This window comes from Methanoculleus receptaculi (genome assembly GCF_033472595.1).
Classification (GTDB): Archaea; Halobacteriota; Methanomicrobia; order Methanomicrobiales; family Methanoculleaceae; genus Methanoculleus; species Methanoculleus receptaculi.
This window is the reverse complement of the sequence record NZ_CP137642.1, coordinates 1,064,796-1,122,466: the sequence shown is the minus strand read 5'-3', so window position 1 is coordinate 1,122,466 and position 57,671 is coordinate 1,064,796. Positions and strand designations below refer to the sequence as shown.

The following is a 57,671-nucleotide window of genomic DNA, read 5'->3' as shown; positions in this document are numbered from 1 at the left end:
GGAGGGGCTCTCAATTGCCGGTGTCCCGACATCCTACCAGGCGGCCATGCGGGCGCGCCGTTACGGCATCCCCCTCACCGGTCTTGATGAACACCCTGAACTCGATCTGGCCATCGATGGCGCCGACCAGGTCGACCCGCGGTTCCGGTTGATCAAAGGGCGCGGGGCGGCGCTCCTCCGGGAGAAGTGCGTCTGCGACGCGGCCAGGGAGGTCTTGATCGTCGTTGACCCCTCAAAGATGGTGGAGACCCTGGATGCAGGCGTGCCTGTTGAGGTGCTCCCGTTTGCCGCCGGGACGGTCTCCCGGAGGCTTGAAGCGCTCGGCGCCGATCCCGTCCTCAGGGAAGGGGTGAGGAAGGATGGTCCGGTCATCACCGATAACGGCAACTTCATCATCGACTGTGGGTTCGGGGCGATCACCGACCCGTCTCGACTGGAGAGGGAGATTATATCGATCCCCGGTGTGATCGAATGCGGCCTTTTTACAGGTTATGGAGAAAAGATAACGGTTATTCTTGGAGAAGAGGGCGGGTTTCGCATCCTCTCACCGGGTTGATATGCAATCGCGCATCTTCTGGATCAGATCCAGCTGGTGCCGGGCCTCCCTCATCTTTTCGTTCTCGATCGTGTCCACGATCTCTGATATGGAGCGGGATAGGTTGTAGATCTTCACCGGTCTTCCCTTGCTCTCCGACTTGCTCTCGCGGACATCGATCCAGTTGCACTCTTTCAAATAGCGCATGGCTATGCTGACCTCAGGCTGGCGGAGATCGGTGCCCCGTTCGATCTCCCGTGACGTAGCTTCACCGTTGTTTGTGAGGAATACAAGCACTCTGGCGACATTTCTCTTGATTCCGATGTCCGTTAAGAGTTCGGCAACCTCTTCGTCACGGGGGGTAAAACCATTCGTCGTCTCCAGTCCCATCCATTCACCATCAGATTTAATCTAATTTTTTAAATCTAACTATAAAAATATTATTGCTTCAATGAGGTCGGCAGCAATTGCAGAAGTCTCAAAATTGCCAATTAGCGGGAGAATCCTGCCGGTTCAGATCTCCTTATGCTGCAAAGATGGGGTGAAGTGCCAGACCGGCCCGGTGTTAGAGGAGGCCGAGGCCCGAGAGTTCTGAGACGATCCGCTCCACCGCTCTGCGTGCATCATCTGGCACCTTGCCGCCGGTGATGATCAGTTTGCCCGAACCGAAGAGGAGGGCGACCACTTTTGGATCGTCAAGTCTGTAGACGAGGCCCGGGAATTGTTCGGGTTCGTACTCGATCCGATCCAGGTTGAAACCGACGGCGATCTTGTTGAGATTGATCGGTGTCCCGAGGTCAGCGGAGGTGACTATGTTCTGGATCTTGTACTCGGGGTTTCCCGGGATCTCTATGCCGAGCGCTCGCAGGTGGTCTGTGAGGATCTGCAGTCCCCGTGAGAGGCTGTCTATGCTCTTTGCGCCGGTCAGGACAACCTTCCCCGAACCGAAGACGAGCGCCGCGATCTTCGGATCCTGCATCCTGAGAACAACGCCAGGGAACCGCTTTTTATTGTATTCTGCATCTTTCAGGCGGGAAGCAAGAGAGGGGAGATCGAGAGAGTCGGTCACTTTTGCTGAAGCAACGATATTCTCTATCTTGAGAGACTCCTCTGGTCTGTGTTCAGACATATATATACCATATTTAAAATAGGTATATAAATAGTTGGGTTTCTACTCTTCGAGGGTCGATATGTCACCCGGATCCATGCCCAGTTCCTGAGCCTTGAGGACGCGCCTCATGATCTTCCCGCTCCGGGTTTTGGGGAGCGAATCGACGAACTCGATCTCGGAGGGCATGGCAATGGGTCCAAGCGTCATCCGGACATGGTAGACGAGATCGTTCTTCAGTTTATCGCCAGGCACGCGACCGTTCTTGAGGATGACGAAGGCCTTGATGATGTTCCCCTTCAGCGGGTCGGGTTTTCCAATGACAGCGGCCTCTGCCACGGCGTCATGGGAGACGAGCGCACTCTCGACCTCGGCGGTTCCAATGTTGTGCCCGGCGACAACTATCAGGTCATCGGACCGGCCAAGGATCATGATGTAGCCGTCGGTGCCTTTCACCGCCAGATCGGAGGTGGTGTAGCATCCGGGGATGGTGTACCAATACTTCCGGTAGCGCTCATCGTCATTCCAGACCGTTCGCATCATCGATGGCCAGGGCTCTTTGACGACGAGGAAGCCGCCGGTGCCAGGCGGAACCGGGTTTCCGTTGCGGTCGACAACGTCGGCAACCACACCGGGGATCGGTTTCCCGGCGAACCCCGGGCGCATGGGCTCCCCGATCATCGTGGTGACCATGTGCATCCCGGTCTCGGTCTGCCACCAGGTGTCCACAACCGGACAGCGGGCTTTGCCGATGACATGGTAGAACCACTCAAACGCCTCGGGGTTGAGCGGTTCGCCGACCGATCCAAGGATCCGGAGCGATGAGAGGTTGTAGCGGTTGGGCCACTCTTCGCCCACGCGCATAAACATCCTGATGGCGGTCGGGGCGGTATAGAAGATGGTGACGCCGTAGTCCTGGATGATGTCCCAGTAGGTGCCGTTGGTCGGGTAGTCGGGGGTGACCTCTGTGATGAGGCAGGTGGCGCCGTTTAAGAGCGGACCGTAGACGCCGTAACTGTGGCCGGTGATCCAGCCGGGGTCAGCGGTGCACCAGTAGACGTCGTTGTCCTTGATGTCAAAGACGTATTTGGTTGTGTAGTATGTCCCGACCATGTAGCCGCCGCAGGTGTGGACGATGCCTTTCGGGAAGCCTGTGGTGCCGCTGGTATACAGGATGAACAGGGGGTCCTCTGCATCCATGACTTCGGCCGGGCATTCCCGGTCTGATTCTTCCATCAGTTCGTAGAAGTCAACCTCCATCTCGGGGTGGAGTTCCACGGGTTTTTCCTGGTCGCGGCGGAGGACAACGATCCGTTCGACGCTCGGGGCGTTGACGACCGCCTCTCCGACGATGTTTTTGAGCGGGATTGCCTTGCCGCGCCGGTATGTGAAGTCGGCGGTGACGACAACCTTCGCATCGGTGCCGACGATACGCTGGTTGAGTGCGCTGACACCGAACCCGCCAAACACAACTGTGTGGACCGCCCCGATGCGGGCGCAGGCGAGCATGGCGATGATCTGCTCGGGCACGACCGGCATGTAGATGCAGACGCGGTCGCCCTTGCCGACACCGAGGCTCTTCAAGCCGTTGGCGAACTGGCTGACGGCCTGCAGGAGCTGGCGGTAGGTGTAGACCTCTTCCTCACCCTCGGTCTCCCCACGCCACATGATCGCGACCTTGTTGCGCCGCTGGTTGTTGACGTGGCGGTCAAGGCAGTTGTGGGTGATGTTGAGTTTTGCGTTGGTGAACCACTTCGCGTAAGGGTAGTTCCACTCTTTCACCCGGTCCCAGGGCTGGAACCACTCGAGATCGCGGGCGATCCTGTCCCAGAACCCATCAGGGTCAGCCAGGAACTCCTGGTAGGCACGGTTGTAGTCGCCTATCCAGGACCGTTCCTTGTAACTGGCATCGGGCAGATAATACTTCCCTTCCTCAAGTTTGACATCGAATTTCTCGGCCATTAGTTTACCCCGTATTAGTCATTATTAATAATGAATATTATATCAACATTCTGGTTAAGCGTTGATTTGCTGAAGGGAAAAGGGTTACCGGGGTGCACCTGGGGTCTGGCGGGGCGCGGGTGCATGCCGGGTTCGTGCGTAGGTTGTTTTCAGCCCGGCGGCCGGCGCAGAGAGGGGTTTGCCAGAACGGTGATACGTTGCTGCACCCTTGCGGCTGGAGGGTGTCCCGGGGATCGATGACCCTCTCTGGAAGGCAACTTCCCTCCACTGAGAGGGCGTTTCCCCGCGGGTGGGGATGAACCGAAATCCCCTATTTAGAACGTCTCTCTCTGAAGGTGTTCCCCATGCGTGTGGAGATGGACCGAACCGTTATCTCCAGAACCCCCGTTCCTTAAGGACAAAAAAGCATTTTGCGCACACCTCTACATCGCCAAAAGCACGGTCAACTACACACCCCTTTAGAGGTGGGTAGTTGACCTCTTACCAGACCGGAGAATCAGCCATCGCTGGATCGTGGCCGGTAAAAGAGAATATCAATCGTACTCGCGCCAGGTCTTCCCGCAGGCCGTGCAGCGGAAGAACCGCACCTCGCTCTCATCTGCCGCACGCAGTTGCCTCAGCCACCAGTATGCCGTCGTGCAGTCACAATCGGGACATTTGATGGTCGTGGTCGGGAGAGTTGCGATCTCCTTCTCCGTGTCGACGATGGTGATCTCCTTCTCCACCCGTCTGTCTGTCTTCTTCAACTGGTCAGACGCGTTGATATCACGGATATAACCGCACTTCTTGCACTTCATCTGACCACCTGAGGATATCATCAGACCTTTGCACTGCGGACAGAACATCATCGTATGATTATTGGACGGCGACCACAATTAACTTGCGGGGGTGAAGGGGGCGGAGCGGGAAGTCCCCGCCCGAGAGGCGCGGGGTAGTTCACTCTTGGTCATACTGCACGAGCCACTCCCCCGCCCAAACCCGCGGCCGGGGAGATCGGCCGCACACGTGGTTTTATTGCCGGATAAACAGAACGTTAATGGATGAGTGATTACCTGGTGCTGATCTCCTGCATCTGCTTTCTTGCCTTCCTCATCCCCTGGAGGTATCGAAACTACTTTGCCATCGGCGGCTGGATAAGCATAGTTGGCTACCTCTTCGCCGGTATACCCCGCTACATCTCACTCAACAACTTCGTATACCCAACGCTGGCAGTCATCTCGCTGCCGCTCCTTTATATAACCATAAAACACCTCCTCCGCAACGACCCCCGGGTGATCCAGGTCTCAGTGATCGCCGCCATCGCGTTCCTGGTCTACGCCCCCTTCGGCTACATCCCGGCGCTCGGGGACTGGCTGATCAGCGCGGTCGCCGGGCAAACCTCAGCGGTGCTTGCAGCAATCGGCTACCCGGTAAACTTTCAGGCCTGGAACATGCTGGAGCGCAACGGCTTCCAGACCGAGATAGTCCTGGCCTGCACCGGGATCCAGAGCATCGCGATCATGCTCGGCGTCGCCTGGGGCGTAAAGTCGACGCTGAAACAGAAGATAGCGGGTTTCTTCATCGTCTTCCCCACGATCTACATCCTCAACATCCTCCGAAACGTCTTTGTGATCGCGGCCTACACCGAGCAGTGGTTCCCATACCTTCCCGAGATCGCCAGCAACGGTGAGTTCGGCTACGAGAGTTTCTTCTGGGCGCACAACGTCGCGGCAGAACTCGGGGCGCTTGTCGTGCTGGTGTTCCTGGCCTACGCCCTCTTCACCGTAGTACCCCAACTGGCCACCCTCGCCAACGACCTCTATCTGCTTTATCGCGGCGAGCTGGAAAGGCTCCTTCGGCGGGGACCGGATAAGACCGGGACGTGAAAAAAACCGGCGGGGGTTCCTGGCTCTTCTTGACCGCCCGAATGTCTGCGCTGCGGCAGGGGAGCCGCTCAGGAATACCGCTGGTAGAGGTAGACGATCCGCTGGAGCGCGGAGAGGTTTGTGCAGACCGCGATCAGGATCACCGCCGCCCAGAGAAAACCGGTCAGGCCGCCGAGCACCAGCACCAGGATGGTCTCAGGCCTGCCGAAGAAGCCGACCCCCTCCAGCGGGTCCTCGATCTTTCCGGCGACCCTTTCAGAATAGCCGATCTCGGCGTAAGTGACCGGCTTGATGAAGGTGTTCAGCAGCGACCCTGCAAGCGCCAGCCCCACCACGCCGAAATCCGCGACCGCCGGAACGTCGAAGATGTGGCTGACAATCGGGATGCCGGAGAACCCCACACCCAGGATGACCGCTGCATCGACGTACTTGTCGGCGATCCAGTCAAAGACCGCGCCGAACCTGCTATCAGTATTGTTCCTCCGTGCGACGCTGCCGTCCACAAGGTCAAGGACGGCCGAGATGAGGATAAGCAGGCTCCCTGCCAGGAAGTGGCGGCCGGCAAAAGCAATGGCGCAACCAAAACCAAAGAGCAAGGAGAGCACGGAGATCTGGTTTGGCGTAACACCCAGCCGGATGCAAAACGACGCGATTGGCTCCGTGTGTTTGAGGAATTTCGGCCGCAGGGAGGTTATATTCATCACGTATCTAATCAGCAATGAAAGTGTTTAATCTTTGCTCTGCCGGATAGAAGCGCAACACTTCAGCCAGAATACCCTTTCCGGGCGGGAATCACCAGATTCATAAACGCTCCCGCCAGATAGTATTTCGGGAACGAGTCCAATGCCACAAGACGACAGGCCGCACGTGCTGATGATGTCGGAGATCACCGTCGACGGAAAGCTCACCCTGAAACGCGGGGCATCAAGCAAGATCCTCATGAAGTACATGGCTCCGGAGACGGGGATCCTCCTGCACCGCACGCGGGCGGAATGTGATGCCATCATGGTCGGGGCAAACACCATCAGGATAGACAACTCCATCCTGACGGTCAGGCTGGTCGAGGGGAAGAACCCGCTCCGCGTCATCCCGACCAGCCGCGGAGAGATCCCGCCCGGTGCAAACATACTGGGTCATGATGCCAGAACGCTTATTGCCGTCAGTGAGGCCGCACCGCCTGAGAAGATCGCCCGGCTGCGGGAGGCCGGCGCCGACGTGGTCGTCGCAGGAAAGGACCAGGTCGACCTCCCGGGGCTGATGCGGATCCTGAAGCGGGAGTATGGTGTTGACCGGATGATGATCGAGGGCGGACCGACCCTGAACTGGTCGATGCTGCACCACCATCTCGTTGACGAGATACGCTTGATCCACCTTCCATTCATCGTCGGCGGTGCTGACACCCCCTCGCTCGTCGGCGGGATGCACATCGAGACCGAGGAGGAGATGATCCGGCTATCCCTGAAGGGGCACTACCTCTGCGGGAGCAACCTTGTCACCGAGTGGAAGGTCCTTTACGGTCCTGGTGCCGGAGAGTGAACCGATGCACCCCTCTTAACTCTTTTTTATAGCCCTGGTTCAACGGAGAGAGGCCGCGGAACGCGCCGGGAGGCGGGGGTGATCCAGTGAATACCGCTCAATCGGAGACACATGAGACAGGGGCGGGGGATGTTCCATCCCCCTCCCCGTCAGCCCCTCCCCCACGGGGGGCGATTCCCTGTAGATACAGCGCCAGGGGGGCATCGCCACCGTCTCGCCGGATCCCCCGTCGAGATCCTGTCTCTCCCCCGTGCACGGCTATCCGATCAATCGCCATGCACTGCCCGCCCCCTCGGAAGGGGCGGGCGGAGGCCGCGGAGCGGCCGGGAGGTGGGGGTGTTCCAGCGAAAACCGTTCAATCGGAGATGCATGAGACAGGGGGGGATGTTCCATCCCCCGCCCCGTCAGCCTCTCCCCGGGGGGCGATTCCCCATAGATACAGCGCCACGGGAGAGATTTCCTTCAGCTGATTTCAGGCGAGAACTCCTCGAGGATCCTGTCTCTGTCCCCCGGACACGGCCACCGAGCCAATCGCCATGCACTGCCCGCCCCCTCTGGAGGGGGCGGGAGGAGGCCGCGGAGCGGCCGGGTGGTGGGGGTGGTCGACGAATACCGTTCAACCGGAGATGCATGAGACAGGGGCGGGGGATGTTCCATCCCCACTCCACACGGGGCGATTCCCCATCGATACAGTGTCCTGGGATTTGGCAGTCTCGTCGCGGTCTCACCTGACACTCCTGAAAGATCCTCTCTCCGCCCATGGCACGGCTATCCGGTGCTATCGCCCCATACTGCCCGCCCCCTCGGAAGGGGGCGGGAGGAGGCCGCGTGAGCGGCCGGGTGGTGGGGGTGATCCAGCGAGAGAGGTTTTCAGTGGCACGCGAGCGACAGGGGCGGGGGATGTTCCATCCCCCTCCCCGTCAGCCCCTCCCCCACGGGGGCGATTCCCCCATCGACGCACCGCCGGGGAACAGACAACCTCTCTACCGTCAGTGTGAACACCCTGCCGGAATCCTGTTCCCGTCCCCTGCCACGGCCACCGGGTCAATCACCCCTCACTGCCCGCCCCCTCGGAAGGGGGCGGGAGGAGGCCGCGTGAGCGGCCGGGTGGTGGGGGTGATCCAGCGAGAGAGGTTTTCAGTGGCACGCGAGCGACAGGGGCGGGGGATGTTCCATCCCCCTCCCCGTCAGCCCCTCCCCCACGGGGGCGATTCCCCCATCGACGCACTGCCGGGGAACAGACAACCTCTCTACCGTCAGTGTGAACACCCTGCCGGAATCCTGTTCCCGTCCCCTGCCACGGCCACCGGGTCAATCACCCCTCACTGCCCGCCCCCTCGGAAGGGGGCGGGAGGAGGCCGCGGAGCGGCCGGGTGGTGGTGGGTTGTTCAACGACCACCCTTCAACCAGAGACGCATAACCGGCCCGCCGCCGCGTGCTCAAGAGTATCTTCCCCGGCGTCTGCCCAGAACCCCCGTCCAGGTATCAGGCGGAAAAATCCCCTCTCTCACTCCCTCTCAGCCTCCCCCCGGACACCGCCGGACTGGATAAACCAGCCCGTCCCGGTGCCATCCAGTATTTCGGGAGAGTTCTTTCGCGTCAGAAGACTCACAACAACCATCGCCAGCAGCGAGAGCAGCAGCGCAAAGAAACTGAAGTGCATCGGAAGCGGCGCCACAAACTTGTGCCAGTAGCCAAAGACCCCGGCCGCCACAAGCCCGGTCGCCATGCTCGCAATACCGCCCGCACCCGTCGCCCCCCTCCAGTAGAGGCCGGCCAGCAGCGGAACAGCAAACGTCGCCAGCATAACCCCGATACCCATCCAGATCAGCCAGGCCAGCATCGGCGGCGGATTGATGGCCAGGATAAGCGTCCCCACCGCCCCCACCACAACCGCGACCCTGGAGACCATGAGAACCTCCTTCTCCGAAGCCGCCGGTCGGAACAGGTTCTTGTAGATGTCCCAGCCAAACGACGTCCCTATCGTGAGCATCAGCCGATCCGTCGTCGACATCACCGCCGCAAGCACAATCACAGCAAAAATGCCCCATAAAAACATGTTTGGCATCGCATACTCCACACCCACAATGAACGCAAAATCCTGGGCGTTCACAACATCGGGAAGGGTCACCGCCCCCTCCTCCACAAGCACCCTGGTCGCAAACCCCGTAAACTTCACCAGGAACATCACAACCGCGTATATCCCGAACGCCAGAAGCGGCGACCACTTAAAGTAGCGCGACTCTTTCGCCGCCAGAACGTTGTTGATGACATGCGGCGCACACGCAAGCCCCACCATCAGCAGTATGGCAAACGAGAAGAGGAACTCCGGCGTCGCGTAGGCGTAAGACGCGTATACCGGGCTCGGGAACCAGGGCTCAACAAAGTTCGGATCGATCCCCGCAAGAACCGTGTTGATGTGGGTAAGCCCCCCCGCGCTCCTGATGACAAAAGGCGCCATCGCAAGCACCCCCAGAATCAGGATCCCGCCCTGGAACAGCGTCGTCCAGGATACCGCGTATAACCCGCCGATCACCGTGTAGGCTATGATTATGACACCCGAGATCAGCAGCGCCTGCCAGTGCGGTATCGCAAATATCCAGACCAGCACGATGCTGATCGCAGCATACTGCCCTATGAGGTATATCAGCGAGACCAGGATCCCCGAGACCGCCGAGAGCGCCCGCATCCCCCGCGGACTCTCAAACCTCTCGGCCAGGTAGTCCTGGACGGTCATGTAGCCCCGCTCCTTCCCCACAGCGTTCAGCTTCACCCCGAAGAAGATTATACAGAACGAGGCCGCAAGCGGCACAAAGATCTGCTCCCAGATCCCCGGCCAGCCCGAAGTATACCCAAACCCGCTGACCCCGAGCAGCGTCATCCCGCTGCATATCGAACAGACGATCAGGATCGTGAAGATCCAGAACCCGAGCGACTTCCCCGCAAGGATGTAGTCCTCGGTGTTCCGGATCTTGCGCGACGCCCAGGTGCCTATACCGAGGAGCACAAAGAAGTAAATCCCGATCAGGGCGACCGTCGTTAGATCCGCCATCAGGACTCATCCTCCTGGAACCGCAGACCCCAGATGATCAACAACACAAAGGCCAGGACGACGATTGCGCCCACATAGAGTACCGTGTGGAGTGGTAATCCCAGTATCGTCATGCTATGACAGTGTGTGGCATGCTAACATATAACACAATCGATCGGAGATCGCTCCGATCGCCATTCACACCGCACAAAAAGTTATTTGGAGGTTTTCACGGTCTTTGACCCGCGGAGGAGGGCAACCTTGCCCGTCCTGACGAGCTCCTTGATGCCGTACTGCCGCAGGAGTTTCTCCAGGGCATCGATCTTATCGGTATCCCCCGCGACCTGGAGCACCAGCGTCCTCGTCCCCACATCCACGATCTGCGCCCGGAATATGTTTGCGATCTGCATGATCTCCGCACGGGCGGCCCCGGTCTCCGCGGCCACCTTGATCAGCGCAAGCTCTCGTTCAACGCTCTCGTGCTCCGTCAGGTCGGAGACCTTGATAACGTCTATGATCTTGTTGGTCTGCTTCATCACCTGCTCGACCACAGCATCATCCCCGTTCACAACGATCGTGATCCGGCTCATCCCGGGCTCCTCGCACGTCCCCACGGCAAGGCTCTCGATGTTGAACCCCCGGCGTGAGAACATCCCGGCAACCCGGGAGAGGACACCCGCCCTGTTCTCGACCAGGACGCTCAGCGTATGCGATGTCATGGGTTACGCACCCCTATCATCTCGTTGATCGCAGCACCGGCCGGGACCATGGGAAAGACGTTCTCCTCCCGCTCTATCCTGAAATCCAGGACAAACGGCCCATCGTGGGAGAGAGCCGTCTCGAGCGCCCCGCGAACATCAGCCTTCTCCTCGACCCGCATCCCCTCAACACCGTAGGCGTTTGCGACCTTCACAAAGTCCACCGGCGAGAGCTCGGTGTAGGCGTAACGCCGGTCGTAGAAGAGCTCCTGCCACTGCCGGACCATCCCGAGATAGATGTTGTTCAGGATGACAACCTTCACCGGGATGTTGTTGTGCGCAACCGTCGCGAGCTCCTGGATGTTCATCTGGAAACTCCCGTCACCCGCGACATCGACGACCGTCTCCCCCGGCCGGGCGAAGTGGGCGCCTATGGCCGCCGGGAACCCGTAGCCCATCGTCCCGAGACCGCCCGAGGTTATCCATGACCGCGGTTTCCTGAAACAGTAGTAGAGCGCCGTCCACATCTGGTTCTGGCCGACCTCGCTTATGACGATTCCCTCGCCCTTCATCAGGTCGGAGAGCTGCTGTATGATGTACTGCGGCCGCAGGCGATCGTCGTCGCGGTAAGCCGGCGGGAACTGCGCCTTCCAGGTGCTCGTCCGGTTCACCCAGTTCGCCGTATCGCCGCGCTTCTTCATCCGCGCAAGCATCGCCCGGAGCACCCTCCCGACATCGCCGACGATCGGTACATCGACCTTCTTGTTCTTCCCAATCTCGGCCGGGTCGATATCTATATGGATGATCTGGGCGTTCGGGGCGAAGGCCTCGATCTTGCCTGTAACCCGGTCATCGAACCGCACCCCGATTGCCACCAGGAGATCGCACTCCGTGACAGCGAAGTTTGCGGCCGCGGTGCCGTGCATACCGAGCATCCCCAGGTTGAGGGGGTGGTCTCCCGGGATGGCGCCAAGCCCCATAAGGGTGGTCGTCACCGGTATGGCAGCGGTCTCGATAAACTCACGGAGTTCGGCTGAGGCGCCGGAGAGGATCACGCCCCCACCGGCGTAGATGAGTGGCCGCTCCGCCTCCGCGATCAGGTCAAGCGCCTTGTCTATCTGGCGGACGTGCCCCTCATACGTGGGCTGGTAGCCCCGAAGCGAGACCGCCACCGGCGGCGAGGATGCCTCATCCACCTCAACCATGCTGACGTCTTTTGGAAGATCGATCAGCACCGGGCCGGGCCGGCCTGTGCCGGCGATGTAGAACGCCTCCTTTACAACGCGGTCGATATCGGCAGCGTTCTTGACCAGGTAGTTGTGCTTCGTGATCGGCATCGTGATCCCGGTGATGTCCGACTCCTGGAAAGCGTCGTTACCCAGGAGTGCTGTGGGCACCTGGCCGGTGAGGGCGACGATCGGGATGGAGTCCATGTAGGCCGTCGCTATACCGGTTACGAGGTTGCAGGCGCCGGGGCCTGAGGTGGCAAGGCATACACCTACGCGGCCGCTTGCACGCGCGTAGCCATCGGCCGCGTGCGCCGCTGCCTGCTCATGCCTTACCAGAATGTGCCGGATCGACGAGTCGTAGAGTTCATCGTAGATCGGCAACACAACGCCGCCGGGGTAGCCGAATATGGTATCCACCCCTTCACGCTGCAGCGCTTCTATCAGAGTCCTGGCTCCGGTCTTCATGCTCCTTCCCTGAGTAATCTGTTCATACCGGTGATAACCGCTTCGACGCTTGCCATGATTATGTCTGTCCGGGCGCCGCGGGAGGTGACGCTCTTTCCGTCCCTGCTCAGTTTCACGGAGACGTCAACGAGGGCGTCTGTGCCGCCGGTTATGGCGTCGACACGGTATTCATCAAGCCGTACATCCCCGACATCCGCGACCGATCGCTGGAGCGCGCGGATGGCTGCATCCACGGGGCCGTTCCCGACCGCGGCACCGGTGATCTCCTCGCCGTTGACGAGCATCGTGACGGAGGCGGTGGGCATGGCGTTGCTCCCGGAGACTATGGTGAACTGCCGCAGTTCGAGGCAGGGTTTGAACTCGATCTCCATGACGGTGTCGGCGATCGTCATGATGTCGGCGTCGGTGATCCGCGTTCCGGCGTCCCCCATCCGTTTGATCCTTGCGACGATCTCAGCAAGCTGCGCGGGATTGGGGTTATAGCCCATGTCGTGGAGCGCGGCCTCGACCGCTGCAGACCCCGAGTGTTTCCCGAGGACTATGCGCCTCCTCCTTCCCACCCTCTCGGGTTTGAGGGGTTCGTAGGTGCTTGCGTCCCGCATAACGCCGTGGGCGTGGATCCCGCTCTCGTGGGTGAACGCCATCTCGCCTACGATGGGTTTGTTGGTCGGCAGCGGCACCCCGGTCAGACGGGCGACGTGGGTCGAGAGGGGGTAGAGTTCGCTGGTCACGATCCCGGTGTCAACGCCGTAGAGGACCTCGAGCGCCATCACCAGTTCTTCGAGGGCGGTGTTCCCCGCCCGTTCGCCGAGGCCGTTGACGGTGACGTGGGCGGCGGATGCTCCGGCACGCAGGGCGGCGACGGTGTTTGCGAGCGCAAACCCGAGGTCGTCGTGGCAGTGGATGGAGAGCGGGGCAAACAGGAGCGGCGGGATGATCTCGGCCGCTCTTTCGGGTGTGAGGAGCCCGACGGTGTCGCAGAAGCAGAGCCGGTCTGCGCCGCGTTCGACTCCTTCCCGGAAGATCTCTGCCAGAAACGTCTGGTCGGCGCGGGATGCGTCTTCTCCGGAGAGTTCGACGATCAGTCCGCGCTCTTTTGCGTACTCGACGCTGCTCCAGGCCATCTCACAGACCTGTTCGCGGGTCTTGCGGAGTTTCTTGCTGATGTGGAGGTCGCTCACCGGGATCACCAGGTGGACGGAGTCTGCCCCGGCGTCGGCGGCGAGGTCGATGTCCGCCGGCAGTGCCCGGACGTAGGTGCAGGTCTCGGCTTTGAGCCCGGCGTCCGCGATCAGGCGGATGGATTCACGTTCTCCGGAGGATGCGGCTGCGGAGCCTGCTTCGATGACGTGGACACCGATACCGGCAAGGTGGGCTGCAATCTCAACCTTCTCGGCCGGCGTCAGGCTGACACCGGGTGTCTGCTCGCCGTCCCGTAACGTGGTATCAAAAAAGCGGATCGGTTCAACAAATAAAACAATCACTCATAGTGGTTTCCACCGGATCATGGTTGGCGGCGAGGGAACTTAAAGGTTGGGCAGGGTTTGAGGTTCTCGAGGCCGGTGCGTCCGGGGGGCAAAGACCTGTGGAGACGCACCCGGTTTTTTTTTCAGGGTGCGCTGATGATATCCCTGATGTACTCAAGCGCAAGCAGCGCGTCCTTGCGTTTCTGGTCGACGGCATGCTCCCCTGCAAATTCCAGGAACCGTGCAGCCTCCTCCGGGTCACCACCCCGTTCCTCTGCCGCGCTTGCAACCGCCTCGTACGTCCGGTCGGGGAAGTAGATCTCTTTTGCGGCCTCTACCAGCGCCCGGGCGGTATCGGCGCCGATCACACCGCACTCGATCGCCGCCTGAACGGTCGCCCGGATGTTTACAAGCGGCTCTGAGATCGCCGCGAATGTCTCAGGATCGAAGAGGAGCGCCACCTCGTCATCAGCAACAAGTCTCCCCTCGCGGTAGGCGCGGTAGATCTCACCGACCCCCTCCATACCCAGGCTGTCGAGTTCCGCCGCACGGAGCGCCCCCATGCTTGAGGCGCCGACGACCCGCACCCCCGCCCTCAACGCGGCAAGGATCTCGCGGTGGGCCACAGCAGAGTCCTGGAAGAAGACGCCATCGATCAGCCCGATGACCCGTGCCCCCTCCTCCACTGCCCGGATGATGTCGCCCCGTTTTGCGGGTGGCCGGTAATCGGCGTCCAGGATCTGGCGGGCTGCCGCCGGGTCACAACTTGGACCCAGAAATACGACGACGCCTCGCATCACGGCACCTCCTGCCCATCCGGTCCTGGTCCATCGCGTAGATCTCCAGGCCGGGCACGACAACCCGGACGACCGGGATCCCGATCTCGGGTCTGGTGAGGTCGACCACGATCACCCGCGACAGCCCCACCGCCCTGAGCCGGTCGATGACGTGCCGGATGTCGGTGAGGAAGTCGTCGCTGTCAAACGACGGCAGGTCAGCAGACGAAACAGTCTCCGAATCCGCAAACCAGTGACGGTTCAGCCGTTTCGTCCGTTCGTAACCGATCCGTTTCCTCACATCCGCTGTATCGGTATCCTCCCTGGCGCCGTGGATCTGGGTCAACCGGCTCTGTGCGACCTCCGTGAGCGCCCGGAGAACCGCGATCCCGGTGCTGGTATGCGACCCCATCCCGATCGTGAGCAGCGTCGGGTCCCTGAGGACGAGGTCATCGGCAACCGCTGCAACCGTGGGGATCCCCGTATCGCTGGTGATATCCTTGAGCGTGACCTCAACCCCGGCGGCCTCGAACCTTGCAAGCAGGTCGGCGGCAAGCCCGTCCTCGATCCCCTCGATCCGCGGCCCGGTATCCCGTGTCACCTCCGCGAGCGACCAGGCGTCGCGCTCAACAACCTCCATCAGGGCGTGGAAGACCGCCTCCTCAAGGGTGTTGCCCGAGGCAAGCCCGTTGGTGTTCGTCCGGAAGAGACCGCCCATCTTCACCGGCAGCGGATGGAAGACCGCGTGGGCCGGGATAAGGATCTCCTCCTGCTGCACGATATCATAACCCCTGACCCAGGGGATCACCAGATCGGCCGGGACGTGATCGGGGAGGATCAGGTCGACGGGATCGAGCGCGTTATACTCCGCCGAGACCTCACTGTAGCGGCCCATGACCACCTCGCGGTCGCCTATCTCTGCAGAGTAGCGTTCGATCCCCTCCATCATCGCCGAGACCTCGGCCTCGATCGGGGTGGCACCCTTCCCGTTGTAGACCGATATCGCCCCGGCCTCCGCGGTCGGCCTGATGCTCGAGAAGACCGGGATACCGATCCGATCCAGGTTCGTTATGTCCGCAACCCTGGTTATCCCGGCCGCAGGCAGCCTCTCCCGCGCCAGGCGCAGCGTCTCTTCGGGCGGAACCGCACGCTGGGTCTCCTTTGAGTAGGCCTTCCTGCAGGGCTGGAGCCGGATCATGCCCCGCCTCCAGAGGCTTCACCGGGCACCCAGCGTTCACCGCCATCGCCGATCTCCTTCTTCCAGATCGGCACGCTCTGCTTGATCCTCTCGAGGACGTACTCGCAGGCTGCAAAAGCCTCATGCCGGTGGCCGGCGCCGACGACGATGAGGAGGATCTTCTCACCGACCCGGAGTCGCCCAACCCGGTGGATGATCCATACGGCCGCCACCGGGAATCTCTGGAACGCTTCATCCCTGATGGTCTCAAGTTCTCTCACCGCGACCTCCCGGTAGGCCTCGACCTCCATCATCTCCACACCTTCATCGGCCCTGACGGTGCCAAGGAAGGTGACGAGAGCACCGAGATCCGGTCTCTTAACCTGCTCGATCACGGCGTTTATATCGAAATCCTCTTCTGTCACACTGATCATGCTCTCCTCCTCACCTGCCGTCCCCGCAGACGCTGCAGTCCTCCTGCCGCTCCACGGCCAGGGTTGTCATCGTCCCAGCCCGGCCGTCCCAGATCAGGAGCCTGTTCTCCAGGAGTTCGCCGCTGCCGGTGATGTACTTTATGGCCTCGTTTGCCTGGACAAGACCGATGACCCCCGGCGTCGTCCCGACGACCGGGATCATCTCCTCCCCGGGTGGAGCCGCCGGGAATATGCACTCCAGGCAGGCCGTTCTTCCCGGGATGATAGTCATTGCCTGGCCATCAAACCCACTGACCGCGCCGTGGATGAGCGGGACACCCATCCTGATCGCCGCCCGGTTCAGGGTGTAGCGCACAGCGAAGTTGTCGACGGCATCGATGACGAGATCGACCCCGGCAAGATGGCCGGCGGCGTTCCCCTCATCCAGGGTGGCCTGGATCGCGGTGACCCTGATGCCCGGGTTCTGCGCCCGGAGTTTCGCCGCCGCCGACTCGACCTTCGGCCGGCCGATATCGCTCTCGGTGTGGAGCACCTGCCTGTTCAGGTTGGTCAGGTCCACGAGATCGCCATCGATCAGCCGGATCTCCCCCACACCGGCGGCGGCCAGGTATAGCGCGACCGGGCAGCCGAGCCCGCCGGCGCCGACTATGGCGAGCCTGGCTTTTGAAAGCCGCTCCTGCGCCTCTTCCCCGAGGAGCGCTATCTGCCGGCTGTAGCGCTCCCGTTCCCGGCCGGTAAGCATCGCTGGATATCCTCCTGATCCTGCAACCCTTTGAATACGCAATTTATGTGGTCTCCCGGCTGATTTGAAGATTGCGTTTGCAAAAAGCCGCACCAAACATCGGTTTGCCGCTGGCGGAGAAGAGAAAAAGTGCCGATGCGAGGGGTGAGATTCGAACTCACGAACTCCTACGAGACCAGGCCCTCAACCTGGCGCCTTTGACCTGGCTTGGCAACCCTCGCCTTATCTACCCATATACAACGCATTGCAATATAATAAAACATTAGGCCCCTCACGAGGCTCTGCCGAAAAGCCGCAGCCCCTGTGAAAACCACCCGACGAACGTTGTCCCGTAACAACAACTACGGGGATAGACACCATCCCGGACGGTTGTGTGTTGTCACCCGCCGCGTTCCCTGATCCTCGCCAGTGCGTCCTCAGCGGCCTTCCGGGCGTACCAGTCCTCATCATCGAGGCGGGCTTCAAGCGGTGCAATCGCCCGCCCATCGCCGATCTCGGCCAGGATATCCGCTGCACGTTTGCGGACGTCCCCGTCCTCATCCTCCAGGGCCGCGATGACCCCCTCCATCGCAGGGGCGCCGATGGCGATCAGCGCCGATGCAGCCTCCCGGCGGACGCTGTAGTAATCGTCGTGGAGCAGGGTTATGAGGCCCCGCACCGCACGCGGATCGCCGATCTCACCGAGCGTCATCGCCGCCCGCCGCCGGATGCTGTCGTCGCGGTCTTCCAGGATGGTGATCAGGGGTTCGACTGCGGCGGCCCCCATCCTGGCGAGATCGCCCCAGCGTTCCTTTGCTATCAGGTAGACGACCGTCTCCTCCCCACCTGCCGGCGACCAGCCCAGTCGATCCAGGGCATCGGCCACACCGGCCCTGACGCGGAAATGCGTATCGGTGAGTGCAGCGGGGAGGATGCGTGCAGCAGGCTCCCCTATCATCACCAGCGCCTCCACGGCGCTCTTGCGTGACGCCTCGTCCCCCTCCGAGAGGACGCGGAGGAGAGGCAGAACGGCAGGTTCGCCCATCAGCCCCAGCGCCCGCACAACAACGCGCAGGAGGCGCGGGTCATCCAGGAGGAGCGCATCGATCAGGGGTTCGATGGCCGCAGGGTTTCCGATCTTTCCAAGCGTTGCGGCCGCTCCCAGCCGGATCGGCAGCGGGGCGGTGCGGAGCGCCCGGATGAGGGGTTCAACCGCCGGGCTCCCTATGCCGACAAGAGCCCGCGCCGCTCCCAGCCGGATCCTCCAGTCGCTGTCCTGGAACGCCTCGATGAGCGGCATGACCGCCGGTTCGCCGATCATCTTGAGAGCCTCTATCGCCTTTCTCTGCGCCGCTTCCTGTTCGGTCCGGAGTTCCCGGATCAGTCTCATGACCGCCGGCGCCCCGATCACACCGAGTGCATGACCTGCACCCCTCTGGACGCCGCTGTCGGCGTCGTTGAGCATCCCGATCAGGGGTTCGACAGCCGAGGCACCGATCGCGGCGACCGAAGCCCACTGTTCTTTTGCAATCAGGTAGCGGATGGTCTCCTCCTCGGTCTCCGGTTCCCAGCCGACCCGGTCGAGGACCTCCGCAGCACCCAGCCTGACCATGTAGCGCTCGTCGTTGAGGGATTCTGTGAGAAGCGGTGTGATCGGCTTCCCGATGCGGGTGAGGGCATCGATTGCCCCAAGCCGGATGACCTCACCGGGGTGGTCCAGCGCCCCTATGAGTCCGGGTGCGGCCGACTCTCCAAGGGCGGCGAGAACCCCGAGGGCCCGCTCCCTGACGCAGGCGTTCTCGTGCCCGAGCGCTGCGATGAGCGCATCAATGGCGGGCTCGCCTATCGCCTCCAGGATCGCGGCAACTGTATCGCCGGTATCAGGATCCGCAAGGGCCTGGATGAGCGCTCCCGTGGCGGGCTCGCCGATCCGGACAAGCACTCCTGCGGCCGTCCTGCGGATCTGCGGCCGGTGCAGGGCTTCGATCAGCGTATCCACTGCTGAGCCGCCGATTCGAACCAGTGCATCTTCGGCCGGTTCGCGGAGCCTCTCCTCACCGAGCAGAGAGACCAGCTGGGGGGCAGCAGGCGCCCCGATCTCGACCAGGACCTCCATCACGGAGGTCTGCACCGCAGCATCCGGATCGCCAAGCCGTGCTGCCAGGTGGTTGATTGCCGTGCCGCCAGCCTCGGCGGCCTCCTGCCACCGCTGCAGCGCGATCAGCCAGGCGATCTCCTCCTCCGGATCCGCAGGCTTCCAGCCGAGCCTCTCAAGAACCCCTGCCGCTCCAAGCCTGACCGCGGAGTTCTCGTTCTCGAGGGCTTTTACCAGCGCCGGGATTGCGGGGCCGCCGATCCCGGCCAGTGCGGCCATCGCGCCAGCCTGCGCCTCCCTCTCCTCGGCGAGGAGGGGGATGATGGCATCTACCGCCGGTTCGCCGATGCCGACCAGGGCGTCGATGGCTTTTCGATGAAGACGGTCACTTCCTCTCCTGAGGAACTCGATGAGGTGCGGGACGGCCGCCGGTTCGCCGAGCCTGCCGAGCACCTCTACCGCACTCTCCATCGCGGTCTCGCTGCCGCCCTCCTTGAGCAGGGCAAGAACCGGAGATGCGGCCGGCTCTCCTATGGCGGCCAGCGCTTCCGCCGCCGCCGGGGCAACGCTCTTATCGGCAAGAGATGCCACGAGCGGTCCAACCGCCGCCGGATCACCGATCTCGCCGAGGGTTGCCGCGGCCTCGCGGCGCACGCGGCCGTCATCATCGTTGAGTGCACGGATCAGCGGTTCGACCGCTGCGCTGCCCATCAGGGCGACCTCCGTCCACTCCTCCCGTGAGATAAGGTAGCATGCCCGCTCGGTATCGTTCCAGGGTTCCCAGCCCATCTCGCCCAGGATATCGGCCACGCGGGAACGCAGCCGCTGTGGCCCGGCGATGAGGGCCTGGATCAGGCCGGGGATTGCCGGATCACCGATTGCGCAGAGGATCTCACGGAGCACAGATTCTGTCTCTCCATCGGCTGTGTTCAGGGACTGGATGCAGGCCTCAGCCGCAGGTTCGCCGATCTGCACCAGCGCCTCCGCCGCGGTGCTGCGGAGGTCCGGGTTCTCGAGCATCCGTATAAGCGGATCGATGCCTGCCGCCCCGATCTCTGCGATCGCCATGGCGGCGAGCGGCCGAACCTCATCGTCTGCCTGCTGCATCAGGTCGATCAGGGGGGCGATCGCGGCCTCACCGATCTCCCCGAGGGTGCGGGCGGCGTTCCACCATAATCCTTTATCGCGGGATCTCAGGATCTGGATGAGGGGTTCGATTGCGGTCTCACCGTAAGCCGCAAGATCCAGCCATGCCTCCTCGGCGATGAGGCAGCGGATCGATGCGGCGGTGTCAGGCGGCGTCCAGCCGAGGTCGCGGAGGATGGCAGCAGCGGTGTTCCTGATGCGCCGTTCAGGCGCGTCGAGCGCCTCGATAAGGGATGGGAGCGCTTCGTCGCCGATCTCACGGAGGGCGTAGCGGGCCCCGAACCGCACCTCCTCGTCGTCATCGGCAAGCGCCTGGATCAGGGGCGGCACAGCGGGACCGCCCATGCGCACAAGTGTGGTTGCAGCCCCGATCTGCGCTTCGTCATCCCCGAGCGCGGCGATCAGCGCGGGGATTGCATCTTCGCCGACCATGGCAAGGGCATCGGCGATGCACCACCGCCGTGCTTTGTCTGCTTGCGCAAGGGCGTGGATGAGTGGGTCCACAGCGTCTGCTCCGCGCTCTGCGATCGCATCTACGGCACGCCGGCGAACCATCCCATCGTCGCTCATAAGGTCCTCGATGAGCGACTCTACGGGGCGGTCGTCCTGGAGACCGATTCCGGCGGGTTCAAGTTCGTCCAGGGCAGGGCCGAGGTCGCCCTCCTCAAACCCAAGCATCCGTATGAGGTCATCGTCGCTGAGCGATTCGGAGCGGGAGGCGGAGGGCGGTTCGTCCGCGATACTGATGTTGGAACTCTCTATGGAGAGATCTTCGGGGGATGCCTCTCCCTCCACGGGAGTCACCTCTGTTGGGGGTTTGGACTCTTCCAGGTCTTCCCGGGGCCATTCGATCTCGATCTCGCCGGGGAAGAGGGAATCGGCCGGGTAAGGTTCGGTCTCAGCGCCGGGTGGGGCAGTCGCGGGGGGGTGGGGTTTTTCTTCTTCGTTCTCGCTCTCTTTTTGACCTCTCTTCAGCCAGCGTTTTAGGCGCGAGGGTCTCCCGGACCTGAGGAGACCCGGCAGGCAGACTGCCGGAAATACAGGCCCGCCCGTCGCGGGGATGCCGTCTGCAGCGGCGGTGTATATAAGGAGGAGGAATGCGGCTGTTGCGATTGCGCATAACAGGGTTTGAGTGAAGAGCGGGGATGCACACCGCCTCTCCGGCCACGGTTCGCTGGCCGCTGCGGGCTTCATCATCCCCCCTGTCATCCGGGGGGCGGCTGGCAGGGGGTCGGTGAGCGGGATATCCGGGGATCCTTCCCGGGCGTCGGTGTGCATACCACGATCTCTCAGTATAAAAAATTAAAGGTGTCTGTCCAGCGGATCTGCGGGCCGGGAGGTGGGGGGTGGCTTGACGAATACCGTTCAAGCGGAAACACAGGAGACAGGGGCGGGGGATGTTCCATCCCCCTCCCCGTCAGCCCCTCCCCCACGGGGCGATATCCCATCGATGCACTGCCAGGGGGGCATCCCCTCACCCGGTTTCAGGCGAGAACTCCTCGAAGAATCCTGTTTTCCCCAGTGGCACGGCATCCGAACTATCGCCAAACACTCGCCCGCCCCCTCGGAAGGGGGCGGGCGGAGGCCGCGGAGCGGCCGGGAGGTGGGGGTGTTCCAGCGAATACTGTTCAATCGGAGATGCATGAGACAGGGGCGATATCCCATCGATGCACTGCCGGGGAAGAGCATCTCCACGGCTTGATGTGAACACCCTCACCGAAATCCCGTTCCTGCTCGCCGTCGATGGCCCCCCTCACTCCTCCGCCCTCCACAGCGGAAAACACTATATGCAACAAATAGAGATAAAAAGCCATGACTACCCGATCCGGGTCATCCCCGCAGTACGTTGTCTCTCAAGTGCAACCGCTGCGTTGCCGGCGCCCGTCGCCGGAAAACCCGCCATACTGTCTACCGCTGGAGGGGGTCTGTTGATGCGGAGCAGCATCCAGGCCGGGATACTTGCAGCCTCAAGCCTTGCCGTGATCGCCATCACGATCGGCTGCCTGGCAAATGGTATCACCACCGTCTTTCCGCATATCTTCTACATTCCCATAGTCTACGCCGCCTACTACTACCTGCGGCGCGGGGTTGCCGTGTCCGCCGGGCTTGGAGCGATCTACCTGGCGCTTGTTCTCATCCTCACCCCGGCGACCGCCGGGATCATCGTTGCGGCTCTCAGCCGGGTGGCGGTCTTCATCGCCATTGCTGTGATCGTGGCCACCCTTGCCGCCCGCCTCCGGGCAGCGGTCGCCACCGGGCTGGAGGAGGAGGAGCGTCTCCAGGAGTTGAACAGGGAGATCCATAGGAGGGAAGGATGGTACCGGGCGATATACGAGCAGTCGCCGATCGCCATCGGGGTGTATGATGCCAGCGGGAAACTCGCTCATGCCAACCCCGCCGCCCTCGACCTGGTGGGCGTTAGGGATCTGGATTCGCTCATCGGGTTTCCCCTGTTTGAAGACCCGAATCTTCCAGAGGACCAGAAGAAAAACCTCCTTGAAGGGAGAAAAACCCACTACCAGGCCCAATTCGATTTCGAGAGGGTCAGGTCGCATAACCTCTATCCCACCTCACGCAGAGGGGTCATCTGGCTGGATCGCCTCATCACCCCCATAAGGGATGATGGCGGCTCGATCATAGGTTACCTCGTCCATGCCTACGAGACCACCGCACGCAAGCAGGCGGAAGACGCTCTTAGAGAGAGCGAGGAGATGTTCAGAAACGTCACCCAGTCGGCGTATGACGCCATAGTCATGGTCGACAGCGAGGGACGCGTGACTTTCTGGAACAGGGCGGCAGTGGAGATGTTTGGGTATTCGGAGGATGAGGTGCGCGGGAGACCGGTCCACGACCTCATCGCCCCGCCAGACGTTCTAAACGCAGCAGAAGAGGGGGTGCGCAACTTCGCCCTCACCGGCACCGGTCCTGTCATCGGCAGGCCGCTCGAGAGGACGGCTCGCAGAAGAGACGGAAAGGAGTTTCCCGTTGAACTCACCATCTCCCCCCTGAACATCGGCGGGGCATGGCACGCTGTGGCTGTCATCCGGGACGTCAGCGAGCGAAAAGAGGCGGAAGCAGCGCTCCGGAAGGCTCACCGACAGTTGCAGATCCTCACCGGGATCACCCGCCACGACATCCTGAACAGCATCACAGCGGCTGACGGTTATATGGAGTTGTACAAGGACGCCGACCCGGCCGCCCGGGAGACATACCTTGAGAAGGTTCATCTGGCAATCCACAAGATCCAGCGTCAGATCGAGTTCACCCGCCAGTACGAGGCCATCGGCACACTGGAACCGGGATGGCAGAACCTCGAAACCCTGATCCAGGGCCTGGAAGTGCCGTCATCGATCTCGTTCCAGACCTCCGGGCTCAAACGCGAGATCTACGCGGATCCCATGGTAAAGCAGGTCTTTGAGAACCTCCTTGACAACACCCTGAGGCACGGCGGCGACGGCGTCAGCAGGATCACCCTCACCGCCGAGGTCTCCGATGGCGACCTGGTGGTGGCCTGGGAAGACGATGGCGTGGGTGTTTCAGGGGAGGATAAGAAACGGATATTCGAACGCGGGTTTGGGAAGCACACGGGTTTGGGCCTCTTTCTCTCGCGCGAGATCCTGGGGCTGACCGGGATCACGATCACCGAGAACGGCATCCCCGGCAGCGGAGCAAGGTTCGTGATCCGCGTTCCCGCCGGGAAATGGCGGGACCTGGAGTAGGGGCGATTGGCCCGCCCCCCTCCCGGAAACGGGATATCAGGGGATCGCCCGGCCACCCCTACCCGATCAGCTTGATAAGCCCGCGCCGGGGCTCGAGCACCTCGCCGCCCCGCTTCAGGTGGTCCAGGGTATACTCGATCTTGTCGCGGGCAAACCCCTGCTGGACCAGGACGTCGATGACCTCCTCGACCCTCGCCTGGCCGCCGGACTCGCCGGAGAGGGTCCGGATGGTCTCCTTTATAGACCGGATGATGTCGCGCTGCGACTTTGTGACCCCCGTCACAACCTTGTCGATATCAAAACTCCCGCTCTCCGCATCGTATGCGACCTGCCGCAGACAGGCGTCCACGATCTTGAGGATCCGGTCAGTGTCCTCCGTATCGATGGTGTTTGAGAGACGCATCCTGGCGCTCGCCTCCGCAAGCCGCACCAGCGCCTCGAGCTGCCTGGCGGTGACCGGGACAGGCTTGTCCCCGCTGGCAAGGTTGCGCAGACGCATGTAGTATCCAATCAGCGCCTCCTTCGCCCCATCGGATAGTATGGGGAAGCACGTCCTCTTAGCATAGGCGATGTACTTGCGCAGCAGCACCGGATCGATATCCGGTGTGACCGGTTCAAGCGCCCGCCGGATATACTCGTCATCAACGCCCGGCAGGGGTTCGTGCTCGTGCTGCTTGATCAGTTCGCCCACGGCATGCGTCCCGATGATGTGCTGGGCGATCGCCGCATCCCGTTCGGCCTCCGGCTGATCCGTCATGACAAAGATCAGGTCAAACCGTGAGAGGAGCGATGGCGGCATGTTGATCTGCTCGGCGATAGGGATGAACTGGTCAAACCGGCCGAGTTTCGGGTTTGCAGCGCCGAGGAGCGCGCACCGGCATTTCAGGGTCGCTGTGATCCCGGCTTTGGCAACCGAGACGGATTGCTGCTCCATAGCCTCGTGCAGCGCGCTCCGGTCCTCCTTTGCCATCTTGTCCATCTCATCGACTGCCGCGACCCCCATATCCGCGAGAACCAGCGCACCCGCCTCCAGCGTCCAGCGGCCGTCGCCGAACTCGTCCTTCACCGCCGTTGCCGTAAGCCCTGCAGACGTCGACGACTTCCCGCTCGCGTAGATCCCGCGGGGCGAGAGTTTCGCAACGTATCGCAGTATCTGGCTCTTCGCGATACCCGGATCCCCAACCAGCAGGACATGGATATCGCCGCGGAGACGGGAGCCGTCCGGCATCTCCTTTGGTATACCGCCGAAGAGCTGGAGGGCGATAGCCTCCTTCACATCGTCTGAGCCATAGATGGTCGGCGCAATCGAGCGCACAATCTTCCTGTAGACCATCGGGTCGCGGGCGAGGGCCATGATCCTCGCCTCGTCCTCCTCGGTGATCGAAACCTCCTCAAACTCCTTCTCGGCAACCTCGATGGAGTTGCCCTCCAGGTAGATGTCAAAGAGGGTGCTCTTCTGGCCGTAGTTGATCCGCTGCACCGACCGCAGGATGCCGTTCACAACCACCCGGTCGCCCGGCGCGACCAGCCCGGTGAGGTCGTCGACGACGTCGATATCGAGCGTCTGGGGCTGCTCGCCCCCGCGGAGCCCTTCCGGCGACTCCTGGATCCTGAGTTTCTGGGCGTCGACAAACCGGCATCGGTTGATGACAAGATCGAGTCGCGTCTTGCGCTCGCATCTCGGGCAGAACTCGGGTTCATCAAACCGGCCGTAACCCTGCGGGATCGGATCCGTCAGGTTGTTGCAGGAACGGCACCGGAATACAGCGCTGACGATCCGGGGACGCACCTCCGTCGTCTTTCTGATGATCCCCTCGGTACTGACGAGTGTGTTGATCTGGTCGGCCCGGATGTCCCTTATGCTGGTCTTCTGCGGCAGGTTCGTGAACCGGATGTTGAGGAGGTCGGGTTCCTGGCCGTCCTTGAGTTTGAGCAGTTTGTTCTGGACGATCGCGTCCCGTATATCCCCGATAACCTTTCCCGGGCTGCGCAGGAGTTCAAAAGCGAGCCGGTTGTTAAGGATCTTGCGGTAATCGATGACAAGCGAACGCCGGTGGGGGTACTCGCGCGATATCTCGGCAATCTCCCGGCGATACTGCTTCTTTAAGAACTTCGTCCACTCACCGACGTTATCGGTGACCTCGACGTTTATCTCCTCGGCCACACCAGACCTCCTTTCAGCGATGCCCCGCGGCGGCAAGGACGAACCGGGCAATCAGCGCTTCCATCTGGATATCGCTGTTTGCCCCCTCCGAGAGCCGGAAATCGGCCTCGCCGATGGCGTCTATAAGTTTCACCTTGAGCGCCCGGTCGATATCGCGCTGGACGAGCGCCCGATAGCACTGGTTGAGAACCTCGTTTGGGGCTATGCCCCGCACCCCGGTCAGGTCGGAGAGGGCCCTCTCCGCCTCGTCGAACCTCCCGCCGATCGAGAGATCCAGGAGTTCATCGATCTCGTCCGGTCTTGCGGTCGCGGTGATCGCGTAGATCATCTTCTCATCGATCCGGGGGCTGATGATGGCAGCGCCCTGCAGAGCGTTGATCGCCTTTCTCATATCCCCTGCGGCGACGTAGACTATGGCATCAAGCGCCCCCTCCGCGAGTGTGAGCCCCTCGGCCGCGGCAATCCTCCCGATCCCCTCTATGACCGCCTCCCGGTCAAGCGGCCTGAACCGGTATATGGCGCACCTGCTCTGGATAGGGTCGATGATCTTTGAGGAGTAGTTGCAGGATAGGATGAACCGGCATGTGCGGGCATAGGTCTCCATCGTCCTCCTGAGAGCCGCCTGCGCATCGGTGGTGAGCGCGTCCGCCTCGTCCAGGAAGAGTATCTTGAACTCCGCACCGCCAAGCGGCGACGTCCTGGCGAACTCCTTGATCTGTGTCCTGACGACGTCGATACCGCGTTCATCGGAGGCGTTCATCTCCCGGAAGTTCGTCTGCCAGGAGTCGCCGAAGAACTCCCTGGCAAGCGCCACGGCGGCTGTGGTCTTCCCGACCCCTGCGCTGCCTGCAAACAGGAGGTGCGGCAGGTTGCCGGTCTTAACGTAAGACTTGAGGCGCACCACGATATCATTCTGCCCGACTATATCGTCAAGCCGTCTGGGCCGGTACTTCTCTATCCAGATGGTGTGGTTGCCTTCCATTTGCATAGGTATAGGTGCCAGTCCATCGTAAAAGGTTCGGGTTCCCGGTGATCCCTTTTAGATGGGGGAAAACAGATAATAGGTACAGCCGCGTTATATCACAACCGCTTTCTCAAACGGATTGATTGCATGGTGCCTGTAGACCGGGTATTTGCGCGGGAGTTCTCCGCCGCGCGGCAGACCGCCGACGTCCGTATCCTGGTGACGCCGTCGGGTGCATGCTGCCGCCGCCTCTTCATAGTCGGTGCTCTCACCGAACGCCTTGGAAGCGGGGATCTCGTCCACGCCCGTGTAGCCGATCCGACCGGTGTCTTCCTGGTCACGGCGGACTGGCATAACCCCGACGCGCTCGATACGCTCAGATGCATCGACCCGCCCGCGTTCGTCGCCGTCACCGGCCGGCCGGTCTTCAGCGGTTCGGGAGACGGTGTCTGCGCAACGCTGGATGCTGAGGCCGTCCGCGTGGCCGACCGCGGCGCCCGCGACACCTGGGTGCTCGCAACCGCCGCCGCAACGCTCGACCGGCTCGAGGCGCTCCGGGACGGCGGGGACGAGTCTGCCTCAATCCTGGAGATGGTAAGGGCGGCGGTTGAGACCGTCCTGGAAACCCCCTCCCCGGTCGGGATCACCCCCCGGACTCTCCCGGAGGTCATGCTTGACGCTCTCCAGCGTATGGGCGGCGGCTCCAGGGGGATCGGGGTCGATGACGCAGTCGCGGCCGGGGTGCGTTCCGGCCTCACCGCCGGGGAGGCACGCGCCGCGATTGAAGAACTTCTTGCCGATGGAAACTGCTACCAGCCCGTGGATGGCACAATAAAACTGATCTGAGACGATTAATGCGCCTACATTTCATTGAGAACGGCCCCGCCCTCCTGGTCGAGCAGGAGCAGCGCGTCCTGGTCGTCGCCGACCTCCACATGGGGATCGAGTCCGGTCTCGAACGCTGCGGAGTTCATATCACGAGCCGGAGCGACGCCCGTGCCAAACGTGTGATCGCCTGCATCGAGGAGACCCGACCCGATCTCCTGCTCCTACTCGGCGATCTCAAGCACAACGTCCCGGTGACAACCCGGCAGGAGTACCGCGAACTTCCGCGCATACTCCAGTCGTTTCGGGAACTCGTCCCTATCGCCGTCACCCCGGGCAACCATGACGGCGGGATCGACCGGTTCCTCCAGGAGGGTGAACTCCTGCCCGCGGGAGGCGCGCTCATAGACGGCGTCGGGTATCTCCACGGCCACACCCATCCTGCCCCCTCTCTTTTTGGCCGCCTCATAATCCTCGGCCACCACCACCCGGTCGTCTCGCTCATGGACTCCGTCGGCTGCGCCGCCCGCGCCCAGCCGGCCTACCTCTACTCGGTATTTGAGGAGCCGACGGGGGTGCGCAGCCGGCTCCTGTTCGTCCCGGCATTCAACGAGCTCGCGGGCGGGATCGATGTCGGGCTGCTGCGGGAGAGCGGGCTTGGCCCCCTCTCGCGCTGCATAGACTATAAGAACGCGGAGGTGTTCCTGGCAGATGGCACGTACGTCGGCTCCCCGGCCACGCTCTGCCCCGCAGACGCCGACGGCTGAACTCCTCGACCCGCGGGTGCGGGAGGTCGTCCGGAAGCGAGGGTTCACAGAGTTTTCTGAGGCGCAGGAGCAGTCCATTCCGCGGCTTCTTGCCGGGGACAACCTGATCCTGGTGGCGCCGACGGGCACCGGGAAGACCGAGAGCGCGATGCTCCCTGTATTCGACCGGCTCCTCGAGACGCCGGGTCCCGGGTTCAAGGCCCTCTACATAACCCCGCTGCGCTCCCTGAACCGCGACATCCTGGCGCGGATGGAGTGGTGGTGCCGGGAGCTCTCACTCACGGCCGGCGTCCGCCACGGTGACACACCGCAGAACGAGCGGCGTAAACAGGCGCTGAACGCCCCTGACCTGCTCATAACCACGCCGGAGTCGCTGCAGGCGCTCTTCATGGGCAAACGCCTCCGCGAACACCTCAAGAACGTCAGGTATGTCATAATCGACGAGATCCACGACCTCGCCGAGAGCAAACGGGGGGCGCAACTTGCGGTGGCTCTCGAACGTCTGGCCGAGTATGCCGGGGAGTTCCAGAGGATCGGCCTCTCGGCGACCGTGGGGAACCCGGACGAGATCGGCCGGTTCCTCTGCGGCGCACGGCCGTTCTCGGTCGTGGAGGTTCCGGTCGCAAGCAACCTGGATATAACCGTCCGGTTTGCCGGGGAGGACTTCGGAGACCAGGTCAGGACGGTTGAGAGGTGCCTGGACGCCCCGGGCTCCACCCTGGTCTTTGTCAACACACGCGTGACCGCGGAGGCCCTCGGCCACAGCCTCTACTCCAGGGGGGATGTCGAGGTTCACCACGGTTCGCTCTCGCGGGATGTCCGGGTGGACGCCGAGGAGCGGTTCAGGCGCGGGGAGATCCGGGCGCTGATCGCGACCTCCTCGATGGAGCTTGGCATCGATATCGGGCATATCGAGCACGTCCTCCAGTTTGGCTCCCCAAGGGAGGTATCGCGCCTGGTGCAGCGGGTCGGCCGGGCCGGCCACCGTCTCGACGCGGTATCGCGCGGAACCGTTCTTGCGACCGGGTTTGACGACCTCCTGGAGTCGCTTGTGATAGCGCGCCGGGCGAAGGCTAACGAGTGCGAGAGGGTCGTCCCGCCCGCCGGCGCCGCCGATGTGCTTGCAAACCAGGTGGCGGCGATCGCGGTCGAGTACGGCGAGATCGAGATCTCCCGTCTCCGAAAGATTGTGGAGCGGTCGAGCATCTTTGCCGGCTGCGGGTCTCTCCTGGACGACGTATGCCGTCAGATGGCGGAGCACAGGCTGATCCGGGTCGAGGCGACCAGGGTCATCCGGACAGGGCGTGCAAGGCGCTACCTTGTCGGGAACCTCTCGATGATCCATGACGAGCGGAAGATGGAGGTCTTTGATATCGTGTCGCGCAGGACGGTCGGAACCCTGGACGAGTCGTTTGTCCTGGGCTGGATGCAGACCGGCGCGGTCTTCATCACGAAGGGCCAGCTCTGGCGGGTGCTCGATATGGAGGGCGGGAGGATCACGGTCGAACCGGCCGTGAGGGTGAGGGGGGAGGTGCCCTCCTGGGAGGGGGAGCAGATACCGGTGCCGTTTGCGGTCGCCCGCGAGGTCGGGGCGCTCCGGCGGATGCGGGCGTTCGGCCGCTACTCGGACGTTCCGGGGGTGATCGGGTATGCGGAGCGGTTCATGGCCCGGATGGATGCAGGAAACCATCCTGTCCCATCCGATCGGCTCATCACTCTGGAGAACGCTGACGAGGGCGTGGTCTGCAACGTCTGCGGCGGCCATAAGGCGAACGAGACGCTGGCACGGGCTCTCTCGATACTTATTTCGGCCCGCTACGGGACGACCGTCGGGATCGAGGTCGGGGCATACCGGTTCCTACTCCGCCTGCCCGGGAACGTCCGGGCGCTTGAGGTGCAGGAGGCGATGGCGGGGATCGAGCCCGAGCACCTTGCAGGGATACTGAGACTTGCCCTGAAGCGGACGGCGCTCTTCAAGTGGAAACTTGTGCAGGTGGCCAAGAAGTTCGGCGCCATCGATGCGGACGCCGACTACGAGCGGTTCAGCATCCACCGTCTGATCGACCTCTTCGACGGGACGGTCATAGCGGCGGAGGCGTACCGGGAACTCTTCAGCAACTACATGGATCTGGAGGCGGCAGAGGAGATCCTGGCCGGCATACGCGACGGCCGGATTGCGGTCACCATAGGCCGTCTCAGCCCGATCGGGAGCGAGGGGCTCTCGTCGTCCCGGGATACTGTCCCGCCGCCGATGATCGATCAGGCGGTGGTCGCGACGCTCATGCGCAGACTGGAGAAGGAGGAGGTCGTCCTCTTCTGCATGAACTGCCGGAAGTGGAAGAGCCGGACGGTCGTTGAGCGCGTCCCCGACCGGCCGCAGTGCCCCCTCTGCGGCGCTCGCCTGATCGCCGCGCTGAAGCCCTGGGACGAGGAACTCATCCCGGCGGTGACGAAGAAGAAGAAATCGGAGGAGGAGCGGGCGATCGAGGTCCGGTTCCTCCGGAACGCTAACATTGTTCTCTCGAGCGGGAAGAAGGCGGTGACCGCCCTCGCGGCAAAGGGTGTCGGCCCGGAGACGGCGTCGCGGATCCTGGCAACCCTCTCTGAGGGGGATGCCTTTTACCGTGAGATCCTGAAGGCTGAGCGCAACTACGTTAAGACTCACAGGTTCTGGTAGACCTCCACGGCGGTCGCTGGCGGTCTGTGAGAGCCGGGGTGGAAGCGGCCGGGTGGTGGTCTTCCAGCGAAAACCGTTCAACGGGAGACGCATGAGACAGGGGAGGGGGATGTTCCATCCCCCTCCCCGTCAGCCCCACCCCCACGGGGTGATTCCCTGTAGATACAGCGCCACGGGAGAGATTTCCTTCACCTGGTTCCCGGTGAAAACCCCCCGAAGAATCCTGTTTCCGTTCCCTGTCGCGGCCATCTGGCCAATCACCAAACACTTGCCCGCCCCCCTGTGGAGGGGGCGGGAGGAGGCGCGGAACGCGCCGGGAGGTGGGGGTCTTCCAGCGAAAACCGTTCAACGGGAGACGCATGAGACAGGGGAGGGGGATGTTCCATCCCCCTCCCCGTCAGCCCCACCCCCACGGGGTGATTCCCCATGGATACAGTCTCCGGGGATCTGGTAGTCTCTTCGCGGTCTCACCTGACACCCCCCCGAAGAATCCTGTTTCCGTTCCCTGCCGCGGCCATCTGGCCAATCGCCAATCACTTGCCCGCCCCCTTGTAGGGGCCTGGAGGTGGGGGTGTTTTCTAGAGGTGCGGGGGAGGTGGGGGCGTTTTCCGCCCCTCCCCGGGGTGACACACCCCCCGTGGAGTGCAGGTCCAGCGCCACGGTGAGACCGGGCTGTGACTGCTCCCCCTCCCTCTCAGGGGCCTTCTGGCTGTGTTCTTCGCAAGCCCTGGCGCAATCTCCATCGGTGCCTTCGAAACCTATAAAAAACCGCAGTGCTACCACCTGTACGGGTTTAACTGAATGTCGTATCCAGAACCTCTGCGGATCCTCTACATTGATGACGAGGCCTCGCTGCTTGAGATCGCCCGGATCTTCCTTGAGCGGGCGGGCGGGATGGCCGTCGACACCACTCCAGATCCCCGTGAAGCACTCCGCCTGATCATGAGCGATCGCTACGACGTGATAGTCTCAGACTACCAGATGCCGGAGATGGACGGGATCACGCTCCTCAAAGAGATCCGCGGCGCGGGGTCAAACGTCCCGTTCATCATCTTCACCGGCAGGGGACGCGAGGAGGTGGTGATCGAGGCGCTCAACAGCGGCGCTGACTTCTACCTCCAGAAGGGCGGCGACCCGAAATCGCAGTTTTTTGAACTTGCAAACGCTATCAGGCAGGTTGGCGGCAGGCAGAAGGCCGAAGCCGAGGCCCGAAGAATGGAGGGGATGCTGCATAAGGCCGAACGGCTTGCGCATCTCGGGAGCTGGGAGTTTGACCACAGGACGGGGGAGCTGGTCTGGTCCGAGGAGACCTACCGCATCTTCGGGCGCGACCCCGGGGATGGGGCGCCGGCCTATGATGAGTTCCTCTCGCTCGTCCACCCGGGGGATCGCGCCAGTGTCGATGCGACCTACTCCGCCTCGATCACCGGCGGGAGTGACGGCTACGAGATCGAGCACCGGATCATTCGAGCCGATACCGGTGAGGTTCGCCACGTTGTGGAGCGGTGTGAGCACACCCTGGACATCTTTGGGCGGCCCGTCCGCTCAATCGGGATGGTGCACGACGTAACAGATGCAAAGGAGGCTCAGGAGCGTCTAAAGGAGAGCGAGGAGCGCGTAAAGGCTAAACTGGAGAGCATCCTCTCCCCCGAGGGTGATATCGGCAACCTTGAACTTGCCGATATCACCGATATACCCATGATCCAGTCGCTCCTCAGCGATTTCCACGCCCTCACCGGGATCTCGGTCGCCATCATAGATACACATGGCCGGGTGCTGATCAATGCCGGGTGGCAGGAGATCTGTGCAAAGTTTCACCGGGTTCATCCCGCGACGCTTCGAAACTGCATCGAGAGCGACACGCACCTCTCCACAGGGATCGCTCCCGGAGAAGCGAAGATCTACCGCTGCAAAAACAACTTATGGGATGTCGCATCCCCCATCATCGTGGGCGGCAGACACCTTGGCAACGTCTTCATGGGGCAGTTCCTCCTTAAGGAAGAAGAACCGGATTACGAGGTCTTCCTGGCGCAGGCGCGGCGCCACGGGTTTGATGAAGATGCCTACACCGCCGCGCTCGATGCCGTTCCACGGTTGAGCAGAAAGACCGTGGACAGCGCCATCTCCTTCCTGCGTGAGGCTGCCGTATTCATATCTAAGTTGAGTTACGCCAACATCACCCTGGCGAGATCGCTTGCAGAACGCGACGCCCTGGTGAGAGAGCGCGAAGAGACCGCAAATAAGTTGAGACGAGCCCAGGAGATCGCTCACTTGGGCAGCTGGGAGTTCGATCACACCACGGGCCGGTTGACCTGGTCGGAGGAGGCTGCCCGGATCTCTGGTCTTTCCCCCGGCGACTACTCAGCGGATGACTACTTCGAACTGCTTCACCCCGACGATCGCGCCGCGGTCAGGTCGCTGCATTCCAGATCGCTCACCGGCGGGAGTGACGGCTACGAGATCGAGCACCGGATCATTCGAGCCGATACCGGTGAGGTCAGGTACGTCATTGAACGCGGCGAGCACCAGCGCGACGAGTCCGGGCGGGTCATTCGCACAATCGGGATGGTGCACGACATCACAGATCGCAAACTTGCCGAACTTGAGGCGATGCGGCGTCACGAGGAACTGCAGGCGGCATATGAACAACTCACCGCCATCGAGGAGGAGCTCCGGTCAGGTTTTGAGGAACTTAGTGAGCGGGAGCGGCAACTTCGGGAGAGTGAACGCAGGCTTGCCGAGATCATCGAGTTCCTCCCGGACGCAGCCTTTGTCATCGATGCAGAAGGCCGTGTTATCACCTGGAACCGTGCTATCGAGAGGCTCACCGGTGTTCCAAAAGAAGAGATGCTCGGCAGGGGCGATTACGCGTATGCGGTTCCGTTCTACGGCGAGGCGCGCCCCATACTTATCGATTACGTTCTTAAGCCCGATGAAGCCATTCTGAACCGCTACGAGATCCTGGGGCGAGAAGGAGATCTCCTTGAGAGCGAGACATCGCTTGCCCGCCCTGCCGGGAGGGAGGCCATCCTCAGGCTCAGGGTGTCCCCCCTCTACAACCTGGAAGGCAGGCGTGCCGGTGCTATAGAGACGATCCGGGAGGTGACCGAGCAGAGGCGGGTCGAGAGGGAGTTACGGGAGACCGCTGAGAAGATGGCGGGGATCTTCCGTGCTGCTCCCATCGGTATAGGCATGATGGTGAACGAGATCTTCACGGAGGCAAACGATCGCCTCTGCGAGATCCTCGGCTACACCCGCGATGACCTCATCGGTCGGCACGTCAGGCTGCTCTTCCCGGGCGAAGATGATTATGAGGCCGCCAGGCGTGAGGCGCTTGCCCGGGTCGAGAATACCGGGAGGTTTACGCTTGAGACCGTGGCGCGGCGCGGCGGCAGGACCGATGATCTGGTCTTTCTGGAGGTGTCGGGCACCCCTCTCGGCCAGGCGGAGGTCTCTCACGGGATGGCGCTGACCGTCCAGGATATAACCGAGAGAAAGGCCATGGAGCGGGAGATCGAGTATCATGCCCGGGAACTTGCACAGCAGAGGAACAGCCTGGCCGTCGCGAACAAAAAACTCACCCTTATGAACAGCATCACCCGACACGATGTCTTAAACCAGCTAACAGTCCTTCTTGGCAACCTGTCGCTTGCCAGGATGGCCGGTCCCGGGGAGGATATATCGAACTACCTTGCCCGTGTAGAGGACGCCGCCGAGCGGATCCGCCTCCAGATCGAGTTTACGCGGGACTACACCGACCTCGGTGTCCGGGCGCCCGAGTGGCAGCGGGTCTCCGATCTGATCCGCTCCGCGTCCGCACAGGGGCTGCCGGTCGAGGATGAGACGGGAGACCTGGTTGTCTATGCGGATCCAATGCTTTCAACGGTCTTTTCCAACCTGATGGACAACACCATCCGTCACGGTGAGTCGGCTACACGGGTTCGTGTATGGTCGTACCCCGGGGAGAACGGCGACCTTGTCCTTGTCTGGGAGGATAACGGCGTCGGCATTCCGCTGGAGGAAAAGGAGCGGATATTTGAGCGGGATGTAGGTAAGAACACGGGGCTTGGGCTTTTCCTGATCCGCGAGATCCTGGGGGTCACCGGGATCAGCATCACCGAGACCGGGACGCCGGGAAAAGGGGCGCGGTTTGAGATGAGGGTGCCGCACGGGGTCTACCGGCACGCGGCGTCCGTGGATCTCCGGTGACCGGGCAGGATAGAGGCCGCGACCCCCGGCAGCGAATCCGGCTGACGATTCTCCCCGTCGATAACGGATCGGTCAACCCTGACCTGGTATAACCCCCGATACCCGGCTCATGATCACCTCATGCCGCGAGGATGGGCCGGTAAGGAGCAGACGGTCTCAAAACGGGTTAAGGAAGACCTGTACTGGCCGGATTGAAGGAAGACTCCGGCCGCCGTCGACTCAGTGGACCGGGATCAGCCCGTGGTCTCTCCCGGTGATGGACCTGCCGCCGCCGGGGGTGACAACAAACGTGTTCTCGATCCCCACCATCCCGACGCCCTCGATCCCCTTCTTGGGTTCGAGGGCGATCGTAATACCCTCTTCGAGCGGTTCATCGAAACCGCCGGCGATCACCGGCATCTCGTCCACCTCAAGACCGATGCCGTGGCCCAGGAACTGCACCCGCCGGTTCCCAAAACCCATAAAGTTCTCCAGGAACCCGGGCTCCAGGTTCTCGATTATTCTCCTGTAGATCTCTGACGGCGTTACTCCGGGGCGGAGCAGCGAGGCTGCCTCGTCCTGTACCTCAACGCAACGCCGGTGCGCTTCCATCGCCTCCGGCGGGAGCGCCTCCCCGAAGATGTAAGTCATGGTCTTGTCGGTGTGGTAGCCATCCACCCCGCAACCGCAGTCGAGGAAGACCAGGTCGCCGGGTGCAAGCCGCCGGTCATGGCTGCCGAGCACAGGTGCGCCGGGAGCGACCCCGCGGCACCCGCCCGGACCGTCGAACGCGGTGGGGTAGAGCGAACTCTCGCCAAACCCGATCTGGCCGAGCACCATCTCCGTCCCGAAGCCCCCGAACCTGGTTATGCCGTGGTGCCCTTCCCTGACCATGAGGGCAAAGGTCTCGCCACCGAGTTCGGCCTCGCTCATCCCCTCCCTGAGCATCGCCGGTACGCAATCCTCGAGAATGTGGCGATGAATCTCTCCCGCCCGTTCCATGATGGCGATCTCGTAAGGGCTCTTCTTTGCCCGCACCTTTGCCGTCTGCGCATCGAGCGGGCGCACCTCCCTGAAAGGGAAGTGTTTGCGGAAGCGTTCGAGCAGTGCGAGTGTCACCTTCTCCGAGTCGAGGTAGACCGTTGAGGGGCGAGCGCCCATCCCGGCAGCAGCATCGCGGAAACTCTTCATGGGCCGGATATCGGGGAAGACTGATTCATCAAGCGCCCGCTCAAGACTCCGGCGCACCCAGAGCACGGGTTCGTCCCGGCGGGGGATAAGGAGAACCGCGTCCTGCATCGTCCCGGTGAAGTAGAACTGGTTTGTCCGTCCAAAGATCGCGGCGAACTCCCATGAGGGGTTCTCGGCGTCCATACGGTCCCGGAATCGCTCCATTCTATCCCGGAGTTCGGGGACGGGGGTCTTTTTATCCATACTCACGAATGGGTGGCGGGGGTATTAACCGGGGTGGTTCTCGCCGGGAATGGATTTACCGATTTTAACGAGAGATTTCTGGCATGGAAACCCGGCTCGATATACTCCCCGCCAGAGGTGGTGTAGCCGACACAGCCGAAGGGGTTGTCGTCGATGACCGACTGGACGAGGTTGTTAAACGCCGTTACGTTGGCGATCGGGACGGAAAGGTCCCGGACCGCCGTTTTGTTCACGGTCTTCTGGACGAAGTCTGCCATGGTTACTCCTCGCCTGCCAGGCTTCCCGGGAATACGACAGACGATCATAAGAGATCAGTCTGACTTTATCGGGAGGCTGGCCCTGAGCAGGTCACGATACCCGGTTCTGTACGGCGATGCACCACCAGGAGGCAGATTTATGTTCCTTGCTCCCGATAGAACAGATTGAACGGATATGCCCGTCACGCTGGATCTGATCCGGAAGAAGCGGTCCAGGATTCTCGCAATAGCCGGGCGGCACGGTGCAACCAACCTGCGGATCTTCGGGTCGGTCGCCCGGGGAGAGGCGGGGTCGGAGAGCGATCTCGACCTCCTGGTGGAGATGGAGCCGGGCAGGAGCCTCCTAGACCATATCGCGCTCATCCAGGACCTGGAGGAGGACCTCGGGTGCAGGGTGGATGTGGTGACCGAAAAAGCGCTCAAGGAGCGATACAGAAAGAAGATCCTTGAGGAGGTGGTGCCGCTCTGAAGGACGGGAGCGAGCGGCTCATCGACATCCTGGATGCGATCGATTGAGATTGAGCGGTATGCGGTCCGGGGCAGGGATGCTTTTTTGCAGGACGAACTAGTGCCGCGTCAACCTTCTAACGTCGGGTAAAGCCGTTTGAGTTTGATCCGTGCATCTTCAGTCGTGAACTGCCAGTTTACGTTTGCATTTTTATTATTTCTGGCATTTTCCCACGCTTTTACTTCTGCCCTGACCTCACCGATCTCCGCGATTCTCCGTGACAGGCACTGGCGGGTCAGTACGTTCAGAACCGGAAATTGGCTGCTCTACAGCGTGTATAAGGGTCCAGAGAGGGAAATATACGACATCGAGCCGGTTGTCATCCAGTATGGGAAGGGTGTTGAGAAATTGCTCCATGAAACTCTTCTCCTTCCCAATCGGGAGCGGATCCGGTCGGACAACAGGTTCTGCAATGATTCCAAAGATGGAGTTCGACCGATCTTCTGGAAAGGTTCTGAATGGGAGAAGATCCCACCGCTTCCGTTCACGCTGAAGACCGTGCTTGGTAACGACGAAAAGTCACTTGCTCTTGGCCAGTGGGGGCACCTTGGCAGTGACATCCAGAGGGGGCTGGCGAACCCAGTGACACGGGAGTTCTCTGCTCTGCTCCAGGAGCAAGGGATCTCCATGAAGATTCTCGCAGACCTCGGGAAACTGTGCCGGGATCTGTCTCTTGAGCGGAACGGGGCGGCGCACATCTCGTTCTACAGCAGGGATGAGGTGATGGAGAAGAGGGGCGAGATGGTGAAGGTCATCAACGACATCATTGGCAGAGTCTCCAGATCAGGCGGTGATTCCCAATCTGCGTGATTTCGGGAGACATCTGGGTTGGGGAGGGCGGATATTAATCTGAAGGGAAAATGGACAACCGGACGTCCGAACGATCGCCCTCTCAATAAATAGGCCAGCACAACGAAACTCTCCATATCGGAACTATTTTTAGTGGTGGTGGAATTTTCTGCAGTTTTTCGGTTGCCTAGGTAGGTAAGACATCGCATTCGTATTTTAAGATGTAAACGAAAGTTATATCACCTTATTCACCAACCACTCGGTTGTCTGGTGCTGGATATGACCACGTATGATGAAATGCTTGGTTTCGATTATACCGATGAGGGCGCGTGGAAAGAATTTGTCACCTCAGAGATCCTTCCCCTCTACATTGCAGCGGTTAAGATCACTGAGTTCTCTCAATATTTAAGAAGAAAATTGGAGAGTTCTTTTACAGATGCATTTTTAGAGAATAAGGGTATCCAGAAGATGCTTCTCGGGGGAGTAACTCCAGATGGTGAATATGCCGAGAATAGCCTCGCTAAGTTTTATAAAGAACGTATTGGAGTCTACATCGACCCTCATCTCTGGGTTTCGTTATGTAAGGAGCCTGACACTGAAACGCTTCAACATATCAAGGTTCACTTATCTCAGCCGCTGATTCCCCATAGGTCGAACGATGTCTGTGATTTAAGTAGCAAAATACTCAGGTCAGCAGGCCATGATCTTCCTGAAATTGATGAGGACGTCCTTAACGGTTTCATCCAAGATCCAGAGAGTATCATAGACGAATTCGAGACGGTATATTCCCAATTGATCAAGATCTCAGCGACATACAACTATCATACGTTCTTTGCCATGAGTACTCGTCTAACACCAAAATTTTTCCTTTTTGAAGCCTATCCGCGGTTAAAAATACATTTCGACGCGGTAACAGCACTGTTAGGGCTAGTAGTGACCGAGATTCCCCGGGTCAACAAAACAGCGTATCAGGGCGATATGGTTTTGATCGGACATACACCAGAGGGATTCGCCGACAGCCTTTATAAGTTGAATCAGATTGCCTGGTATAGCTTATCCTCCTTTGCTTTATTCGACGGTCAAGTTCCACCTCTTCGGGATGAGTTCATCGAGAACATTCAGATGAGTAATCCCGGTCTGAAACCACTGAGCGAGGCATTTGAAGTGACGAAATACTACCTCACTGATAACGGGCTTAACGTTCTGGGGTATACCGGTAATTCGAGGAATTTTTACCGTGCTTGCGAAATGAGTCTCCAGCACTTCCTCCGTATTGCTGCCCCGTATCTCTTCATGGGTCTGATGACTCTGGAGATAGAACGTGGGCCCCGCACACAATACGAGAGAGAAATTGTTGGATCACAACCGGCGCTGTATGTTTGTTCTACCTATCATGGCTAATGAGAGGTCCGAAGAATCGTAAAGGGTGGTTCTTACATGTCCATGGAAGTGAATAAAGAGAACAGCGGGCAGATGCCCGATGGGCGCCCCCCGGGCATCAGTGCAGATACCGGGCGGGAACCGAAAGGCAGTATGAGCGACGGGCCGGAATTAGAGGAGTCTCTTTTTGGAGGTGAACTTATCCCTGCGGTTAGTGTCCCAATTGTAAAGTTACCGGAACAGGCAAAAGAACACTCCCTAAAGGTTGAATTTGATTGCACTATTCCTGAAATCAACCGGCAGGGCAGCCTGGACCTGAGTGTGCCGATACTCCGCTTACGGCCGGGGAGTATCACCATGAGCAAGGTTGTGCTGGACGATCATATTCCCTTAATACCAAAAGAAGATGTCCATTTTTACGTCCCTGTGGTGAGTCTTCAACAGTCCGCTCCAGTTCTTCATAATACCTGGACTGAATGTGCTAGCGATGTCCAGGAGCACTGGGTCACTACGTACGCAACGCTCCGTGAACAGACTTCGACTGATAGAGAAGACATGAAGGAAACCCCGGAGACAACCTCACCAGACTCACCATCTGGAGGGGGCGCCGGCATACCCGAGGAGCCTCCAGATGTCATGCAGTACCTATTTGGGATCAAAAACGATGACCTATCGACCCGGCGGCCAAAGATCATTCTCTACAAAGAACTACCCGAGGACAACACCCTGGCCAGTTTTGAAACCTGCTGTTTACGTGTCTACCGGGAACAGGCAGGCGGGGATCCAAGATTACAGCTACAGCCCATCAGCGGGCTGGACGAAACCATTGTGACCTATTTAGACCGATGGGCAGATCCAGGCCATCGCCTTATCACGCTGGATCTTGATTACTTTGACCAAGCGGAAGCAGAGAAGTGGCTTGAACCAAAAAATCTGCGTGACTTCCTGAGGAGAGCAATCGCCGCAGACTATGGGTTCATTATCTTCAAGTCCCGGAGAGAGGATCTTTTTGAGAACTGCCGGCAATTGGTTGAGGAGCGGCTCGCGTCTGAGATCGGCCATCTCCTGGATATTCATGTTGTTAAACCCAATTCTCTTTCGATCGATGAGAAGAGATGGATTTCATCAATCTTCTGGGGGAATTGCGCGCGAATTAAGGAAGAACTCCCGATAGTTGCTCATTATCGAGATGGGGGAGGCAGGGAGACGCGCATCTCTTCATATGACTTAGACATAGTCTTCAACAAAAAGTGTAGGAAAGAGTACGAGAAAGAGTTCACCTCGTTCATCAGAGGAGAAAACAGGCTGTACCAGATCGTGACAAAAAAGAGATCCAGAGAGTCCGATGAGCACTATCTGATGAAGTGTTATGTTGTCCGATACCTCTCTGAAAAATATCAGTTGAAGACTATTGTGGAGATAACAGAAGCCATTCAAACTGAAAAGCCCCAAGATTTGAGCTCCAGCCCCGAATATTTCATTCCGGACGTTTTGTATAAGAAAGACAATGAGTATTACGAGATAGAGACGCTGTTTGCGGGAGATAGAAACGGAAAAGAACTCGTCAACCATTTGTCGGAGACTGTGTTGAAATATAAATCAGATCGCAATAATCCTGCAAGAGTCTATGTTGTCATCGACAACGTTGCTGCCATTAGACATATGAGCGATCTCCTCTGGCTTGAAGAGACGTTCCGCGATCAGCAGGTCATTCCGGTCAGATTCCTGACCTTCGACATCACCTCGAAGGGGTTAATCCCGATACAGGAAGTAAATCATATGCTGCAGAAGATAATGCATGATAAAACCTTAATATCCAAATCCGGCACTACCTGATCCCCCACGCATCATTTTTACCCATAAATGCTCTAATTACGATAGGGGTTTCGTCTCGGAGGCAAACGAGAACCTGCTGCGAGAGTCAGGACTCCAGTTCGTCCTCCCCCAGCGCCGCAACAGCACCCGGTATGAGACCCGGATCCACCTCACCGACCACTTCTTCTACCACAAACGGCTGATCCATGCGGGGAAACGTGAGGTGGACGGGGTGACGCTCTACCTCTATGAGGATGTCGATCTGGTGGCGGAGGAGGAGAAGACGCTCTACCGGTTGCTGGAAGAGGGGGTGATCGACCGAGAGACGCTGAATAAGCGACTGAAGCGCGCCGGCCGGATCCTGATCGTCTCCTCCCTCGCGGCAGAACCCCGGGAGGTTTACGACCTCTACAAGTCCAGAAGCCTGGTGGAAGAACATAATGCTTGTGTTCAAGAGTTTAATCCAGGCGGATAAACTATACCTCCGTGATGCAACGGCGGTCTTTGGCCACGTCTTTGTGGGGTTCCTGTGTCTCTACCTCTACTGCAGGATCCTGAATAGGATCAAGAAAGTGGGAATGACCGCTCATCTCTCACCGCATGGTCTCCTCCTGAAACTTTCAAAGGTGTATGCAGTGAGGAGCGGGGAGGAGAGAGCGATCACCGAGGTGCCAAAGCAGGTACGGAAGATCGCAGAGAGGCTTGAACTGAATATATTCCCTAATGTATGAGGAGATTGGGCTGTAACTGTGACCGGGGGCGCCGGCGGGAGCTTGCCCTCCGGTTTCCGCGGTTTGTGCGGTGGCGCGATGATAGGAGCCCAGAGGAAGCAACGACGACCGCCGAGGTTGCTACGATGTTTTACCGCCACAGGGGGGGGGCGGTGATACGTTTCTTTTCACCCTCTTTGCTGGAAGAAAATGGTGTTCTAAGCGCGGGAGCGTGTCGGGAGAGAGATGAGAGTTATTGAGGTTCACTGAGTCATTTTCAACTATCGGACAGTTTCTTTCAAATCACTTTTGTCTGACGGTTTTTACCCCCGCTACCCCAGGAGCCTTCATACCGATCTACCAGTCGGCTGTGTGCGAGGAGCCTTGCCATTTCTCCGGGATGGCGGGGCTGGCTGGAGGTGTCCGGATAGAAACAGGCTTATCGCGAAAGAGTTTTTCGTTAACTATTTATCAGGCCGTGAAGATATCCAAAGTCGTGAATACAAATATTCCCGGAAACTGTTCTTTTCCCGAAGAGTTGGGGTTTCTGGACTCTGCAAGCGCTCACACCGGACGCACTATCATGTTTAAAGAACTTTCTTTGCTGCTCGAAGTTACTCCACATGAGATCTCATTCGATGAGATCCGCAGGAAAGTAGAGCAGGAAAACATCCTCATGAAGAGCAGTGTTTCGGGTAGAGAGAAGAGCTTCTATCACCTGAAATCGTCTTACGGGCTTGATGTACAGGTTCCTGTATTTCGCGCACTTCGTTTTCTGTGGGATTTTGATCCCCGGGAGAGGCGGATGCTTGCTCTCCAGTGCGCCCTCGCCCGGGATACCATCCTCCGTGCGTCTGCACCGTTTATTCTCTCCTTAAAGGTTGGAGAGGTGGCCGAGAAAGAGTTGCTGATGGATCTTGTAGAGAAAGAGTACCCTCACAGGTACAGCCCAAAGACGGTCAGGTCCATAAGTAAAAATCTTCTCTCATCCTGGACGCAGTCAGGGCATCTGGAAGATAAAAACATGAAAACAAGGGTAAAAGCAACCGCAGGGCCGGCATCAGTTACATACGCGCTCTTCCTTGGCTACCTTTGCGGTGTGCGTGGGAAACTGCTCCACAATACCGTATGGGCAAATGTACTGGATGCAACGGATTCGGAAATTCAAGAATATGTTTACGAATCAGTGAGGAAAGGCTGGCTGATCTACAAGAATGCAGGTGGGATCGTTGAGGTCTCTTTCCCTCCTGATTTTGCTGACGGGATTCGATGGTTATGAGTAAGATTGACGATCTTATTGTGGCTTACAAAACGCAGGTTTCGTTGGAATGGAATGAGATGCTCTCCGGAGAGGAGAAGGTCTGGTTCTGCGTCTACGACCCTTCTTACGAGCGGAATATACGCGCTCGTCTCAGTGAATTTAAGATAGTTACCGAACAGGCCAAGCATAACTGGCAAGAGGTTGACGTCACCGGGATGTTTGAGAGGTGGCTGGCAGATAACGAATACCTTGAGGACTACTTTGCGGATCCGTCCCTTCTAAAGTATGATCTCGATGACTTTGTTACCTGCCTCGCGGATCACCTTGCAGAGAGGTTGAAGGATGCCGACGACTCAACCGTGGTTGCCGTGATCGGCATAGGGAGTCTATACGGAATCGTCCGGGCGAGTGCAGTTATCGATCGATTGATCAGATCTACGAAAATCCCCGGTCGTCTTATGTTCTTCTTCCCCGGCGACAGGGATGGGCGCAATTATCGGCTGCTGAAAGCCCGTGACGGCTGGAACTACCTCGCAACGCCTATTGAGGCGCGAGAGTGATGAGTATGGTTTCAAATGATTTAATCTTAAACAGAGATGTCTTCCAGAGGGATCCGCTTACTTATACCATCCCGAACGATGGTGTAACAAAAGTAGGTCCCATCACCACAGAGGACGAGTGGGCTGTTGCCCGCTACGAACTTGAAAATTTTGTCTGTAAAGGATCGTATCACAGGGGGTTAAAAAATATCCTTGAATCGTTCCTCTATAATCTTGACCAGCCATCGCAGCCCGCAATATGGGTTAGCGGGTTCTTTGGCTCCGGAAAATCACATCTTGTTCGTGTGCTGGAGTTCCTCTGGTGTGATCTGAAGTTTCCCGATGGGGTGTCTGCACGGGATGTATGTATGCTCCCGGATGACGTGCGGGACGCCCTAAACGAGCTTACTATTGAGAGCCGCAGGCATGGAGGCATATGGTCAGCTGCGGGGACTCTGAGTGCTGGATCCGCTAACGACCCCCGGGTTGCCATACTCCAGGTTGTCCTCCGTTCCGCTGGTCTCCCGGAGGATATCGATACCGCCCGCGTGCACCTCTGGCTCGCAGAGCTCGGGATCCTCGATGCCGTGCGGGACAGACTCCGCGAACAGGATCGTGAGAGAGATATGACCCGCCCCTTTGTCTCTCGAAAGTTTGCCGAGGCCCTCATCGAGTTTAACCCTGATTTCCGTGGTATGGATGTGGAGCAGGTCAGAGAGGATCTTCGACGGCAGTTTGGAGCCGATTTTCAGATGACAAATTCGACCATGGTCGAGATGCTCAAGGATATATTTGCCATGAAGAGCACCGTAGCCGGAAAGATGCCTCTGGTGCTGATAGTTCTCGATGAGGTTCAGCAGTACCTGACGATCGGGGAGAGATCGGATCAGTTGTTAATCTTCCAGGAGGTCGTTGAGGATTGCTGTAAAAAATTTGGTTCAAAGGTGCTCTTTGTCGCTACAGGACAGGATGCGCTACATGCCAACATCCAGTTACAGCGCCTCCAGGATCGGTTTTCCCTGCAGGTTCCACTGGAGTCAAAAGATGTCGACGTGGTGCTCCGTCAGACGATCCTCCGGAAGAAGGAGTCGATGAAAGAACCCCTTAAAGGTGTTCTGGAGTCGGTCAGCGGTGAGATCTCACGCCACCTTGACGGATCAAGTCTGGCACCAAGGCCCGGGGATGAGGATGTTCTGGTGCTTGATTATCCTCTACTGCCTACCAGGAAACGATTCTGGGAACGAGTCCTGCAGAGTGTTGACCGGGGAGGGATGAGCACCCAGTTGCGCAATCAGTTGCGGTTGACCTTTGAGGGGAGCCGTGAGTTTGCTAAAGATCCAGTCGGAACGGTCATTCCGGCAGATTTCATCTTCAACCAGCAGAGCACTTACATGATACGGAACAACATCCTCTACCCAAAGATCTACGAGAGCATCAGCAAGGAGGATGACGGGACGAAGGAGGGGCGGCTTCGTTCCCGGATAATGGCGCTTCTTTTTCTGATCCAGCTGCTGGATGAATCAATCGGGATCAGAGCCACACCGGATACCCTCACCGATCTCCTGATCACAGATCTGACGGCAGGGAGCGAGGACCTGAGGCAGGAAATCCCGACCCATCTCAAAGACCTTCATGACCGCGGGGTGATCGCAAAGGTCGGGGATGAGTACCGCATCCAGACCGAGGAGGGTAGCATCTGGGAAGGAGATTACCAGCAGCGAAAAGCCAACGCCCGGGCGAGCGATACGAGCATAACGTTCAAGCGGGACGAAGTCCTCAGGAACTGTGTCGCCAAACGTCTTGGGAGTTTCTCGCTGTCACAGGGGGTGAGCAGAACCCCGCGCGGGATCGATATAACCTATTTCACCCCGCAGAGACCTGAGATCAGGTCGAATGTGCCGGTATGGCTACGGCATGGGTGGGAGGTCACCGAAGCAGGTGTTAAGTCGGAGGCGGCCGCTGAAGGGAATGAAAGCCCGATGGTGATGGTCTTTTTACCACGGCTGAACCATGATGCGCTAAAGGATGAGATCGCCGGGCTGCTCGCTGCTGAGGGGGTGCTAAGCGAACGTCCGGCCCCGACCACACCCGAAGGCGATCAGGCTAGGTCCAACATAGAGGCGAAACTCCGCGGCCACATGCAGAGGATCGATTCGCTGGTCGATGAGATCCTGAAGAACGCACATGTGTATATCGGCGGTGGCACCCCTATCGAGGCTGATTCGTTTGCAGGTGCGGTCAGGAAGGCAGCAGAGCAGGCTGTCCAGCGTATGTACTACCGGTTCTCTGATGCTGATGCCACGGGATGGGATCGTGTCATCACCCGTGTGAAGAGTGGTGACTGGACACCGATGAAGCAGATCGGGTTTGAAAGAGAGCCCGAGGAGCATCCGGTCTGCAAGGAGATCCTGAAGCGGCTGAACACGCCGAAGATCGGAAACGAGGTGCGTAAAGCGCTTGAAGCGCCGCCGTTCGGCTGGCCGCGGGACGCGATAGACGGGGCTTTGATGGTGCTGGCGGCCACCGGTCACCTGAAAGCCCGTTTCAATAACAGGCCGATATATGCTTCTGATCTGGATAAGACCAAGATTGGGAAGACAACTTTTGAGGCGGAGAATATAGTCCTCTCTCCCAACGAGAAACTTGCGGCCCGCGAACTCTATACGAAGCTGGGTCTGTCTGCGGAGCCGGGGCGTGAGGTGGAAGAGGCGGTGATCTTCCTTGAGCGTCTCCGTTCCCTTATCGAGGCTACCGGTGACGACCCCCCGCTGCCGCCACGAGAGTCGCCCACTTACCTTGCTGAACTCCAGGCATACTCAGGCAACCAGTTGGTGCGGGAACTGGTTGGACGGCGTGAGGTTATCAAACAGGATATTGAGAGGTGGAAGACGATAAAGGCCAAGATCGAGGAGCGGAAGCCTGCATGGGATGCACTGCAGCATCTGGTCTCGCACGCTGAGGGGTTTGAGGATCTTGATGATATCAGGACCGAGATGGAAGCGATCTGTAAGAATCGGAGTCTGCTCCACGATCCTGATCCGGTCGAACCGCTGCTTGCTGATCTTCGGAAGGGGCTGCGTGAAGCCCTGAATACCGGGATCACCCGCGTGGAGGAGGCGCGAAAGGAGGTGCTCGCTGCACTTGAGGCTGATCCTGACTGGCAGAGACTTGATGATGCAGACCGGGCACGTCTGATCCGGGAATACAATCTCGGTGAGTCATTGCCGTTGAAGATAGGGACAGACGCTGAGATAGTGGAGCACCTTAGAAAGACTCCGCTGACGTCTTTCGATGGCCGCGTGATGCTGGTCAGGGGGGCGCTTGACCGGATAAGGGTTGCGGTGGCAAAGATCCTTGAGCCAAAGACGGTGATTGTCTCTCTCGGGGCGCCGGTGACGGTGAAGACCCCGGATGATCTCGATGCATACCTGAAGGGTGTCCGCAGGCGGGCGCTGGCTGAACTTGAGAAGGGGACTCCGGTGATGCTCAGATGACGGTGCTCTCTCGCGAGGCGAGGAGCGCTCTCGATGAGGCGATACAGGAGGCTCGCAGGAAGGCTGAACAGGGGGCGAGAAATGCTCTGCTGGTTCTTGGTGTTGATGAGGAGCGAAAGCCAGGTTATCTCACGGCGGAGCAGGCGGAGATACGTCGGCAACTCCGGACGGAGTGCCGCAGGCTCGGGTCGTTTGACGACCTTGTCAGGTCGGTAGCTTACGAGCGGTGGCACCGGATGCTTTTTGCGCGGTTCCTGGCCGAGAACAGCCTGCTGATCCACCCGGAGTTCAGAGTGCCTGTCACCCTTGATGAGTGTGAGGAGATCGCCCGTGAGGAGGGGCGGGATCTCTGGGAGGTTGCCGGGGATTATGCGGCAGAGATGCTCCCCGGCCTCTTCAGGCGTGATAGCCCGGTGACGCGGGTCAGGTTCGCGGCCGAGGATACCATGGCGCTCCGGTCGATCCTTGCGAGGATTCCTTCGGAGACGTTCCTTGCCGAGGATGCGCTGGGGTGGACATACCAGTTCTGGCAGACCGATGCAAAGAGGGAGGTGAACGCCTCTGAGAGGAAGGTGGAGGGCTACGATATCTGCGCGGTGACCCAGCTCTTCACCGAGCCCTACATGGTGCAGTTCCTGCTCCAGAACACGCTCGGCGCCTGGTGGCTTCACCTCCATCCGGATAGTCCTCTCCGGAATGAGTGGCGCTACTACAGGGAGGGGGTGCAGCACGACTTTTCTGCCTGGCCTGAGAGCCCGGCGGAGTTGAAGATCCTCGACCCCTGCTGCGGGAGCGGGCATTTCCTGGTCGCGGCGTTTCATATGCTGCTTGCCATGCGAAGGGAGGTTGGTGAGGAGACGGAGGCCGCGATCAGGGGCATCCTGACGGAGAACCTCCACGGGCTTGAACTTGATCCCCGGTGCATCCAGATCGCGACGTTCTCCATCGCGCTGGAGGCGTGGAAGGCCGGGTTCCCGACCGATTCATACCTGCCGGTGCCAAACCTGGCCTGCACAGGGATACCGATCAGGGCTAAGAAGGAGGAGTGGCTGAGTCTTGCCGGGGATGATGGGCTGCTGGAGGGCGTGCTTGCGCAGTACTACGACCTCTTCAAGAACGCTGACACCCTCGGCAGCCTGATCCGGGTGGATAAGCAGCCGACCCTTGTCGACCCGAAAACTCTGGAGAAGAAGTTTGAGCAGGCTCTGCGGCGGGAGAAGGATGCGGCCGATCCGGTCGCGGAGACGTTTGGCGAGACGGGCGAGGGGGTGCTGAAAGCGGCAGGTCTCCTCTCCAGGCGGTATGATTATGTCATGACGAACGTCCCCTATCTGACCAGCGGGAAACAGGGAGAGGTTCTGAGGGGCTTCATTGAGGAGAACCACCCTCTGGCAAAGAACGATCTTGCAACGGTGTTTCTTGAGCGGTGCCTCGCTTTCTGCCGGCCGGGAGGGAAGGTCAGTATTGTTCTGCCACAGAACTGGCTCTTCCTGGCATCGTATAAGCGGTTCAGGGAGCACCTGCTGAAGAAAGAGCGCTGGGACCTGCTGGTGAGGCTGGGCCCCGGCGCATTTGAAACCATCTCCGGCGAGGTTGTGAAGGCCATTCTCCTGAACCTCACCCATGCGAAACCGCCAGAGGGGCACCTCCTCTGCGGGCTGGATGTCTCGGAGGAGCGCGATGCGGGGGCAAAGGCCCGGGCGCTTCTGGATGCAGAGATATCGTGTGTGGAGCAGGCTGGGCAGTTGGGGAATCCGGATGCGAGGATCATTTTAGATGATATACATAGTTCTGGACTACCTCTACTTACAGAATTTGTAGATACCTCACAGGGTCTAAAAACAGGTGACGATAACCGATACAGAAGAGAATTTTGGGAAATTGCTTACTCTATCAGAAGCTGGCGTTATTATCAAAGTACTACCGAAGAATCGCAAAATTTGTACGATGGAATGCATTATTGTGTAGATTGGAGAGATTCAGGCAAAAATATGGCGAGATTACAAGGCCAGAGTGCATGGGGAAATAAAGGGATTGCAGTCAGCCAAATGAGAGAGTTAAATCCAACTTTCTACTCCGGTGAACTTTACGATAGCAATGTCGGTCCAATAATCCCCCACGACCCCTCCCACCTCCCCGCCATCTGGTGTTTCTGCTCCTCTCCTGATTACAACATCGCCGTCCGAAAAATCGACCAGAGCCTCAAAGTCACCAACGCCACCCTCGTTAAGGTTCCCTTCGACCTCCCCCACTGGCAGAAGGTTGCTGCCGAGAAGTACCCCCACGGCCTCCCCGCGCCCTACTCAAACGACCCCACCCAGTGGATCTTCCACGGCCACCCATGCGGAAGCGTCATCTGGGACGAGGAGACAAAGATGCTCGCCCGCGGCCCCCTCCGCACCGATGGAACAGTCCTCCACGTCGCCATCGCCCGCCTCCTCGGCTACCGCTGGCCTGCCGAACTCGACCCCGATATGGAACTTGCCGACCTCCAGCGGGAGTGGGTGGCAGAGAGCAAGAAACTCCTTTCCTTCGCCGACAAGGACGGCATCGTCACAATCCCCTCCATACGGGGCGAGGGAAGGCTCGTCGACCGGCTCCGGTCGCTCCTTGCCGCCGCCTATGGTCCTGCGTGGTCACCCCACGTGGAGGACGAACTCCTCAGACAGGCCGGATACACAAAAAAGGATGGAAGCCTCAAAGGCGACCTCGAAGGATTCCTCAGGGACGAGTTCTTCGCCTCCCACTCCCGGCTATTTAACAATCGGCCGTTCATCTGGCAGGTCTGGGACGGAACAAAAGACGGTTTCTCGGTGCTGCTCAACTACCACAAACTCGATAAACGCAACCTTGAACGGCTGACCTATACCTATCTTGGAGCCTGGATCAACCAGCAGCGGACAGAAGTGGAAAAGGGCCTCCCTGGTGCCGAGCGGCGGCTTGCAGCCGCAGAAGACCTGAAAGAACGGCTCGCAAAGATCCTTGAGGGTGAAGAGCCATACGACATCTTTGTCCGGTGGAAACCTCTCCACGAACAACCGATCGGCTGGGACCCCGACCTGAACGACGGTGTGCGTCTCAACATCCGGCCCTTCGTCAAGGCCGGAGTGCTCCGATCGAGACCAAACATCAACTGGAATAAAGATCGCGGAAAAGACCCCGTCCCAAATGCTTCCGGGAGCGTGGAACGCTACAACGACCGCCACTTCAAGCTTGAAGAGAAACGGAAGGCAAGAGAAAAGGTGAAAGAGAGATGACAACCCTGCTAGATGCCATCGACAACGCCATCAGAGCGGCGATCAGGGACTACAACCGCGAAAACACCACACCTCCGGTAGCCCTCCTCTGGCCCGACCCGAGCGGAGAGTGGCAACCGGTGGCAACCCTGCTCAGAGAGGAGAAGGGCCTCCCGATCATAACACTCGGTGACTACGACCCCGGGCAGTGGCGGGGCCCGGCCATCTACATCCGCTGCCTGGTAGAAGGCACCCTCCCCGGAACAGGGCTGCCCGACAACGAAACGCCGGTCATATACCTCCCCGGCTACTCCAGGATCGAACTCCGCAACATAGGTGACGGTCCTGAACCCATCCAGCCTCTCGCAGAACTCCAGTATCGGGGCGCAATCTGGTCCCACCGCAACGGACGGGACTGGACGATAGCACGATTTCTTAAGGCGCACCTCGACATCGCCACCACCTCCGACCAGGACACAAAAAAGTTGCTCAGAGACAACATCGACAAACTCTGCAACGAACCCATCAGTTCAATCAAGAGCCACCAGCCCCTCAATGCCGCCTATCTTGCCAGCCTCGCCCAGCCAGATTACCGAAAACAGATCCTCCTCTGGATGAACTCACCACAGGAAGAAAAGGAGCGGATGGGCCCAAAAGATTGGTCGTCGTTTCGCTACATCTGCAAGACGGATTATGGGTTCGACCCCCATACCGACGGCGTCGCAACCGCTGTCGAACTGCTCACCTCACAGGGCAAGCGATGGGCGGACGTCTGGGAGCGTTACAGAGAAAACCCCCATGCTTACCCAAACATACCCACACTGATCCGAAACACCCCCCTGCCGCCGCTGCCAATGTTCAGTGAGTCGTGGCCCCAGATCAATGATGCCATGGAAGAAGATCTCCGCCAGGCACTCCTCAACCTCCAGGGTGCCCCCATCGACGAAGCCCGCCGGGAGATCCTGCGGCTTGAGGAAGAACACGGAGCCCGGCGCTCCTGGGTCTGGGCCGACCTTGGCGAAAGCCCACTTGCCTTCGCTCTCCAGCACCTCTCCAGGCTCGCAAAACTGACAGAAGACTTCAGGTTTGGCGGAACCATCGAGGAACAGTCGAAGCGCTACGCCAACGAATACTGGAGGGCTGACGATGCCATTGTCATGGCGCTTGCCCACGTCAGGAGACAGGAGGATCGAAAGGCTGTAACCACCGCGATCCGCGCAATCGCACGTAAATGGCTTGATGACCTCGCCACGGCATTTCAGGACGAATGGCTTAAATCTCCCCCGGAACAGCATAAAGAGACATGGGAGCCATCTCAGGGCGAAGTGCTGCTCTTCGTCGATGGGCTCCGTATGGACATCGGCCGCCGCCTTGAGGAGCGGTTGCAGAGATCTGGCTGCACATGCACCCTGACTTACCGTCTCTCAGTCCTCCCCACCACCACCGAGACCGCAAAACCTGCTGTCATGCCCATCGCAGGAGAACTCGCTGGAGGGCAGAACCTCACCCCCGTAACCAGGACTGGAGCAGTCGCACAGATCTCTGCACTGAGAACGCTCCTTAAAGAACAGAAGATCCAGGTGCTGGGGGATGACGGTTACGGCGACACGGAGGGCCGGGCATGGACAGAATGCGGGAACATCGATCGGGCGGGACATGAGAGAGGCAGCGAACTGCCAGCGGCCCTTGACGACGAACTTGCAACGATCGAACGGCGGATCATCGACCTCCTTGATGCCGGGTGGCAGCAGGTCAGCGTCGTCACCGACCACGGATGGCTCCTCCTGCCGGGTGGTCTGAACAAGACCGATCTCCTCCAGTCGCTCGTCTCGTTCAAGAAAGGCCGAGGCCGGTATGCGGATCTCCTGCCCGACAGCACCACCAATCTCCCCACTGTAGCCTGGTTCTGGGATAGAAATGTCCGGATTGCCCTCGCACCCGGGATCACCTGCTTCGAGGCAGGCAGGGAGTATGACCACGGCGGGTTAAGCCCCCAGGAGGTTGTCGTGCCCGAGATCGTCGTGACCAGAGGGTCGGGTGCAGCACAGAGACTGGTCATCCAGACACCCTCCTGGAGAGGCCTCCGCTGCCATATCACGGTCGATGGTGCCGAAGGCTACACCGTTGACATCCGGTTAAAACCGGGTGACCCGGCGACCAGCGTCACCAAGGATAAAAAAACAGTTCCACGTGAAGGGGCGGTCTCGCTTCTTGTTCCAGATGACAACCTTGAAGGAAAGGAAGCTATGATCGTCGTTCTCGATGAGAATGGAAACACAGTGACCCAGCGCAAGACGATCATAGGAGTGGAATAGTCCATGACAGAATTAGATGCCCTTGATCAGATGGCGGCTGACGTTTTTCCAGGCTACGTTGTCAGAAAAGACCTCGCAAAGAAGTTCAAAGACAATTACCCGGTCCCCACCTACGTTGCAGAGTTTCTAATCGGAAAATACTGTGCCACAACCGATGAAGATGAGATTAAGGATGGACTTGAGATAGTCCAGCGCCAGCTTGGTGAGCGCATCGTCCGTGCAGGAGAGCAAGAATTCTACAAAGCACAGGCAAAGGTACACGGCACAGTTAAAATCATAGACCTCATCACCGCCAGGCTCGATGCCAGGTCAGACTCCTTTCTCGCCACGGTCCCATCCCTCCTCCTGAACGATGTCCATATCTCATCAGACCTCGTCTATGAGCATGAACGGATGCTTACCGGCGGGTTTTACGCGGAGATCGATCTTGCATACGCTGATCCGGAGAGCAACCGCCCGTTCTCTATAACTCGCCTGCGCCCAATCCAGCTCTCAAAGAGGAACGTCCTCGACGATGTCGCCCGTGGGCGTGAGAAGATGTCAATTCAAGAGTGGAAGGATTTCCTCATCAGGAGCATCGGGATAGAACCCTCCTCTCTATCCCCAAGAGCACAGGACGTCCTCTTTCTCCGCATGGTCCCCTTTGTCGAGAAGGGTTACAACATGATCGAACTCGGCCCCCGTGGAACAGGAAAGAGTTACCTATATCAGCAGATCAGCCCCTACTCCCATCTGGTCTCGGGTGGAAAGGCAACGGTTGCAAAGATGTTTGTAAACAACGCAACCGGTCAGCGCGGTCTCGTATGCCAGTATGATGTTGTCTGTTTCGACGAGGTTTCGGGGATAAACTTTGACCAGAAAGATGGCATCAACATCATGAAAGGGTACATGGAAAGCGGGGAATTCTCCCGTGGCAAGGAGAGCATCAGGGCGGAGGGTGGAATTGTTATGCTCGGCAACTTTGAGATTGATGTCGAGCACCAGCAGCGTGTGGGCCACCTGTTCGGTCCGCTGCCAAGAGAGATCCGAGATGATACCGCGTTCATGGATAGGATTCACAGTTATGTGCCGGGCTGGGATTTCCCGAAGATCCATCCAAACATGATGACAGAGCACTATGGTCTCGTCAGCGATTTCCTGAGTGAGTGCTGGAGGCAACTCAGAAGCGAGGACAAACTCCACCTCATAAACGACCGCGTCTTCTTCGGGGATGCCCTGAGCGGACGCGACCGCCGGGCCGTGAACAAGACGGTAAACGGTCTCCTGAAACTTGTCTATCCCTCGTCAGATATGGAGATCTCTGATGATGTCCTTGAGTGGGCGGTGCGTCTGGCTCTCGAGTGCCGTCGCAGGGTCAAAGAGCAACAGAAACGGATCGGTTCTGCGGAGTTCCGCAACACCATGTTCAGCTACAAACTCGGTATGGACGGGATTGAACAGTACGTCGCAACCCCGGAGTTACATAACGAAAATGAGATAGGGCAGGACCCACTACCGCCAGGCCAGGTCTGGGCGATCGGTCCGGGGGAGGAGAACGAAGGAAGCGGCATTTATAAGATTGAGGTCACGGTGACACCGGGTTCATCCGTACGCCTGATCAATGTAAAAGCACCGGCCGGACTTCGCGAGGGGCTCCGCGCTGCAGAACAGGTCTTCTATACGCAGGCCAGATCGCTTATAGGTGACCGGGACCCGAGGGAGAGTGAATTCTCCGTTCAGGTCCGTGCACTCACCGCGGTAAAAGGTGCCTCTTCACTTGGAATGCCGCTTCTCCTTGCCCTCTGCTCAGCAGCGCTTGGTAGAAGCCTCAAAGGTGGCGTGGTGATTGGTGGGGGCATGAGCGTGGGCGGAACCGTCGAGCCGGTCTACAACGCACTGGATATGGTGGAGTTAGCCGCAGAAAAAGGGGCTACGGCAATCCTGCTGCCGGTATCCTGCCGGAGGCAACTCAACGATATGTCGGACGACCTGGCGTCCCGGTTGATGATCATCTACTATAAGGACCCAAGGGACGCCCTGTTCAAGGTTCTTGGTGAGTGAGGTTGCTCGAGCAGGCTAGTTCCATCTCCCCTTTCAACCATACACCCTAACCTCCTGCATATGTCAGGCGCACGTGGCAACTATTCTCACGATAGTGTAGTGGCTCATTTCACCACCACTCGCTTTACCTCCTTCTTGTATGCTCAAGGTTGCCAGGATATATTGCGCCCATACAATTTTTAGACGCTGCAGTTCATGCGACCTTTTCGACTCTATTGTAACGTCATAATTCCTACAGTATATCAATATAGAATCACATCACATCCAGAATACGGGGATACAATTGCGAAAACTCTTGGTGAAGGACGCCGCATCTGCAGTCCGGGTGATCGGAAGACGCACGGTACGCTTCCCCGGTTACATGGAGTTCTTCTCGTAGCGAAGGGTTACGATTGTTACGAGGTAGCAGAGATCCTGGGGCACTCCCCGACAACTATCGAGAACTGGGTAAATACATACAATACCCGCGGTGTGGAAGGGCTGCACGATGACAGTCGTCCGGGAAGACCGTCCCGAATCTCGGATGCAGTAAAGGACCAGATTGACCAGGACCTTCGGAAGAATCCCCGAGATTTAGGATATTCGCAGAACCTGTGGGACGGGAAGCTCCTGAGCCATCACCTGAAGGAGAGATACCAGATCACACTCGGGATTAGACAGGCCCAGCGCCTCTTCCATCAACTGGGATTCCGACAGCGAAAACCCCGACCAGTTATCTCACGAGGTGACCCGGTCGCTCAAGAGGCGTTTAAAAAAACTTGCAGAACTGGAGAAGGATGATACTCTCGAGATCTGGAGGTTGGATGAGTGCCACTTTCAGCAGCATGGGTCGCGGTGCACCATGTGGATACCTCCAGAGGAGAGGGATCCAGTGGTATTGCAGGAACACACACGATTCCATATCAGTGTCTTCGGGGCAGTGGCGATTGGAACTGGTCGCTTAGTGCACCAGTTAAGTGAGACTTTCAATGCAACCACTTTCCAGGACTTTCTCGAGAAACTTCTCTCCTTTTCGTAAAAGAGACCGGGCCCTATGCCTGATCCTGGACAACAGTCGATACCATCATGCAAAAATGCTCAAGCCTTGGCTGGAGAAGCATAAGGAAGAGTTGATCCTTGAATTCCTTCCTCCCTATAGCCCTCAACTGAATCCGATCGAGCGAGTGTGGAAAGAGACTCGAAAGAGGGCTACTCATAACAAGTATTTCTCCACCCTCTCGGATCTTGCTTCTGCGATTGAACCTTAACTCCCGCACTTTTTAGGCGCAGGGGGCAGACTATTCTCACGGTAGTGGCTCCTTTCACCACTATTCGCTTTATTTCCCTCTTTTATGCTCAGGTTCAGTACTTCGCTAATTTGAGAACCCCCATATTCTTCGCTGGACTCAGAAACCAGCACAAAAACGAAAGATCTATATAGTTTGCAGGCACCTCCTCATGCCTTTTACCAAAAGCAAGAAGACGACCTTGCAGAAAGAGTACCAACCTCACACCGCAAGAATGTTGTGCTCACGCCGTTGCGGCGCTGGATCAGCACCTGACCATCTCGATCCAGGGTCGGCTCACCCAGACCGACCTGTTTCAGGCTCTGGTCGGCATGGCCGCGATGCAACAATCGATTCACTCGATCACCGGGTTGTTGGAGCACGTGCCCTGTGAGACATCCTTCCGTTACCACCTCAAGAAACTTGATATGGACGAGTTAGAGGAAAAGAGCGCTGCGATCTCCTCGCCCATACGGTGTACCAGGTTCTCAAGCCCGGGAGCGCGTATCAGTTTGCGATTGACTACACCAACGATCCGTACTACGGGAAGACCTCCGAGGAGAATGAACCATACATCCTCAGAAGCAAACGCAAGCAATCGACGAACGAGTTCTATTCCTATGTCACCCTCAACGTGACCACCAGAGGTCGGCTACATCGCCCGGTACCTCGACCGGATCACCGAACTCGGCCTCGAAGTTGAAGTACTCTGTTTGGATCGGGAGTTCTATACCCGGAAGGTCTTCGGGTTTCTGACCCAGGTGCAGGTGCCATTCATCGTCCCCGTCAAGAAGCAGAGCAACCGCATGAAAGAGTTGCTCCAGGGAACGCAGTCACGGTATGCCGAGTATCAGATGAGGGGAAAACCACCACTTCCCCTGACGATTGCCATTGCTGTGAAGTATGCGAAGGGGAGACGAGGAAAACACGGCGCTGAGAACCTGGGCTACGTTGTCGGCGGTATTACCTGGCATCCGCTCCGGGTACACCGGATCTATCGATCACGGTTCTCGATCGAGTCGTCGTATCGGATGCGCAACCAGGTGAGACCTAGGACGAGCACAAGAAACCCCGTGATCC

40 protein-coding genes, 1 tRNA gene and 2 pseudogenes (2 of these 43 cut by a window edge) are annotated in these 57,671 nt (G+C 59.4%); 23 read left to right on the top strand and 20 right to left on the bottom strand.

The genetic code is table 11. The features are described 5' to 3' along the window. Positions 1–556, top strand: the 3' portion of a protein-coding gene (gene rpiA, locus R6Y96_RS05775) for a ribose 5-phosphate isomerase A (protein WP_318620259.1). The gene continues 143 nt to the left of window position 1, outside the view; 556 of the gene's 699 nt are visible here — the last part of the coding sequence; its start codon lies beyond the left edge, outside the window; the stop codon is at positions 554–556. On the opposite strand, the gene R6Y96_RS05770 is transcribed toward rpiA, so the two are convergent. The 4 genes from R6Y96_RS05770 to R6Y96_RS05755 form a co-directional block, all read right to left on the bottom strand. Then, positions 545–925 carry a MarR family transcriptional regulator gene (locus R6Y96_RS05770; protein WP_318620257.1) on the bottom strand — a complete coding sequence of 127 codons (381 nt, stop codon included), beginning with the start codon at positions 923–925 and terminating at the stop codon, positions 545–547. The two genes, rpiA and R6Y96_RS05770, sit on opposite strands and share 12 nt — an antisense overlap. Before the next feature lie 175 nt (positions 926–1,100). Next, a complete protein-coding gene (locus tag R6Y96_RS05765) occupies positions 1,101–1,664 on the bottom strand; it encodes a TATA-box-binding protein (RefSeq protein ID WP_318620256.1) in 564 nt (187 codons plus the stop codon). A 42-nt stretch (positions 1,665–1,706) separates the two neighbouring features. Beyond that, the gene (gene acs / locus R6Y96_RS05760) at positions 1,707–3,605 is read right to left on the bottom strand and encodes an acetate--CoA ligase (RefSeq protein ID WP_318620255.1); all 1,899 of its coding nucleotides are present in this window, start codon (positions 3,603–3,605) and stop codon (positions 1,707–1,709) included. 533 nt (positions 3,606–4,138) lie between these two features. Next, complete coding sequence (locus R6Y96_RS05755; protein WP_318620254.1) at positions 4,139–4,453, bottom strand: transcription factor S; 315 nt, start codon at positions 4,451–4,453, stop codon at positions 4,139–4,141. A 192-nt stretch (positions 4,454–4,645) separates the two neighbouring features. Here R6Y96_RS05755 and artA point away from each other — a divergent pair, with 192 nt between their 5' ends. Beyond that, entirely contained in the window at positions 4,646–5,470 is an 825-nt protein-coding gene (gene artA / locus R6Y96_RS05750) for an archaeosortase A (RefSeq protein ID WP_318620253.1), read from the top strand. 68 nt (positions 5,471–5,538) lie between these two features. Here the strand turns inward: artA and R6Y96_RS05745 are convergent, their stop codons facing one another. After that, positions 5,539–6,171: a CDP-alcohol phosphatidyltransferase family protein gene (locus tag R6Y96_RS05745; RefSeq protein ID WP_318620252.1), complete on the bottom strand. Its 633-nt coding sequence runs from the start codon at positions 6,169–6,171 to the stop codon at positions 5,539–5,541. 142 nt (positions 6,172–6,313) lie between these two features. Between R6Y96_RS05745 and R6Y96_RS05740 the strand changes: the two genes are divergently transcribed. Then, complete coding sequence (locus R6Y96_RS05740; RefSeq protein ID WP_318620250.1) at positions 6,314–7,006, top strand: dihydrofolate reductase family protein; 693 nt, start codon at positions 6,314–6,316, stop codon at positions 7,004–7,006. 1,507 nt (positions 7,007–8,513) lie between these two features. Here R6Y96_RS05740 and R6Y96_RS05735 read toward each other — a convergent pair. The 10 genes from R6Y96_RS05735 to R6Y96_RS05690 form a co-directional block, all read right to left on the bottom strand. Beyond that, positions 8,514–10,058: a sodium:solute symporter family protein gene (locus R6Y96_RS05735; RefSeq protein ID WP_318620249.1), complete on the bottom strand. Its 1,545-nt coding sequence runs from the start codon at positions 10,056–10,058 to the stop codon at positions 8,514–8,516. 194 nt (positions 10,059–10,252) lie between these two features. After that, a complete protein-coding gene (gene ilvN / locus R6Y96_RS05730) occupies positions 10,253–10,756 on the bottom strand; it encodes an acetolactate synthase small subunit (RefSeq protein ID WP_318620248.1) in 504 nt (167 codons plus the stop codon). Further along, a complete protein-coding gene (gene ilvB, locus R6Y96_RS05725; RefSeq protein ID WP_318620246.1) occupies positions 10,753–12,429 on the bottom strand; it encodes a biosynthetic-type acetolactate synthase large subunit in 1,677 nt (558 codons plus the stop codon). Before ilvB ends, ilvN begins: the two co-directional genes overlap by 4 nt. After that, positions 12,426–13,913, bottom strand: coding sequence for a 2-isopropylmalate synthase (locus tag R6Y96_RS05720; protein WP_449814128.1), 1,488 nt, complete (start codon positions 13,911–13,913; stop codon positions 12,426–12,428). Before R6Y96_RS05720 ends, ilvB begins: the two co-directional genes overlap by 4 nt. 125 nt (positions 13,914–14,038) lie before the next feature. Beyond that, on the bottom strand, positions 14,039–14,692 hold the full coding sequence (locus R6Y96_RS05715) for a TfuA-related McrA-glycine thioamidation protein (RefSeq protein WP_318620245.1): 654 nt from the start codon (positions 14,690–14,692) through the stop codon (positions 14,039–14,041). Continuing rightward, entirely contained in the window at positions 14,655–15,869 is a 1,215-nt protein-coding gene (locus tag R6Y96_RS05710) for a YcaO-related McrA-glycine thioamidation protein (RefSeq protein WP_318620244.1), read from the bottom strand. Before R6Y96_RS05710 ends, R6Y96_RS05715 begins: the two co-directional genes overlap by 38 nt. Beyond that, on the bottom strand, positions 15,866–16,282 hold the full coding sequence (locus tag R6Y96_RS05705; RefSeq protein ID WP_318620242.1) for a molybdenum cofactor biosynthesis protein MoaE: 417 nt from the start codon (positions 16,280–16,282) through the stop codon (positions 15,866–15,868). Before R6Y96_RS05705 ends, R6Y96_RS05710 begins: the two co-directional genes overlap by 4 nt. A gap of 10 nt (positions 16,283–16,292) precedes the next feature. After that, positions 16,293–17,024 (bottom strand): HesA/MoeB/ThiF family protein, encoded by a 732-nt coding sequence (locus R6Y96_RS05700; RefSeq protein WP_318620240.1) that lies wholly within the window; start codon positions 17,022–17,024, stop codon positions 16,293–16,295. A 136-nt stretch (positions 17,025–17,160) separates the two neighbouring features. Beyond that, positions 17,161–17,245: transfer RNA gene (locus R6Y96_RS05695), tRNA-Leu, on the bottom strand. Positions 17,246–17,403: 158 nt separating this feature from the next. Next, the gene (locus tag R6Y96_RS05690; protein ID WP_318620239.1) at positions 17,404–21,522 is read right to left on the bottom strand and encodes a HEAT repeat domain-containing protein; all 4,119 of its coding nucleotides are present in this window, start codon (positions 21,520–21,522) and stop codon (positions 17,404–17,406) included. 653 nt (positions 21,523–22,175) lie between these two features. Between R6Y96_RS05690 and R6Y96_RS05685 the strand changes: the two genes are divergently transcribed. Further along, the gene (locus R6Y96_RS05685; RefSeq protein WP_318620238.1) at positions 22,176–23,963 is read left to right on the top strand and encodes a PAS domain-containing protein; all 1,788 of its coding nucleotides are present in this window, start codon (positions 22,176–22,178) and stop codon (positions 23,961–23,963) included. A gap of 58 nt (positions 23,964–24,021) precedes the next feature. On the opposite strand, the gene R6Y96_RS05680 is transcribed toward R6Y96_RS05685, so the two are convergent. Together R6Y96_RS05680 and R6Y96_RS05675 are read right to left on the bottom strand one after the other, a co-directional pair. Then, the gene (locus tag R6Y96_RS05680) at positions 24,022–26,127 is read right to left on the bottom strand and encodes a minichromosome maintenance protein MCM (RefSeq protein ID WP_318620237.1); all 2,106 of its coding nucleotides are present in this window, start codon (positions 26,125–26,127) and stop codon (positions 24,022–24,024) included. 13 nt (positions 26,128–26,140) lie between these two features. Then, positions 26,141–27,109 (bottom strand): replication factor C small subunit, encoded by a 969-nt coding sequence (locus tag R6Y96_RS05675; RefSeq protein WP_318620236.1) that lies wholly within the window; start codon positions 27,107–27,109, stop codon positions 26,141–26,143. A gap of 129 nt (positions 27,110–27,238) precedes the next feature. On the opposite strand from R6Y96_RS05675, the gene R6Y96_RS05670 reads away from it, so the two are divergent. From R6Y96_RS05670 to R6Y96_RS05655, 4 genes are all read left to right on the top strand, one after another. After that, on the top strand, positions 27,239–27,937 hold the full coding sequence (locus R6Y96_RS05670; protein WP_318620235.1) for a hypothetical protein: 699 nt from the start codon (positions 27,239–27,241) through the stop codon (positions 27,935–27,937). A gap of 8 nt (positions 27,938–27,945) precedes the next feature. After that, a complete protein-coding gene (locus R6Y96_RS05665; RefSeq protein WP_318620234.1) occupies positions 27,946–28,683 on the top strand; it encodes a metallophosphoesterase in 738 nt (245 codons plus the stop codon). Beyond that, the gene (locus R6Y96_RS05660; RefSeq protein WP_318620233.1) at positions 28,628–31,360 is read left to right on the top strand and encodes a DEAD/DEAH box helicase; all 2,733 of its coding nucleotides are present in this window, start codon (positions 28,628–28,630) and stop codon (positions 31,358–31,360) included. Before R6Y96_RS05665 ends, R6Y96_RS05660 begins: the two co-directional genes overlap by 56 nt. An 801-nt stretch (positions 31,361–32,161) precedes the next feature. Next, entirely contained in the window at positions 32,162–35,569 is a 3,408-nt protein-coding gene (locus tag R6Y96_RS05655) for a PAS domain S-box protein (protein WP_318620231.1), read from the top strand. A 219-nt stretch (positions 35,570–35,788) separates the two neighbouring features. On the opposite strand, the gene R6Y96_RS05650 is transcribed toward R6Y96_RS05655, so the two are convergent. Next, positions 35,789–36,982, bottom strand: coding sequence for a M24 family metallopeptidase (locus R6Y96_RS05650; protein ID WP_318620230.1), 1,194 nt, complete (start codon positions 36,980–36,982; stop codon positions 35,789–35,791). Between the two features lie 2 nt (positions 36,983–36,984). Next, a complete protein-coding gene (locus R6Y96_RS05645) occupies positions 36,985–37,239 on the bottom strand; it encodes a hypothetical protein (RefSeq protein ID WP_318620229.1) in 255 nt (84 codons plus the stop codon). Positions 37,240–37,414: 175 nt separating this feature from the next. Here R6Y96_RS05645 and R6Y96_RS05640 point away from each other — a divergent pair, with 175 nt between their 5' ends. Further along, a complete protein-coding gene (locus tag R6Y96_RS05640) occupies positions 37,415–37,708 on the top strand; it encodes a nucleotidyltransferase family protein (RefSeq protein ID WP_214166285.1) in 294 nt (97 codons plus the stop codon). Between the two features lie 107 nt (positions 37,709–37,815). On the opposite strand, the pseudogene R6Y96_RS05635 reads toward R6Y96_RS05640, so the two are convergent. Further along, positions 37,816–37,995, bottom strand: a pseudogene (locus R6Y96_RS05635) (IS630 family transposase); the annotation flags it as partial. 811 nt (positions 37,996–38,806) lie between these two features. Here R6Y96_RS05635 and R6Y96_RS05630 point away from each other — a divergent pair. From R6Y96_RS05630 to R6Y96_RS10460, 14 genes and pseudogenes are all read left to right on the top strand, one after another. Next, the gene (locus tag R6Y96_RS05630; RefSeq protein WP_318620226.1) at positions 38,807–39,937 is read left to right on the top strand and encodes a hypothetical protein; all 1,131 of its coding nucleotides are present in this window, start codon (positions 38,807–38,809) and stop codon (positions 39,935–39,937) included. Positions 39,938–39,973: 36 nt separating this feature from the next. Further along, entirely contained in the window at positions 39,974–41,752 is a 1,779-nt protein-coding gene (locus R6Y96_RS05625; protein WP_318620225.1) for a hypothetical protein, read from the top strand. A 202-nt stretch (positions 41,753–41,954) separates the two neighbouring features. Further along, a complete protein-coding gene (locus R6Y96_RS05620; protein WP_318620224.1) occupies positions 41,955–42,206 on the top strand; it encodes a hypothetical protein in 252 nt (83 codons plus the stop codon). Continuing rightward, complete coding sequence (locus tag R6Y96_RS05615) at positions 42,172–42,462, top strand: hypothetical protein (RefSeq protein ID WP_318620223.1); 291 nt, start codon at positions 42,172–42,174, stop codon at positions 42,460–42,462. Before R6Y96_RS05620 ends, R6Y96_RS05615 begins: the two co-directional genes overlap by 35 nt. A 475-nt stretch (positions 42,463–42,937) precedes the next feature. Continuing rightward, on the top strand, positions 42,938–43,720 hold the full coding sequence (locus R6Y96_RS05610; protein ID WP_318620222.1) for a hypothetical protein: 783 nt from the start codon (positions 42,938–42,940) through the stop codon (positions 43,718–43,720). A 44-nt stretch (positions 43,721–43,764) separates the two neighbouring features. After that, complete coding sequence (locus R6Y96_RS05605; protein WP_318620221.1) at positions 43,765–44,262, top strand: BREX protein BrxB domain-containing protein; 498 nt, start codon at positions 43,765–43,767, stop codon at positions 44,260–44,262. Positions 44,263–44,267: 5 nt separating this feature from the next. Next, a complete protein-coding gene (brxC, locus tag R6Y96_RS05600) occupies positions 44,268–47,735 on the top strand; it encodes a BREX system P-loop protein BrxC (protein WP_318620220.1) in 3,468 nt (1,155 codons plus the stop codon). After that, the gene (locus R6Y96_RS05595) at positions 47,732–50,992 is read left to right on the top strand and encodes an Eco57I restriction-modification methylase domain-containing protein (RefSeq protein WP_318620219.1); all 3,261 of its coding nucleotides are present in this window, start codon (positions 47,732–47,734) and stop codon (positions 50,990–50,992) included. Before brxC ends, R6Y96_RS05595 begins: the two co-directional genes overlap by 4 nt. After that, positions 50,989–53,286 (top strand): BREX-1 system phosphatase PglZ type B, encoded by a 2,298-nt coding sequence (gene pglZ / locus R6Y96_RS05590; RefSeq protein WP_318620218.1) that lies wholly within the window; start codon positions 50,989–50,991, stop codon positions 53,284–53,286. Before R6Y96_RS05595 ends, pglZ begins: the two co-directional genes overlap by 4 nt. A 3-nt stretch (positions 53,287–53,289) precedes the next feature. Further along, complete coding sequence (gene brxL / locus R6Y96_RS05585) at positions 53,290–55,326, top strand: BREX system Lon protease-like protein BrxL (RefSeq protein ID WP_318620217.1); 2,037 nt, start codon at positions 53,290–53,292, stop codon at positions 55,324–55,326. A 195-nt stretch (positions 55,327–55,521) separates the two neighbouring features. Further along, the gene (locus R6Y96_RS10415) at positions 55,522–56,106 is read left to right on the top strand and encodes a helix-turn-helix domain-containing protein (RefSeq protein ID WP_404810313.1); all 585 of its coding nucleotides are present in this window, start codon (positions 55,522–55,524) and stop codon (positions 56,104–56,106) included. Then, positions 56,051–56,344 carry a transposase gene (locus R6Y96_RS10410; protein WP_404810312.1) on the top strand — a complete coding sequence of 98 codons (294 nt, stop codon included), beginning with the start codon at positions 56,051–56,053 and terminating at the stop codon, positions 56,342–56,344. Before R6Y96_RS10415 ends, R6Y96_RS10410 begins: the two co-directional genes overlap by 56 nt. Next, positions 56,295–56,573: a transposase gene (locus tag R6Y96_RS10405; RefSeq protein ID WP_404810311.1), complete on the top strand. Its 279-nt coding sequence runs from the start codon at positions 56,295–56,297 to the stop codon at positions 56,571–56,573. Before R6Y96_RS10410 ends, R6Y96_RS10405 begins: the two co-directional genes overlap by 50 nt. A gap of 190 nt (positions 56,574–56,763) precedes the next feature. Further along, a pseudogene (locus tag R6Y96_RS10460) lies at positions 56,764–57,671 on the top strand (ISH3 family transposase) (it continues 206 nt past the right edge of the window).

What these genes read in the sequence shown, in the direction of transcription:
- R6Y96_RS05770 (WP_318620257.1), bottom strand. Translation starts at nt 925, where the DNA reads ATGGGACTGGAGACGACGAATGGTTTTACCCCCCGTGACGAAGAGGTT.
- R6Y96_RS05765 (WP_318620256.1), bottom strand. Translation starts at nt 1,664, where the DNA reads ATGTCTGAACACAGACCAGAGGAGTCTCTCAAGATAGAGAATATCGTT.
- acs (WP_318620255.1), bottom strand. Translation starts at nt 3,605, where the DNA reads ATGGCCGAGAAATTCGATGTCAAACTTGAGGAAGGGAAGTATTATCTG.
- R6Y96_RS05755 (WP_318620254.1), bottom strand. Translation starts at nt 4,453, where the DNA reads ATGATGTTCTGTCCGCAGTGCAAAGGTCTGATGATATCCTCAGGTGGT.
- artA (WP_318620253.1), top strand. Translation starts at nt 4,646, where the DNA reads ATGAGTGATTACCTGGTGCTGATCTCCTGCATCTGCTTTCTTGCCTTC.
- R6Y96_RS05745 (WP_318620252.1), bottom strand. Translation starts at nt 6,171, where the DNA reads ATGAATATAACCTCCCTGCGGCCGAAATTCCTCAAACACACGGAGCCA.
- R6Y96_RS05740 (WP_318620250.1), top strand. Translation starts at nt 6,314, where the DNA reads ATGCCACAAGACGACAGGCCGCACGTGCTGATGATGTCGGAGATCACC.
- R6Y96_RS05735 (WP_318620249.1), bottom strand. Translation starts at nt 10,058, where the DNA reads ATGGCGGATCTAACGACGGTCGCCCTGATCGGGATTTACTTCTTTGTG.
- ilvN (WP_318620248.1), bottom strand. Translation starts at nt 10,756, where the DNA reads ATGACATCGCATACGCTGAGCGTCCTGGTCGAGAACAGGGCGGGTGTC.
- ilvB (WP_318620246.1), bottom strand. Translation starts at nt 12,429, where the DNA reads ATGAAGACCGGAGCCAGGACTCTGATAGAAGCGCTGCAGCGTGAAGGG.
- R6Y96_RS05715 (WP_318620245.1), bottom strand. Translation starts at nt 14,692, where the DNA reads ATGCGAGGCGTCGTCGTATTTCTGGGTCCAAGTTGTGACCCGGCGGCA.
- R6Y96_RS05710 (WP_318620244.1), bottom strand. Translation starts at nt 15,869, where the DNA reads ATGATCCGGCTCCAGCCCTGCAGGAAGGCCTACTCAAAGGAGACCCAG.
- R6Y96_RS05705 (WP_318620242.1), bottom strand. Translation starts at nt 16,282, where the DNA reads ATGATCAGTGTGACAGAAGAGGATTTCGATATAAACGCCGTGATCGAG.
- R6Y96_RS05700 (WP_318620240.1), bottom strand. Translation starts at nt 17,024, where the DNA reads ATGCTTACCGGCCGGGAACGGGAGCGCTACAGCCGGCAGATAGCGCTC.
- R6Y96_RS05690 (WP_318620239.1), bottom strand. Translation starts at nt 21,522, where the DNA reads ATGCACACCGACGCCCGGGAAGGATCCCCGGATATCCCGCTCACCGAC.
- R6Y96_RS05685 (WP_318620238.1), top strand. Translation starts at nt 22,176, where the DNA reads ATGCGGAGCAGCATCCAGGCCGGGATACTTGCAGCCTCAAGCCTTGCC.
- R6Y96_RS05675 (WP_318620236.1), bottom strand. Translation starts at nt 27,109, where the DNA reads ATGGAAGGCAACCACACCATCTGGATAGAGAAGTACCGGCCCAGACGG.
- R6Y96_RS05670 (WP_318620235.1), top strand. Translation starts at nt 27,239, where the DNA reads ATGGTGCCTGTAGACCGGGTATTTGCGCGGGAGTTCTCCGCCGCGCGG.
- R6Y96_RS05665 (WP_318620234.1), top strand. Translation starts at nt 27,946, where the DNA reads ATGCGCCTACATTTCATTGAGAACGGCCCCGCCCTCCTGGTCGAGCAG.
- R6Y96_RS05660 (WP_318620233.1), top strand. Translation starts at nt 28,628, where the DNA reads ATGGCACGTACGTCGGCTCCCCGGCCACGCTCTGCCCCGCAGACGCCG.
- R6Y96_RS05655 (WP_318620231.1), top strand. Translation starts at nt 32,162, where the DNA reads ATGTCGTATCCAGAACCTCTGCGGATCCTCTACATTGATGACGAGGCC.
- R6Y96_RS05650 (WP_318620230.1), bottom strand. Translation starts at nt 36,982, where the DNA reads ATGGATAAAAAGACCCCCGTCCCCGAACTCCGGGATAGAATGGAGCGA.
- R6Y96_RS05645 (WP_318620229.1), bottom strand. Translation starts at nt 37,239, where the DNA reads ATGGCAGACTTCGTCCAGAAGACCGTGAACAAAACGGCGGTCCGGGAC.
- R6Y96_RS05640 (WP_214166285.1), top strand. Translation starts at nt 37,415, where the DNA reads ATGCCCGTCACGCTGGATCTGATCCGGAAGAAGCGGTCCAGGATTCTC.
- R6Y96_RS05625 (WP_318620225.1), top strand. Translation starts at nt 39,974, where the DNA reads ATGTCCATGGAAGTGAATAAAGAGAACAGCGGGCAGATGCCCGATGGG.
- R6Y96_RS05615 (WP_318620223.1), top strand. Translation starts at nt 42,172, where the DNA reads ATGCTTGTGTTCAAGAGTTTAATCCAGGCGGATAAACTATACCTCCGT.
- brxC (WP_318620220.1), top strand. Translation starts at nt 44,268, where the DNA reads ATGGTTTCAAATGATTTAATCTTAAACAGAGATGTCTTCCAGAGGGAT.
- R6Y96_RS05595 (WP_318620219.1), top strand. Translation starts at nt 47,732, where the DNA reads ATGACGGTGCTCTCTCGCGAGGCGAGGAGCGCTCTCGATGAGGCGATA.
- pglZ (WP_318620218.1), top strand. Translation starts at nt 50,989, where the DNA reads ATGACAACCCTGCTAGATGCCATCGACAACGCCATCAGAGCGGCGATC.
- brxL (WP_318620217.1), top strand. Translation starts at nt 53,290, where the DNA reads ATGACAGAATTAGATGCCCTTGATCAGATGGCGGCTGACGTTTTTCCA.
- R6Y96_RS10415 (WP_404810313.1), top strand. Translation starts at nt 55,522, where the DNA reads ATGCGACCTTTTCGACTCTATTGTAACGTCATAATTCCTACAGTATAT.
- R6Y96_RS10405 (WP_404810311.1), top strand. Translation starts at nt 56,295, where the DNA reads ATGCAACCACTTTCCAGGACTTTCTCGAGAAACTTCTCTCCTTTTCGT.